The sequence below is a fragment of the Mesorhizobium sp. BR-1-1-10 genome, assembly GCF_020165595.1.
Lineage (GTDB): Bacteria > Pseudomonadota > Alphaproteobacteria > Rhizobiales > Rhizobiaceae > Mesorhizobium > Mesorhizobium australicum.
The window spans coordinates 114454-170791 of sequence record NZ_JAIUIL010000003.1 but is presented as its reverse complement, the minus strand read 5'-3'; the positions used below and the strand labels follow the sequence as shown (position 1 = coordinate 170791).

Genomic DNA, 56338 nt, shown 5'->3' with positions numbered 1-56338 from the left:
GGCGGGGGTCGAATCCCATGATCCTGGTCAGTTCCGCGAACGGATCATCGGCGGCGATGTCGTTGTTGTCGGCTACTCTCAGCTGGGTTCTGTCTGCCATTATTGTTCCCGAACTCGCACTCATTCGGACGCCATGGACGTCGCGCAGGGTTGGCCCTTACCAGCGCAATGTGGGCAAAAGGTGACAGGTTTTTTAGTCAAACCTAACGCATTTCGGTGGGCGCGGCGGCCCCGATCAACGTCAGGCCGGACGTCAGAACATCCGAAACAGCCTGCACCAGCCCTAGTCTGGCATGCGTCAATTGTCGGTCGTTAACCTTAACAAAACGTAAGTCCGGATTATCCGTACCCCGGTTCCAGTGTCCATGGAAACTGGAAGCCAGATCATAAAGATAAAATGCCAGCCGATGCGGCTCGAGCGCAAGAGCGGCGGACTCGATCAGGCGCGGATATTCCGCAAGCTTCCTGATCAAGCCGATTTCACCTTCGTCGGTCAACGACGTTGACGCTGCCGCCAGGCTGTTGCGGTCGAAATTCGCCTCGCCCAATTGTTCGCTCGCCTGCCGGAACACCGAATGGCAGCGCGCCGAGGCGTACTGCACGTAAAACACCGGATTGTCCTTGGACTGTTCGGTCACCTTGGCGAAATCGAAATCGAGCGGCGCATCGTTCTTGCGATAAAGCATCATGAAGCGGATCGGATCGCGTCCGACTTCTTCCACCACCTCGCGCAGCGTTACGAAGTCACCGGACCGCTTCGACATCCGCACCGGCTCGCCATCGCGAAACAGCTTGACGAGATTGCACAGCAGAACGGTGAGCTTGATGTCGTCGCCGGCAATGGCCCGCGCCAGGGCTTCCAGGCGCTTGACGTAGCCGCCATGGTCGGCCCCGAGAACATAGATCAGGTCGACGAAGCCGCGGTCGACCTTGTCCTTGAGATAAGCCACGTCGGCCGCGAAATAGGTGAACGAGCCGTCGGACTTGACCAGCGCCCGATCCATGTCGTCGCCGACGGCGGTCGACCGGAACAGCGTCTGTTCGCGGTCTTCCCAGTCGTCCGGCTTCTCGCCCTTGGGCGGCGGCAGCTTGCCCTTGTAGATATGGCCCTTCAGCGTCAGGTCGTTGATCGCCGAGCGGATCTTCCTGGCATTGTCGGCATGCAGCGTGCGTTCGGAGAAGAACACGTCGTGATGCACGTTGAGCAGTGCAAGGTCCTCGCGGATCATCACCATCATCGCATCTATGGTGCGATCCTTGACGATGGCCAATGCCTCGTCATCAGGCATCTGCAGCAAGGAACGGCCAAACTCCCTGACCAGAGCCTCGCCGACGGAGACCAGATAGTCGCCGGGATAAAGTCCTGCCGGAATCTCGCCGATATCGTCGCCAAGCGCCTCGCGATAGCGCAACATCGCCGAGCGCCCGAGCACGTCGATCTGCGAGCCGGCGTCGTTGATGACATATTCCTTGGTCACGTCGTAACCGGCGAACGCCATCAGGTTGGCGAGCGCATCCCCGACGACGGCGCCCCGGCAATGGCCGACATGCATGGGCCCGGTCGGATTGGCCGAGACATACTCGACATTGGTTTTGCGGCCGGCGCCGACCATCGAGCGGCCGTAGTTGGGGCCCTCGCCCAAAAGCGCCGACAGATGCGCATGCCAGAAACCGTCCCGGAGCCTGAGATTGACGAAGCCGGGACCGGCGACCTCGGCGGCGGCGACATCCTTGTCGGTCCGCAGGGCGTCCGCCAATCTCTCGGCCAGCGCGCGCGGGTTCTGTCCGGTTGGCTTGGCCAGCACCATCGCCGCGTTGGTCGCGAGATCGCCATGGCTGGCGTCGCGCGGCGGCTCGACGGCGATGCGCGACAGATCAGGCGAAACGCCGTCCTGGTCCTTCAGGTCTAGCGCTTCGACAGCCTTTGTGACTCGCGCGGTGAAATCGGCGAAGATGTTCATGGTGTATGCTCGGTGGCTTTATGACGAATCCGGCCCTTTGGCCGGCAAATCGAGCCCGCCCTAGCTCAAATCCGGGGTGCGGTCAAACAAACGCCTGTGTTCCTTGAGCGCGTAGGTGTCGGTCATGCCGGCCAGGAAATCGGCGACGCTGCGCGCTTTGATGCGATCCTCGGCGCGGTCCAGCCCTTCGCGCCAGCCGTCCGGCATGGCGCGCGGGTCGGCAAAATAGACGTCGAACAGGTCCTGGACGATCTGCTCGGCGTCCGCACGCACCCGCATGACCTCCTCGTGCCGGTAGAGTTGCTTGTAGAGGAAGGCCTTCAGTTCCTTCTCGGCTTCCGCCATGTCTATCGAAAATGTCACCATCGTCTCGCCCGCCGCCCTCACCGCGTCGGCGCTCAGCGGCCTGATCCGCTCCAGATTGGCGGTGGTCGACTTGATCACATCCTCGACCATGGCCGTGATCTGGCGCCGCATCAATTCGTGGCCGGTGCGCATGTCATCAAGCCTGGGATAGCGCTCGCGCACACTCTTCAGGATCGTTCCAGGCAGCGAAACGGCCTTCAGCATGTCAAGCGTCAGCAGCCCTGACCGCAGCCCATCGTCGATATCATGCGTGTTGTAGGCAATGTCGTCGGCAATCGCCGCGCACTGCGCTTCGATGCCGGCGAACCGGTCGAGCTCGAGATCCTGCAGTTGCGAGTAGTCGCGGATCGCCTGCGGCACCGGCCCTTTCAGGCCTTGGCCGCTGCTGTCGGTGAGCGGACCATTGTGCTTGACCAGGCCTTCCAGCGTCTCCCAGCTCAGATTGAGCCCGTCAAATTCAGCGTAGCGCGCCTCCAGCCTGGTCACGATGCGCAGCGATTGTGCGTTGTGGTCGAAGCCGCCCCACGCCGCCATCTTTTCGTTCAGCGCGTCCTCGCCTGTGTGGCCAAAAGGCGTGTGGCCGAAATCATGCACCAGCGCCACCGCTTCGGCGAGATCCTCGTCGCCACGCAGCGCCCGCGCCAAGGCACGGGCGATCTGCGCCACTTCGATCGAATGGGTCAGCCTTGTGCGGTAGTGGTCGCCTTCGTGCGCGATGAAGACCTGCGTCTTGTGCTTGAGCCGCCGAAACGCCGTCGAATGGATGATCCGGTCGCGGTCACGCTGGAACGGTGTGCGGGTCGGACTCTCCACCTCGTCGAACAGCCGGCCGCGCGAACGTGCGGGATCCGTGGCGTAGGCCGCGCGCGGCCGATAGCCAAAACCGATGTCGCCAAGCTCATTTGTCATGGCTGATGCTGCCGCAGTTGACTTGCCCCGTCGCGCTTCATACCTATCATGTGAAACCGAAAGCAAGGTGACGCCCATGGGCGCGGATGCCAAGACTGCCATGAAAGTCGATATGACCGAGGCCGCGGCCAAGCGGATCGCCAGGATTGTTTCGGCCGAAGCCGGCAAGACGGCGCTGCGTGTGTCCGTCGAAGGTGGCGGCTGCTCCGGCTTTTCCTACAAGTTCGATCTGGTCGACACACGCAATGACGACGACGTCGCCATCGAGAAGGATGGCGCCACGGTGCTGATCGACGATCTGTCGCTGGTCTATATGGGTGGCTCGGTGATCGATTTCGTCGACGATCTGATGGGACAGTCGTTCCAGATCAGGAACCCGAATGCGGTTGCCTCCTGCGGCTGCGGCACCAGCTTTTCCATCTAGGACCGAGATGCCCGCAACTGGCGCGGTTCGTCAGGTTGCGCTCTCCGCCGGTCGCGACCTCGACGCGACGCTGGCCTTTTGGCGCGACGTCCTCGGCATGAGCATTCATGCCCGCTACGATCCGCCCGGCATCGCCTTCATCATGGCCGGCGATGTCAGGCTGTTGTTTACCGACGGCATCCCGGCCGGCACCCTCTATCTCGACATGTCAGGCCTCGAAGCCTTCCACGCCCAGGCCAAGGCAGCCGGCATCCCCTTCACCGCGCCGCCGGCGCTCGTCCATCGCGACACCGAGGGCCAGTTCGGCCGGGCGGGGGAAAGCGAATGGATGGCCTTTATAAAGGACCCGGCAGGCAATACGATCGGTTTGGTCGAACGCCGTCCGCCGCAGGAACAATGAGACCGTCATGAAAATCGTCACCTGGAACATCAACGGCGTGCGCGCCCGCATCGGCAACCTGACCCATTGGCTGACCGAGAGCGCGCCCGACATCGTCTGCCTGCAGGAGATCAAGACGGTCGACGAGCAGTTCCCGCGCGCCGAGATCGAGGCGCTTGGCTATAATGTCGAAACCCATGGCCAGAAGGGCTTCAACGGTGTCGCCCTGCTGTCGAAGCTTCCTTTCGATGAGGTCATCAGGGGCCTGCCGGGCGACGACATCGACGAGCAGGCCCGTTTCATCGAGGGTGTTTTTTCCACCGACAAGGGCGCGCTTCGTGTCGCCTCGCTCTATCTGCCCAACGGCAACCCGATCGATGACGAGAAGAAGTTCCCCTACAAGCTGTCGTGGATGGCGCGGCTGGAGCGGTGGGCGCAGGAGCGCCTGAGGCTGGAAGAGGCGCTGGTGCTGGCCGGCGACTACAATGTCATCCCCGAGCCCATCGACGCGCGGTTTCCGGAGAACTGGCTGGGCGACGCGCTGTTCCAGCCGCGGACGCGGCAGGCTTTCCGCCGGCTGCTGAACCTCGGCTTCACCGAAGCGGTGCGTGCGGTCACCGATGCGCCTGATACCTACACGTTCTGGGATTATCAGGCCGGCGCCTGGCAGAAGAACAACGGCATCCGCATCGACCATCTGCTGTTGTCGCCGGAAGCCGCAAACCGGTTCTCATCGGCTTCGATCGAAAAACATGTGCGCGCCTGGGAAAAACCGTCCGATCACGTCCCGGTAGCGATCAACCTCGCGCTGCAGCCGGCCGGATAACCAGAGAAACCCTCATATCGCCACATTCCGACGCATGATGGGAGATCATCATGGCGGCCGGGGTTCCCATGACCATTCGATTTGCTCTTTGTCCGATCGGCTTGGCACTCGCCACGGCCGCGATCGTGCCGGCCTTCGCCGCGCAGGAATGTCTTGCCAATGGAAAATCCTATCCGGTCGGCCAGGTCGCCTGCCTGACGGTCGCCGATCAGAGTCATTTGGCTCGCTGCGACATGGTGCTCAACAACACATCGTGGACAAAGGTCGGCGATAGCTGCCCCGCAAACACGATGGCGCCGCACCTGCACGTCACGCCGATCTCCACACCCGCGCCAAGCATGGTGCCGACCGAACCAACCGAAAACTGATTTTCTGGTTCCTCGAAAAACCTTACTGATCGACGTTGCTGCCCTTGGTCAGGATATCGTCGGCCAGTGAGATCGCGGTGCGACGGTCGGCTTCGCCGGCAGCGGCGAAGGCCTCTTCCTGCATGCCGCGAATCCAGGGCTGATCGGCCGGGGAAGCACGCTCGAGGGCCGCTGTCATCATCGCCAGGCCGCGCACGACCTTGCCGCTCTGGAACAACAGATGGCCAAGCGTCGCCTGCGCGCCGGCATGGCCCTTCTCGGCGGCGAGTTGGAACCAGCGCCCGGCCTGCTTGACGCTGGCCTTCACGCCGCCTTCACCCTTCAGGAACATCTGCCCCATCTCGAACTGGGCGTTCGGATTGCGGTAGTTGGCGGCGGCGCGCATGTAGTATTCCTGCGCCGCCACCTCGTTCTCGCTGACCGGGCTGCCGGGAATGCCCTTGCGCAGATAGTCGCCCAGCGCCACCAGCGCGTCGGAGACGTAACTTTCTTCCGGAGAGCCGGGCTCGACGTCCTGGTCTACGATCTCCGAGAAGAACTTGAACGCCTCATAATCGTCGCGGGCCACGCCGTCGCCTTCGGCATACATGCGCGCAAGTTTCCAGGTGGCGCCGATCTGGCCGTTTTCGGCGGCGTATTTATAGGCCTCGGCCGCCTGTTCCTTGTGGCCGTTCTTGTAGGCGGAGAAGCCGAACTGGAACACCGCCCAGGGACTCGACTGCGGCTTCACGCCGGTCTTGTCGTCGAACACCTTGTCGTCGAAAGCCATGGCCTGGCCCACGGCGCCAAAGATCGCAACCGCGACCAGTGCCGGAAGGACAGATGACCTCAGCAACTCTGGTGTTGACTTCAACAACTCAGATATCCGCATAGCAGTGTGTTTCTTTCGCACCGCCCGGATGGGTGACCGCGCCATCCCTGGCGGACCCTACCGTCTGTGCGTATTTCCATATCGCGCCCGACTGATAGTCGGTCGTACGTGCCTTCCATGTCTTCGCCCGAGCCGCCAGCTCGCTATCGGACAGCGCCACCTCGATCGTGCCCTTCACCGCGTCGATCGTGATCACGTCGCCATCCCTGACGAGACCGATCGGACCACCAACCGCAGCTTCCGGCCCGACATGGCCGATGCAGAAGCCGCGTGTGGCGCCCGAGAAGCGACCGTCCGTGATCAGTGCCACCTTGCCGCCCATGCCCTGGCCGTAGAGTGCCGCCGTCGTCGACAGCATCTCGCGCATGCCAGGGCCGCCGCGCGGTCCCTCATAGCGGATGACCAGAACCTCGCCTTCCCGGTAGTTGCGATGCGTCACCGCTTCGAAACATTCTTCTTCCGAATCGAAGCAGCGCGCCGGACCGGAGAACTTTAACTCCGCCATGCCCGCGACCTTCACGATCGCGCCTTCGGGGGCTAGGTTTCCCCTCAAGCCCACGACACCACCGGTTTGGGTAATTGGTCTGTCGGCCGGGCGGACCACATCCTGGTGTTCATTCCAGGCAACGTGCTCCATATTTTCGGCCAAAGTGCGGCCAGTGACCGTCAGGCAATCGCCATGCAGATAGCCATGGTCGAGCAGCGTCTTCATCAGCAGCGGAATGCCGCCGGCCTCGAACATGTCCTTGGCGACATATTTGCCGCCCGGCTTGAGGTCGGCGATGTAAGGCGTCTTCTCGAAGATGCGCGCCACGTCGAACAGGTCGAACTTGATCCCCGCCTCATGCGCGATCGCCGGCAGGTGCAGTGCCGCATTGGTCGAGCCACCGGTGGCCGAGACCACGGTCGCCGCGTTTTCCAGCGCCTTCAGCGTGACGATGTCGCGTGGCCGGATGTTTTTGGCGATGAGCTCCATGATTTTTTCGCCGGAAGCGAAATTGAAGCGGTCGCGCATTTCGTAAGGCGCCGGCGCGCCGCAGGAATAGGGTAGCGCGAGGCCGATCGCCTCCGCGACGGTGGCCATCGTGTTGGCGGTGAACTGGGCACCGCAGGAACCGGCCGATGGACAGGCCACCTGTTCTATTTCAAGCAACTCGGCATCGCCGATCGTGCCGACCGAATGCTGGCCGACCGCTTCAAACACATCCTGCACGGTGATCTGACGGCCGCGATAGCTGCCGGGCAGGATCGAACCGCCATAAATGAAGATCGACGGCACGTTGAGCCGCACCATGGCCATCATCATGCCGGGCAGCGACTTGTCGCAGCCGGCGAGCCCGACCAGCGCATCGTAGCAATGGCCGCGCATGGTGAGCTCGACCGAATCGGCGATGACCTCGCGCGACACCAGCGACGACTTCATGCCCTGGTGGCCCATGGCGATGCCGTCGGTGACTGTGATGGTGCAGAATTCGCGCGGCGTGCCGTTGGCGGCCGCGACGCCCTTCTTGACCACCTGCGCCTGGCGCATCAGCGAAATATTGCAGGGTGCCGCTTCGTTCCAGCAGGATGCGACGCCGACCAGCGGCTGCGCGATCTCTGCCGCCGAGAGGCCCATGGCATACAGATAGGACCGGTGCGGCGCACGCGCCGGACCGACAGTCACATGGCGGCTAGGGAGCTTAGCCTTTGAGATGACCTTGGCGTCCATTCTCTTCCTTGCCGCGGGCGGTGCGGCCTGTCCCATCGCCGAGCCTTCTGGCGCGTGTCCCGAGACAAGATCGAGGTGCGCCGGGTTTATGGCGGGAAATGGGCAATTTCCTCGACCTGACTTCCAGCGCAGGGGTTGTTCAGGAAGTGTTGCCAAAACGTCACAATTGGACGAGGCGGCCCCAGTGGGGATTATATGCAACGAAGCTTGAATGATGGGCGTATCGGCGATGCCGGTGCCAACAAAAAAGGCCGGGCAATGCCCCGGCCTTCCATTGTAATTTCAAAAGCTTAGAACTTGATCTTGAGGCCGCCAGAAAGCGCCGTGACCAGATCGTTACCGAAGTCGTAGCTGGCATCGGTACCGGCCACGTACCCGTTTTCATCGGTAAGCGTACCGGAGTGGCCGCTGGTCAGCACGCCAATCGCGCCAGCCAGACGAAGTTCGATATTGGGGCGGGGCGTGTAAGCGACGCCGCCACCCAATGTCCAGGTGTCAGTCTGTGAGCCGTAGCCATGTGAGGTACCGCGATCCCAGGTAAGCTGGCCGGCGGCGCTCCATTGATCGTTGAATTTGTGACCGATGCCGCCCGAAACGGTCCAGCCGTCACGATACATCAGATCGAGAGAAGTCCACCTGACCGGCTGCGGAGAGGTCGTTGTACAAGCAGCAATCCCTCTCGTGGCCTGCGAGCAGATCGGAATGCTCTGTAAAACACTCCAGTTGACCCACTTGATCGAGCCGAAGGCAAGCCAGTCAGGAGCGATGCCCGACTGTAGCTTAAATTCCACGGAATCCGGCATCGAAGCTTCACCGTAGATCGGAATAATCGGACCACCGACATGAGTCAGATCAAGGGTGCCCGCAATGTTATCCAGCCTCACCTGGGAATTATAGACGAGGCTAGCCCGCAACGCGATCTCAGGAATTTCGTAGGCCAGCCCCGCTCGCCAGCCCCAACCGCTGCTCGTCAGGTCGACGCGACCGGTACCGGAGAAATTCGGCAGAAACGGCGTCACAAGGTCTTCCTTGAAACCATAGACTTCCTGGTAAAACACACCGCCAATGAAGCGGACTTGGCCCTTGCCAGCATCCATTTTATAGGAGCAGGTGCCCGCGTAATTGTTGCTTTTGATTTCAGTTTCCATGTTGGACTGCGCGCCAACCCATTGGCCAGGGGCCGTGTGCGCCCCCCAAGGCTGCGAGTAGTCGAACATGCAGTCGACCCCCGGCACGACCTGGGCCTTAACGCCGATGCGCGGCACCCAGTAATTCTCGCTATCGTTGGCAGTGGTCGAGCCTACGACGGTACCGTTGAGCGGATCCGTATCCTTTGCGTTCTTGAGCTTGCGATCCGGCATCACATAGGTCGTTTCCGCTTCCGTTGCGAACGGCGCCGGATCGAACAGAAGATCGATATCATATCCGCCACGCTCAATGCCGCCGGCATGCGCCGAACTCATCGCCGCACCCACCAAAGCCAGCGAAAAGCATCCTGCTCCCAGCAGTGCTTTCAGACGCGAATTGTTCATGGATGTCCTCCCCGAATAACTAGTGCATCAAGCTAGAACCAATTCAGGTTAACGGTGCAACAACGAATTGATGGGCGTACATGTACATGTTCCCGCAACGTATTTTGGACAAAATGCGAGCGGATGCCGCGGCGCCAAAAAAGGGCCTTTGGCGAGGTTTGCCTTTCCCAAAAAAGGAAAAAAACGGCCAGAAAGGCCCAAAAAAAGCCGATTTAAGGGGTCTTCGGCCCCATTGTTACATTATGGCAACAATGGGGCAAAAACTTCCGTTTACGTCAACATTAACGCAACGGAATGCCGATTTTCGAGGCAAAAGACTACCCATTTTAGAGGGTGCTAAAGTCTCGCGAATCTGCCTTTCAGCCGGCGTCACGAACCCTGGTCAACGCCACCGAAAGCTTGTCCTGCGCGGCGCGATATTCGACGAGCTTTTCCCGCTCGCCTTCGACGATCTCGGCCGGCGCGCTGGCGACGAACTTCTCGTTCGACAGTTTCTTGTGCAGGCGCGCGATTTCCTCGGTGACCTTGGCCAGTTCCTTCTGCAGCCGCGCGGCCTCCGCGGCGAGGTCGATCAGGCTGCCCAGCGGCAGGCAGATCGTCGCCTCGTTGAGCACGATCTGTGCCGACCCCTTGGGTGCCGCATCGGCGAGCGAGATGTCGCCGACACGCGCCAGCCGTTTGATCGCTGACTCCTCGCGAACCAGCCGCTCGCGCGTCACATCGTTGGCGCCGACGACCACCAGTGGTGCAATGGCTGCCGGCGGCACGTTCATCTCCGAGCGCACCGAGCGGATGCCGGAGACGAGATCGACCAGCCAGTTGATGTCGCCAGCCGCTTCATGGTCCTCGAAATCCGGCGACGGCCATGCGGCATGGCACAGCAGCGAGCCCCGCTCCCTGCCCTCGCCCGCCGTCTGCGCCCAGAGCTCCTCGGTCATGAACGGCATCATCGGATGCAGGAGCTTGTAGATCTCGTCGAGCACGAAGGCGACGCAGGCGCGGCTTTCGGCCTTGGCGGCCTCGTCCGAGCCCATGAACACCGGCTTCAACAGTTCCAGATACCAGTCGCAGAACAGGTTCCAGACGAAGCGGTAGGCGGCTCCAGCCGCCTCGTTGAAGCGATACGAGGTGATGCCGTCGGTGACCTCGCGCGCGGCGCGTGTCAGTTCGGTCAGGATCCAGCGGTTGACCGCCAGCTTGGCGTCGTTCAGCCAGAAATCGTCATTGCGCGCGACTTCGTTCATCTCGGCGAAACGCGTCGCGTTCCACAGCTTGGTGCCGAAATTGCGGTAGCCGGCGATACGCGCCGGATCGAGCTTAACATCGCGCCCTTGGGCAGCCATCACCGTTAGGGTGAAACGCAGCGCATCGGCGCCATATTCGTCGATCAGGTCGAGCGGATCGATGACGTTGCCTTTCGACTTCGACATCTTGGCGCCGTTCTTGTCGCGCACCAGCGCATGCATATAAACGGTGTGGAACGGCTCCTCGCCCATGAAGTGGAGGCCCATCATCATCATGCGGGCGACCCAGAAGAAGATAAGATCGAAGCCGGTCACCAGCACGTCGGTCTGATAATAAGTCTTCAGCTCCGGCGTCTGCTCCGGCCAGCCCAGCGTCGAGAAAGGCCACAGCGCCGACGAGAACCAGGTGTCGAGCACATCCTCGTCGCGGGTCAGGATCTCGCCCGGCTTGAAGTTCTCGAGCTTGTCCTCGACCCAGGCCTTCCATGGCCCTTCCAGCGCCAGATAATATTCGATGGCGGCGCTCAGCGCCTCTTCCTCGGTCTTCTCGACGAAGACACGCCCATCTGGCCCGTACCAGGCCGGAATCTGGTGACCCCACCAGAGCTGGCGCGAAATACACCAGGGTTCGATATTCTCCATCCACTGGAAGTAGGTCTTGTCCCAGCTGTTGGGGATTATTTTGGTGCGCCCCTCGCGCACCGAGGCGATCGCCGGCTTGGCGAGTTCCGCCGCGTTGGCGTACCACTGCTCGGTCAGGAACGGTTCGATCGGCACGCCGCCGCGGTCGCCATGCGGCACCGCATGGCGGTGCGGCTCGACCTTGTCGAGGAAGCCGCCGGCCTCCATCAGCTCGACGATCTTCTTGCGCGCAACGAAACGGTCGAGGCCGTCGAGCTCGTCCCAGACGGCCTGGCGCTCCGGCGTCACCTCGACGCCGGCGAGGAAGTCCTCATTATCCCTGAGCTTGATGGCCGCTTCGACGGTCAGGATGTTGATCGCCGGCAGCTTGTGGCGCTTGCCGACCTCGAAGTCGTTGAAATCATGCGCCGGCGTGATCTTGACCGCTCCGGACCCCTTTTCCGGATCGGAATACTCGTCGGCCACGACAGGGATCTTGCGCCCGACGATCGGCAGGACGACATTCTTGCCGACGAGATGCCGGAACCGGTCGTCCTCTGGATTCACCGCGACAGCCGTGTCGCCCAGCATTGTCTCGGGACGAGTCGTCGCCACGATAACGAAGGTTTTTGGATTCTCGGGATCGAACGTCACGCCTTCGACCGGATAGCGGAAATGCCAGAGGTTGCCGTTGACCTCCTGCTGCTCGACCTCGAGATCGGAGATCGCGGTCAACAGTTTCGGGTCCCAGTTCACAAGGCGCTTGTCCTTGTAGATCAGCCCTTCCTTGTAGAGCGTGACGAAGACTTCGAGCACGGCCTTGGAGAGGCCCTCGTCCATGGTGAAGCGTTCGCGCGACCAGTCGGCGGAAGCGCCGAGACGTTTCAGCTGGTTGAAGATCGCGCCGCCCGATTCGGCCTTCCACTCCCACACTTTCTCGATGAATTCCTCGCGGGTGAGATCGCGGCGGTGGATCTGCTTTTCCATCAGCTGCCGCTCGACCACCATCTGCGTGGCGATGCCGGCATGGTCCATGCCGGGCTGCCACAAGACGTTCTTGCCACGCATGCGCTCGAAGCGGACCAGAATGTCCTGCAGCGTGTTGTTGAGCGCATGGCCCATATGCAGCGAGCCGGTGACGTTGGGCGGCGGAATGACGATGGTGAAGGCCTCGGCCCCCTCCTCCGCCCCAGCGCCGGCGCGAAACGCGTCGGCTTCCTCCCACACCTTGGCGATCTTCGGCTCGACGGTTTTTGCGTCGTAGGTCTTTTCAAGCATGGGAAAACGGTCCGCGCTGTCGGGAATTTTGCTGGTTCGGTGTAAATCGGAAGGTCTTGGCCAAGTCAACCGCGAGGGATGTCCTGAGGCTTCACAAGCAGATAGGCGTCGGCCTATTCATTTCAACGGACGGGCCGTGGGCGTCTTGACGCCAATGGATCGCTGGACCCAGACCCCGGGGCTCGCGCACCTTCATTGTCAGCGACTCCGACGGCAACCTGCTCGCCTTCGCCAGTTCGGCAACCAGTGACTGATCCAACCACAACGAGAAACGCCGCCTCGGCGGCGGCGTTTCTCGGGATGCTAGCCTGGACGTTATTGCGCTCCGCGTGCCACGCGCTCGATCTCTTCGCGCACCAGCCTTTCGACCAGCGTCGGCAGATTGTTGTCCAGCCAATCCTGCAGCATCGGACGCAGCATTTCTTCGGCCATCTCGTCGAATGTCTTCTTGCTGCGGCTGGCAAAGGCGTCGGACAGTTCGCCGAAGGCGGCCGCGACCTGGCGGCCGGTATGTTCGGAAAGAATCGCGGGACGCACCGCCGGCGTTTCGTTCGCCGCCGCGCGCGCCTCAGCCGTACCCGTTGGAGCATCGCTTGAAGGAGCCCGGTCGATCGCAGGTTCCGCCACCACTGGTTTGCTTGCCGAAACCTCCGGCTCTGCCGCTGGCTTGCGGACGCTCCGGTCCGGCATCGCCTTGGCTTGCTCGCCAACCGCCGCGATCTCGCGCCGCCAATCGGCGACGATGGCTTCACTTGTCGCAACCTCCGCGGGAGCCGCTGGCGCGTCGGCGGCAGGCTCGGCGGCAACCCGGGCGCTGACCTCGGCCAGGGTCATCGGCGTCCTGCCCGGAGCCGGATCGGCACGCGGCGGCGCATCCATGCGCGCAATCGCCGGCTGCGCCTGGATTGTTTCGGTCACAGCGACCGGCTTCCTGACCTCGGGAGCGGCATGCAATTCGGCGCGAAACGCATCGATGTCGGCGGCTGCCACAGCGCTCGGTGGCGGCTCCAGGTCCTGCTGCAATTCGTCGGCCTCGCCGGGCTGCTTGCGGCCATTGTCGCTGTCTTCGATGATCCTCCTGATGGAAGCCAGTATCTCTTCCATGGAAGGTTCGCGCTGTGCGCTGCTTGCCGTCGCCATCGTCACATCCGCCGCCCTTGTGACCCGTTGCAGATTTTCCGCTCCGGCAAAAGCCGGATTCGAATCATGGCGACAGCGTAACCGACGGATCGCCGCACGAGAATCCCCAATCTGGGGACATGTGGGATTTCAACAGATTAGAGCAAATCCGCCAAAGCCGTGTGACGGTCCCGTCAGCTACCGACCAAGGGAGAACGATGGTCCAACGGTGTCGATCGAATCCTAGCCAGAAAACGCCGATCGAGCGAACGGCCTAGCGGCCGTCCGGCGTGCGCAGGCCGATCCACTTGTCCTTGACGGCATTATAGTGCTCTTCGGGCCTGTACTTCGTCACCTGCAGCGCAAGCCGGTCGACAGACAGGCGGCCAATCGCCTGAAGGATGGCATAGCTCGCCACGACCACGTCGTGTTCGGAATTGGCCTGGTTGATCTTGGCGGTAATCACGGTGGCCTGCGCATTGAGTACGTCAAGCGTCGTGCGCTGGCCGACATTGCGTTCCTCGATGACGCCGTTCAGCGCCAATTGTGCGGCGTCGATAACCTGCCTGTTGGCGGATACGCTTTGCTGCGCGGCGGTGTATTGCGACCATGCCGTGGCGATGGCCTGGCGCACCTGGTCGCGGGTAACGTCGACCTGGATGCGTGCTTGCCCCAGCGATTCCTTGTTCTGCCGCACGACCGCCGACGTCCGGCCGCCGGAGTAGATTGGAATGGTCAGCGTCGCGCCGATATTGGCCGAGGTCGAATTGCCGTTGGAACCGGTGATGTCGGGAATGGACTTGCGGTAATCTTCCGAAACGCCGGCCGAAGCCGACAGCTGCGGCAACAGCGCGCCTTCAGCCGATTTGACTGAAAACGCTGCGGCGTCGACCAGATGCTGAGTGGCAAGGATGGCCGGGTGTTCGGCCGAGCCGACGGCGATCGCCGCGTCGAGGCTCGACGGCAGCAACCGGCCCAATGGCGAAGCGGGCCTGAGCTTGCCAGGCTCGTCACCGACGACCTGGTGATAGGTCGCAGCGCTGGCCAGCGCCTGTGCGCGGGCCGCGCTCAGCGATGCCACCGCGGAAGCTCGTGAGGCATCGGCCTGCGCGACATCGGTGCGCGTGCCTTCGCCGACTTCGAAGCGCGAGCGCGCGGCGCGCGCCTGCTCGCTCAGGAACTGCAGGTTCTGCTCGGTCAGCACCGCGATCTGCCGGTCGCGAATCACGTCCATATAGGCCATGGCCGCGTTGAACAGCGTGTTTTCCTCGGTATTGCGCAGGCTTTCCACCGACGCCTTGACCTGGGATTCGGCGGCCGCGACATTGTTCCTCGTCTGAAACCCGTCGAACAGCGATTGATTGATCTGAATGCCGTAGCTGCCGCTTGTCAGTTTCGAACTGCCGCCGCCATTTGCCCGGCGCGTGTTCGTATAATCGATGTTGGCTGAACCTGTAACCGTCGGCCGCCAGCCCGACTTGGCGATGGCCACACTCTCGTCGGTGACACGCACGCCGGCGCGCGATGCATTCAGCGTGGAATTGTACTGATAGGCTTTTGAAAGCGCGCCGGTGATGGTTTCAGCCGAAGCAGCCAGTGGGGATAGCGCGGTCGCCGAAACAAGGACGGCGGTGAAAAGTGACTTGCGTACTGACGGCACGGTGTATCCCTCATTCGTTTTCCATGGGAACCGCGCCGCGCCGGCTTCTCCTTCCAGAGCAGGCGGCGTGGCGTGTTTATGTTCCCTGTCGCTCAGCCCAAAGTGCCCCCAGTCTGGGATCAGCAACGATCGTTCAAATGCAAGCGACCATGACAAGGTCTTTGCTGCAAGGCAAATCATTCAGAATTCGAAAGCATGCTCACGTTCGAACCCGGGTAGTGGCTTAATTGCCGCATTAAACGCCCTTCTCCCGGTTACAACCCCCCCGGCTTTGACAAAAAGTCGCGCCACGCCTGAATTGCCCTGGCCCTCGACCGCCACCAGGCGGCCGCCTTCGGCGAGCTGGTCGAGCAGCGCCGACGGCACTTTACTGACACTGCCGCCGATGAAGATGACCTCGTAAGGCGCCTTCGCGGCATGGCCTTGCGCCAGGGCGCCCTGAACCACGGTCACATTGCCGCAGCCAAGCCCGGACAGGGTCGACGCGGCGGTTTGCGCCAGTGCCGAATCGCTTTCGAGCGCCACGACGGATCTCGCCAGGCGCGACAGGATGGCCGAGGCATAACCGGTGCCGCAACCGACATCGAGCGCCGAGTCGGTCGGGTTGATCTCGGCCAGTTGCATCAGCTTGGCCAGTGGCGAAGCTTCCATCAGGTAACGCGGGCCATCGGCGCTGTCGGCGATGCGGATGTCCTCGTCGATATAGGCCAGATCGCGCTGGCGATCGCCGACGAAGACCTCGCGCGGCACCGAAAGCATCGCGTCGAGCAGCGGCGCGCTGGTCACGTCGGTGGTGCGAACCTGACCATCGACCATCTTGACGCGAAGTTCGGAAAAATCAGCGCTCATGCTCCAACCAATCTGCTTGCCGCGCCAGAATCGCGGTTCATTTCGACCGGAACTTCAGGCTCCGGCGCTGACGCGCTGGAGCCCGGGTATTGGAGGCCTCGCCCGGAATCGAACCGGGGTGCAAGGATTTGCAGTCCTCTGCGTAACCACTCCGCCACGAGGCCTCATTGCTCCCGGCGTTCCACCCGGTTCCAATAGGTTGCGGCGAAAATGCCGTCAAGCGGCCACACGCATTCCAAAACGGTTTCCTTGCGCCGGCTCCGCGCCCTGTTAGATCGCCGTCGGAGCCGCCCACTCATATTGGCAATCCGTTAAGCATGGCAAATGATCGAGCGAAACTCCGCGCACCGGCTTGCGTTGAGAAACAGGGAGGGACTGCATCATGGCCCTGGCCAAACCGAAGGACGAAACGCACGAAACCGAAAGCGTGCCGCTGCTGGGATGCGAGGAATTGGTGCGCTATGCCATCGAGTGCCTGAGAATAGAAGGCACTGGCAGGCTTTCACCCCGCGACCGGGCGCGCCTGGCCTCGGCTTCAGCCGTCCTGAAGGAGATCAGCGAAGATCTGAAGGCAGGCCAGCAACCGAATTCGGAGGAATCCGGCACCAGCACGGAGAAACAGCGCGACGATTGATTCTCGTCGAAGGCCGCCATGCGACATGCATCGGTATCGGCCGCTCAATTCGGCCGGCGTCGCCGCTCCCACCAGACGACCAGGCGGCGCCGGTGGCGGCGCACCATGGCAATTTCGTAGGAGAGCACCAGCAATCCGAGCGGCACCATCCAGAAGCCGAGGATCGGCAAGAACCCGAGGATGCCGCCAAGGGTCAATAGCACGCCGATCGTGATTCTGAGGCCGCGCGACTGCGGCATGGTGAATTCACGCCCGAACACCGAGATCTTTCTTGCGGGTATCGGGTTTTCGTCCGCTGCCGTCATCGTGAAGAACTGCCTGTGTTAGGGCTCGACAATCTCATTTTACGAAAGCCGCGACCGCCCTTTCGGTTCCGCGCTCGTCGCCAAGACGGCTAATATGAGGGTGGGCAAGGCCGATTGCGAGAAACGCCTGAGCGAAAAAGTCTCGGAAAAATGCGAAATGCTTCTTTGCAAAGCCGAAACGGGTTTGCTATAGGCTGCGCCACTTGCTCAAAGAGCCTCCGTTCCCCGGTAGCTCAGTGGTAGAGCAACCGGCTGTTAACCGGTTGGTCGCTGGTTCGAATCCGGCCCGGGGAGCCAATTTCTCTAAAGACCTCTCTGCCTGCCATCGCCGGCGCCACACGCGACGTGGTGGGATTCGACGTGACGTGCTAACCCGTAGGGACTGCGGGCAGCGACACCTCTGGGCAGTGCCGCTGCCGGTGTCGCAGCTAGGCGGCCACCCCACCGCGGCCAGATTTGGTGCCGCTCATCCAAGGCAGCGGAGCAAGCGGCTCCTGCAGCATCTTGACGGATCTCGCGAACCCAGCGACGGCATCGCGCGCAACCGAGAGTGGTATCTGGCCATCGTAAGCACGCTGGCAAGCCCGGAAGGCCGTTTCGAAAATCGGGCCTCGACGCTCCCGCGGCCACTCATCCAGGAAATCGAATGCATCCTCAAGGCTTCCTATTTCTTGGATGAACTGGCCATCCTTGACCAGCACTGGTCGATCGAACGTCCTGTCGCTCATATAGTCCTCCATTCGGTCGAGCGAGTTGGTCTGCTTCAGCTTTTTACGCGACGGCATGCTCAGGCTCCGCGAACATGCCGCCATCCCCACACCTGGGTGGGACACCGGCATATGCCGGAACCGGCGGCGGATCATCGTCATCGTCATCTCGCCAGGGGTACCGCAGCCAGTTGCGCCTGGTTTTGTTGCGACGCTGGTCTGAGGACGGACTGCGATCAAACGGTGCCCTGGCCGTCGGCTTGCGCGCAATCTCGTCCAGGGTGTGGAGCGCACGAAGAATCTCGCTGACCTGCGCCATCGCACCGTTGTCCAATTGACGCAGGGTTGGATTGTCAGGAACCGCATGGGCGTCCGAGGCCCAGAAGGCGAGCAGAGCCCTCTTCTCGCCGATCGTCATGTTCTCGTTCAGGACGTCCTCGGGCGTACGCAGCGCAGCGAATTCCGCTGCGTAATCCGTCGGTTTGGATTCATGAAAACTGTAAGCTTGGAATCTCATCTCCGTTCTCCGCGATCTGTGCCTCCCGGCCGAGCCGGGAGGCGGACCACAGACTGAGGTTTCTTGTATCAGGCCACCTTGCGTTGCGGCTCGGCATCCACATCCATGGACTGCTTGTTGCCGCCATCCTGAAGCGGAACCGCTGCGGCGTTGGAACCGATCTCGATGCGCCGGGGCTTGAGTTCCTCGGGCACTTCGCGGACCAGGTCCACCGACAGCAGGCCATTATGAATATTGGCCGCCTTGACCTTGACGTGGTCTGCAAGTTTGAACACCTGCTTGAAGTTACCTATCGCCAGGCCCCGGTGGAGGATCTCCCGATGTTGCTGATCGGGCTTTCTCTGTCCGATGACGGACAATTCAGGGCCGTTCTGCACAAGTTCCACTTCGTCGAGACCGAAGCCGGCGACGGCCATCGTGATACGATAGTCGTTGTCGCCATTCTTCTCGATGTTGTAGGGCGGCCAGTCGGAGCGCACACTGTTTTCGAGCATGTCGAAGAGCCGGTCGAAGCCGACCGTGGTGCGGTAAAGAGGCGAATAATCAAAGCTTCTCATAGCCATATCCTCCGTGAAGCAACATGGTTTACGGGTCGCCGCAGCGTCGCCGCGACGCGGTATGTCGAGCCGAAGCCTCGACGGAAAACGATCTGGGAATCACGATTTTTTTATTCAAGAGGTCGCCCGAAATTTTTTTGAAGCGGCACTACGGCCATTCCTGACCGGGCATGCATCAGGCCTTGCGGCGACATACCTCCGGTTGGAAGCGGGTGAGGAATATGGCCCGGGTCGTGGATCAACCGCCCGTGCAAATGCACGCAGGTTCGGCCTCTGGTCACGAGCGGCTTGCACGCCGCCGCCGCCGCGCGATAGATGCGTCGGTCAAGGGAGGACATCATGCGGAAAATCCTGGCATCGGTATTGCTGCTCACGGCAGCATCGTTCGCGACCGGCGCTCATGCGCTGGACAGCAGCGGAACCCCAGTCGTCGTGACGCCACTCGCATCACGTACCACCACTGCATCCGGGCAGCCGATCACGCTGCCGCGGAAGAACGTGCAGGTGCTGGTCTCGACCTATGACATCGCGCCCGGCGCGACCTTGCCGGTCCATCGCCATCCCTTCCCGCGCTACGCCTATGTCCAGGCCGGAACGCTGAAGGTCACGAATGTCGAAACCGGCAACAGCAACACCTACAAGACTGGCGATTTCATCATTGAAATGATCGGGCAGTGGCACCAGGCCACCAACATTGGCGACGGGCCGGTCAAGCTCCTGGTGATCGATCAGGTCGAGGAAGGCGCCAAGAATACCGAATTGCGACAGTAGCCACCAGGTTACATAGGTGCTCCCGGCGGGGCGGGAAGGCAATGCGCCGCCCGCCCCCTCGCCTCGTGGACCCAGCCCCCATGTGAACCCGGCGCTCAGCCCCAGGCGCCAACCGGCTGCCGGGTCGTCGCGTTCAGCCTGTTGAAGGCGTTGATCAGGGCGATCTGGATGACCAGTGCGGCAAGGGCCTTCTCGTCATAATGCCGGGCCGCCTCCTCCCAGATATCGTCCGGCACCGCGTCCGGTCGGTCGGCGAGCCTTGTGCCGGCTTCTGCCAGCGCCAATGCCGCGCGTTCGGCGTCGGTGAAATAAGGCGTTTCCCTCCAGGCAGCGAGGGCAAAGATGCGCTCTTCCTTCTCGCCGGCTTTCTTGAGCTCGCGCGCGTGCATGTCGACGCAGACGCTGCAGCTGTTGATCTGACTGGCGCGCAGATGCACGAGCTTGCGTGTCACATAGGGCAGGTCCGCTGCCTCGGTCGACTTGTCCAGCGCCAGAAACGCCTGCAGGGCGCCTGGGATGAGCATCACCGGGTTCTTGATTCTCGCTTGCATGTGTCTTTTCCTTTTGAACTGTTCTCCGGGCGTGTTTTCCCGGCCCGGACGCCTCGCATCCAGGGTTTCGAACTTGATGAAACTGTTAGCTGCCTGCCGGGTGTCAGGCCTGGTTTGAGGTAACCTGTTCGAGCCGTTCGAGAATGCGCGGCCAGCCACTTCCCATGCCGATATAGCCACGCTCGTCGGCGGGCCGGAATCCCGACTGCTCCATTCGCACCCGGGTCGCCGTCCCCTCAGGTTTCAGTGACCACGTCACCACGGTTTTCAACCCACTGTCCGATTCCGTCCCATCGCCCCAGCTATAAGCCAGCAGCCGCGGCGCCTCGACTTTTAGCACCACACAGTTCGTCACCCCGGACCATCCGGGAACTGGTGTCGCACGGAATGTGAAGCGATGCCCCTCTTGGGCAGCGAAGTCATTCTGCATGAGCCATTCGCCGACGAGTACCGGCAGGGTCAGTGCGCGCCATATCTTTTCCGCCGAATATGGAATCAGCCTTTCGACGACGATCGATTTGGTTTCCGTCATGCCTTGCTCCTCTCGTTGCTGTAGTGGTGCCACGCGCAAAATCATAACCCATCAGCTATGTATAACCCATAACCCTGCAGTTATGTGACTGTCAAGAATGGAATCTGCCGTCTGGTCCAAGTGGCGGCGTAGCGTTCACGCTTCCGCGCCAGGCGCCCGGGTGCTAGGGCTTGCGCAACACCATGGATTGGATCGCCCCTTGACCCCAAAAATTCGCCCGCCGCTTATAGAAATCTGTGTCGAAGGCATTGATGGCCTGCTCGCCGCGCAGGCCGCCGGCGCCGACCGGATCGAACTCTGCGCCAGCCTTGTCGAAGGCGGCACCACGCCGAGCCTCGGCACCGTGCGCGCCGCTCTCGACCAGGCGACCGTGCCCTTTCATGTCATGGTGCGGCCGCGCGGCGGGGATTTTCTCTACAGCGAGACCGAATACCGCTCGATGCTTGCCGACGTCGCCGCGCTTCGCGAACTCGGCGTGCCCGGCGTGGTGTTCGGCTGCCTGAACGCCAACGGCGCCATCGACGAGCAGCGCATGCGCGAATTGACAGAGGTGGCGGGCCCCTTGAACGTCACCTGCCACCGCGCCTTCGATATGACTCGCGATCCGGCCGAAGCCCTGGAAGCGCTGATCCGCTGCAGGGTTGGCCGCGTGCTGACCAGCGGCCAGCGCGACACGGCGATCGAAGGCCTGGCATTGCTGCAAGAGCTGGTCCGGCTGGCCGGCGAGCGCATCATCATCCTCGGTTGCGGCGGGCTCGATCTCGGCAATATCGCCGAGGTGCGCGCAAGGACTGGCCTGGCCGAAATGCACTTCGCCGCCCTCAAGGACGTGTCGAGCGCCATGCGCTACCGCAATCCGAAGGTCGGCATGGGCGGCTCCGATCTCGACCGCGAATATCGCAACACGCTGACCGATACAGCGCTGGTGGCGGCGACAATCGCGGCGGCCAAGGCATGACCTCGCCCATTGACCGCATTGCGCAGGCCGACGAAGCGGCAATACTGGCGCTCAACAACGAGCACGCCGCCGAATTGTCGTGGCTTGAAGCCGAACGGCTGTCGTTCCTGCTCGCCGAGGCCTTTTACGCGCGCCGCATCGGCGATCTCGAAGCCTTCATCATGACCTTCGACCAGGATGCCAACTACGACAGCCCGAACTTCGTCTGGTTTCGCGAGCGTTACATCAGCTTCATCTATGTCGACCGCGTCGTCGTGGCGGCGCACGCAAGAGGCCGCGGCCATGCTCGCCGGCTCTATCGGAACCTGTTCGACCATGCGCGGAGCGCCGGTCACGCGCTGGTCACCTGCGAGGTCAACACCGACCCGCCCAACCCCGCCTCGGATGCCTTCCACGCCGCACTCGGCTTCGTCGAAGTCGGCGACGCGGTGATCCATGGCGGCAAGAAAGCGGTGCGCTATTACGTCAGGCAGATCGCCACCTGATCGGGTGGCACCCGCCGACTCACCTGGACGTTGCGCCACCCCGGAAAACAGCTAAGCGCTATCTGACGAAAAGGGACCTCGCGGTCGTACGGCTATCGTCTGGCCACCATCAAAACAATCGGGCGGCTCACCAATTGCGGTTGAGCCATTCGCGTGCTGGGCGCTCGATCAGGTAGTAGCTGCAGAGCGCGCAGGCAAAAACCCCGGCCAGCATCGGCCATGGATTGCTGCCTTGCTCGTAGACGAATTTGTAGAAGGGCTGCTGCCACAGATAGAGCGAATATGACCATAGACCCAGCGTCGTCATCGGCAGGGACGACAGCCATCCGGACAAGAACCGCGTGCTGAAATCCAGCGCGTTGACGGCAATCGCCAGCAATGGCACCGCGGCCAGGTAGTGGATCGGTGTCGGTACCGAGTCCATGAACAGGCAAACCGCGCCGACGGCCGCCGAAACGGCGACATAAGGCCCCTTCAGCAAGGTCGGCAGCTTGCCGTCCGCTTTGAGCAGGCAGATCGCGGCCGACAGCAGGATCGAGGCGATGTGCACGTCGGTGCGCCAGTACGTGGCTTCATAATCCAGGTGCAGGAACCAGTAGGAAACCGCGCCATTGACCATGGCCAGCAGAGCCAGGACCAGCAGCAGCGGGATGACACGGCTGCGGCTGGCAATCACTGCGCTGATCGCCGCCAGGATGATATAGGCATGCTCTTCGATGCAGAGCGACCAGATGTGGTCGAGTGCGCCAGCCCGATTCAGGAGAATTCCGGCATAGTTGTAGGTGAAGGTCAGCGCCGTCAGGGCCGCCTTCCATTTGAAGGCGATGAACGTGCCTGAGAGCGCGATCATGGCGACGATGACAAAGACCAGAAGCGCCGGATAGATGCGCGAGAACCGGCGTTTGAAAAATTTCTTCAGCGGATAGCGTTCGATGAACAGGATTTCGGCCATCAGCCGGCCGCTCAGCACGAAGAAGAATTCGACGCCCAGCACGCCCAGATTGATCCCGGGAACGGGAAAAAAATGCCCGATCAGCACGAGCGCGATCGACAGACCGCGCCAGCCATCGAGATAGGCCAGTCTTGTCCTGGCCGGTCGCTCGACGATCGCTCGGGGCGGAGCCAGATGGGTCGCGGAAATTTCGGACATGCCGATCCCTTCGCATTGTAATGCGAAAGGCACGGCTATTCCCGAACCCGGCTCGCATTCCCGCCCTGATCTATACTGCAGCGCAATATAAGTTTGTGCAAGTGCGAGATTGCCGCCGATGCATGTCCCCCGCAGCATGGGCCGGAATTGCTTCAAGCAAGGATGGGGACGTGGCCGACGGGAACTAGGCCTACGGTCGCCGGGAATGAAAACGGGCCGTGACAGCCCGTTCCCCCGTCCGTAATCGATCTTGCGTCAGGCGTTGGCTGCCGCCACCGCGCGCTTGGCCATGACTGTGATCAGATTGGCACGGTAGTCTGATGAAGCGTGAATGTCGCTCATCAGGTTCTTCGCCGGAACTTTCACACCATTGAGCGAAGCGGCATCGAAGCTCTTGGCAAGTGCTGCCTCGATCTCCTTCGAGCGGAAGACGCCGTCGTCGCCGGCGCCGGTGACGGCAACACTGACGCCGTCCTTGCCCTTGGCCACGAACACGCCGACGATCGCGTAGCGCGAGGCCGGATTGCGGAATTTTTCGTACGCAGCCTTCGCCGGTGCCGTAAAGGAGACCGCCGTGACGATCTCGCCGTCCTTCAAGGAGGTTTCGAACAGCCCCTTGAAGAACTTGTCGGCTGACATCTCGCGCTTGTTGGTGATGATGGTGGCGCCGAGCGCCAGAAGTGCGGCCGGATAGTCCGCCGCCGGATCGTTATTGGCGATCGAACCGCCGATCGTGCCCTTGTGGCGTACCGCCGGATCGCCGATCAGCGACGCCAGCTGGGCAAGTGCCGGGCAGGCCTTGCGCAGCTTCTCGTCATTGGCGACCTCGAAATGCGTGGTGGCAGCGCCGATCGTGACCGTCTTGCCCGACACCTTGACCCCCTGCAGTTCCTTGATGCGGGACAGGTCGACCAGATCGGACGGCGCCGCCAGCCGCGTCTTCATGGCGGGGATCAAGGTCATGCCGCCGGAAAGCAGCTTGGCGTCGCCGCTCTTCACGAGCTTGGCGGCTTCAGTGACCGAGGCGGCACGGTGATAGTTGACTGCGTACATGGGATCCTCCCCCTAAGTGGTTAGTCAGCAGTGAGTAGTCAGTAGGGAGCAGGGAATGGCCGCCGCCGGAGATGGCACGCTGCCCTATCCGCAACTCACTACTTCCCTACTCACTCATTTCGCGGCGCGGATCGCGGCCCACACGGTGGACGGTGTGGCCGGCATGGCTATATCGACGATGCCGATGGCGTCGGTGATGGCATTGATCACTGCTGGCGGCGAGCCGATGGCACCGGCTTCGCCGCAGCCCTTGATCCCGAGCGGGTTGCTCGGACATGGCGTGTTCGACGTCGAGACCTTGAACGACGGCAGGTCGCCGGCACGTGGCATGGTGTAGTCCATGTAGCTTGCCGTCAGCAGTTGCCCGCTGGCGTCGTAGTGAGCGCCTTCCAGCAGCGCCTGGCCGATGCCCTGGGCGATGCCGCCATGCACCTGTCCTTCGACGATCATCGGATTGATGATGTTGCCGAAATCGTCCGCAGCCACGAACTGGACGATCTCGGTCGTTCCGGTTTCCGGATCGATCTCGACCTCGCAGATATAGCAGCCCGCCGGGAAGGTGAAGTTCGCGGGATCGTAGAACGCCGTTTCCTTCAGGCCTGGCTCCATGCCGGCCGGCAAATTGTGCGCGGTATAGGCGGCCAAAGCCACCTGGAACCACGGCAGGCTCTTGTCGGTGCCGGCGACCTTGACCTCGCCGTTCTCGATGACGATGTCGCCCTCGTCGGCTTCGAGCAGGTGGGCGGCGATCTTCTTGGCCTTGGCCTCGACCTTGTCGAGCGCCTTGGCGATCGCCGACATGCCGACCGCGCCCGAGCGCGAGCCGTAGGTGCCCATGCCCATCTGCACCTTGTCGGTGTCACCGTGGACGATCGACACCGAATCGATTGGCACCCCGAAACGCTGGTTGACCAGTTGCGCGAACGTCGTCTCGTGCCCTTGGCCATGGCTGTGCGAGCCGGTCAGCACCTCGATGGTGCCGACGGCGTTCACCCTCACCTCAGCCGATTCCCACAGGCCGACGCCGGCGCCGAGCGAGCCGACCGCCGCCGACGGCGCGATGCCGCAGGCCTCGATGTAGCAGCTCATGCCAATGCCGCGCAGCTTGCCATTCCTGACCGAATCCGCCTTGCGCCTGGCAAAGCCGGTATAGTCGGCGGTCTTCATCGCCGCATCGAGCGAAGCGCCATAGTCCCCGGCGTCATAGTTCATGATCACCGGTGTCTGGTGCGGAAACGTGGTGATGAAATTCTTGCGCCTAAGGTCTGCCGGCGAGACGCCGAGCTCACGTGCCGCCGCTTCCATGGTGCGTTCCAGAAGATAGGTGGCTTCCGGCCGCCCTGCCCCGCGATAGGCATCGACGGGTGCCGTGTTGGTATAGACAGTGCGCACATTGGCGTGGATGGCCGGGATGTCATATTGGCCCGACAGCAGCGTTGCATAGAGATAGGTTGGCACGCAGGACGAGAACAGCGACATGTAGGCGCCGAGATTGGCGATCGTATCGACCTTGAAGCCGGTAATCCTGTTGTTCTTGTCGAACGCCATTTCCACCGTCGAGACGTGGTCGCGGCCATGCGCGTCGGTGAGGAAGCTCTCGGTGCGATCGGCGACCCATTTCACCGGCACGCCGGTCTTCTTCGAGGCCCACAGGCAGACGATCTCTTCCGGGTAGATATAGATCTTGGAACCAAAGCCGCCGCCGACATCCGGCGCGATCACGCGCAGCTTGTTTTCGGGCGCGACATTGTAGAAGGCGCTCATCACCAGCCGCGCGACATGCGGGTTTTGCGATGTCGTCCAGCAGGTATAATGATCCTCGGCCTTGTCGTAATGGCCAAGTGCGGCGCGCGGCTCCATGGCGTTCGGCACCAGCCGGTTGTTGACGATCTTCATGCGCGTGACATGCGCCGCCGCCTTGATGGCGGCGTCGGTGGCCATGGCATCGCCGATTTCCCAATCGAAGATCAGGTTGTTCTCGGCCTCGGCATGGACCTGCGGAGCGCCCTTTTCGAGTGCCTTTGTCGCATCGACGACCGCCTTCAATTCCTTGTAGGTGATCTCGACCGCCTCGGCCGCATCGCGTGCCTGGCCCTTGGTTTCCGCCACCACCACCACGACCGCATCGCCGACATAACGGACCTTGTCGACTGCCAGCGGCGACCATGCGCCCATCTTCATGGGCGTGCCGTCCTTGGAATGGATCATCCAGCCGCAGATGAGGTTTCCGATGCCGTCGGCCTTCAGTTCCTTGCCGGTCAAGACGCCGATGACGCCCGGCATGCCTTGAGCCGCTTTCACGTCGATCTTCTTGATCTGCGCATGGGCGTGCGGGCTGCGCACGAAGGCCGCATGCTTCATGCCGGGCACCACCATGTCGTCGACATAGCGGCCGGCGCCGGTGATGAATCTTTTGTCTTCCTTGCGCGCGACCCGAGCGCCGACACCTTCGATACCCATGCAGAGATTCCTCCCGAAAAGTGAATAGGAAGTGTGAATAGGAAGTAGTAGTGAGGACAGCCGCCGGTTCAGACCGATTACTGACTACCGACTACTCCACTCCTCTTTTCCCTCACGCCGCTTGCTTCGCCTTGCCCTTGGCCCCCTTCGACATCGTCGTCGATGCGGCGAGGATGGCTTTCACGATGTTGTGGTAACCTGTGCAGCGGCAGATATTGCCTTCGAGTTCTGCCCGCACCGTGGCCTCGTCGAGGCCTTCGGGGTGGCGGTTGATCATGTCGGTCGCGGCCATGATCATGCCCGGCGTGCAAAAGCCGCATTGCAGACCATGATGTTCCTTGAAGGCTGCCTGGACGGGATGCAAGTCGGCGCCACTGGCCAGGCCTTCGATCGTAATCACGCTCGACCCCGAGGCCTGGACCGCGAGCATGGTGCAGGACTTCACCGCCTTGCCATCGACATGCACGACGCAGGCGCCGCATTGCGAGGTGTCGCAACCGACATGAGTGCCGGTCAGGCCGAGGTTCTCCCGCAGGAAATGGACGAGCAGCGTTCGATCCTCGACGGCACCGCCGACCCGCTTCCCGTTCACCATCAACGAAACGTCCGACATAGCCCCTCCCTGGGTGTCAACCTTGGTCATCACGCTGCCGACGCGCCGCTGGCACTTCGGCCACGTGCTAGTCGTACACCGCACAACGCACAAAAAACAGCACGACGGAAAAGGCGGATCATTGTACTTTCGGTCATGGCCAGGGCACCAAAGTGCATTCCTCCGGCCCCATTGCCAAAACGCCTTCTGGCGGCAACAATGCCCTCGTCGCCCGCGCGCCAGAAGCACTTGAAAAGCCGCGCACAAGAAGGCGTCGGAGGAAATGCGGGAGGACCGCCGCTGACAAGTTCACGGACGCGCTACGCATGCGGCTTGTCGGCGCTGACCACGGACCAGCCCGACCCGGATGTCTTCGCACGAGCGGTAGCCGCCGAGGCCGCCGCCATCAATGCCGACTTTGCCCTCGTGTTCTTTTCCCAGAGCCTGATCGAGGCCGGCGCCCTGTCACGGGCACTCTCGGCCCACGCGCCGTGTCTCCACCATGCTGGCTGTTCCACCGCCGGCGAGATCACGCCGCAGGGGCTCGAGGAAGGCCATATGCTGGCGATGCTGCTGCCCTCGGCGTCCTTCACGGCGGTCAGCACGATGATCGACAATCTGTCGACATCGGGCATGGACAGGATCACCGAAGAGGTCGAGGCCCTGCGGCGCACGCTGCGCGCCCGGCTCGGCGGCGAGCAGACCAGCAACACCTTCGCGCTCTGCTTCATCGACGGGCTGTCCTATGCCGAGGAAGCGGTGAGTTCGGCCATCCACTGGGGTCTCGACGACATACCGCTCCTCGGCGGCTCGGCTGGCGACGATTTGAAATTCGAGACGACGCGTCTGATCTCGAACGGCAGGGTCACCTCCGACAGCGCCATCATCGTGCTGGTCGCCACGGAAATTCCGTTCCACGTCTTCAAGACCGACAATTTCGTTCCCACCGACGAAAAGCTGGTGGTGACCGCGTCCGATCCGGATCACCGCGTCGTGCGGGAATTCAACGCCACCAATGCGGCGGAGGAATATGCCGCTTCGGTCGGGATCCTCCCACAGACCTTGACACCGTTGAGCTTCGCCTCGCATCCAGTGGTGGTGAAGGTGGGCGGAGAATATTACTGCCGCTCGATCCAGAAGATGCACGCGGATGGCTCGCTGTCGTTCTTCTGCGCCATCGACGACGGTGTCGTGCTGTCGATCGCCCAGCCCAAGGACATGGTGGACGCGACACGAGCGGCATTGCGCGAGGTCGAGGAAAGGCTGGGCGGCATCGATATGATCCTTGGCTTCGACTGCGTGCTGCGCCGGCTGGATGCGCGCAACCGCCAGGTCTTTCGTGACATTTCGGAACTCTACCGGGTCAACAATGTCATCGGCTTCGGCACCTATGGCGAACAATACCGGTCGATGCACCTCAACCAGACTTTCACCGGCATCGCTTTCGGCGACCGCCAGGCGGCTGAATAGGGCGGCGCAACAGCATGCCGCTCAGGAACATAAACGATCTCGACAGGCTGAAGAAGATCAACGCCGCCCTGGTCAGCCGCGTCGAGCGCTCGATGGACCAGCAAGGCAATGCCTTTTCGCTGTTCCAGACGGCGATCTCGTTGGAAAGCCGGGTGCGTACGCGCACCGAGGAACTGCATTCGACGTTGCGGCGGCTGGAGCAGTCGAACATCGATCTCAGCGCCGCCAAGGAAAACGCCGAACAGGCGAACCTGTCCAAGACACGGTTTCTGGCTGCGGCCAGCCACGACGTGCTGCAGCCGCTGAACGCCGCCCATCTCTCCGTCTCAGCCCTTGCCGAGGTGCAGACCAGCGAAGAGGGAAAGAAGCTCGTGCGGCAGGTCGAGCGCTCGCTGGAAACGATGGAAGACCTGCTGCGCACCTTGCTCGACATCTCCAAGCTCGACGCCGGCGTGGTTCAGCCCGACATTGGCGACGTCAGCCTGGAGGCGCTGTTCTCGTCCCTGCGCTCGGATTTCCAGCCTGTGGCGGAATTGAAGGCGCTGTCGCTGAAATTCCGGCCGGTCAATGCCGTGGTCCGCTCGGACAGGACGCTGCTGCGCCGCATCCTGCAGAACATCCTTTCCAACGCGCTGGGCTATACGCGCTCGGGCGGCGTCCTTGTCGGCACACGCCATCGCGGCGACACCATCCGCATCGATGTCGCCGACACGGGCTGCGGCATCCCCGAGGATCAGCGCGAAGCGGTGTTCGAGGAGTTCCATCGCGGCACCTTGCCGGCTACCGCCGAACTCGACGGCGGCGGTCTTGGGCTGGGGCTCGCCATCGTGCGCCGCATGGCCGGCGCGCTCGGCCATCCCGTCACGTTTTCATCCAGGGTCGGCCGCGGTACCATCTTCCACATCGATGTCCCCGTCGGCCTCGGCGCGCCGGCCGACGCCATCGCCAGCGCCGCCAGCATGGAGCGGCCGCGCGGCTACGGCCTGTTCGGCACCAAGGTGCTGCTGGTCGAAAACGACGCCGAAGTGCTGGAAGCCATGACCTTCCTGCTCGAACGCTGGCAGTGCCTGGTACGCGCGGCGACCTCCACCGCCGATGCGCTGGACATGCTTGGCGACACCGACTGGCTGCCCGACATCGTCATTGCCGACCAGCATCTCGACGGCGGCGATCTCGGCACCACCACCATATCGGAGGTCCGCGACTATCTCGGCCGCGCCGTGCCGGCGCTGATCGTCACCGCCGACAGCTCCGAAGCCGTGGCCAAGGCAGCACGGGCCGGCGGCATCGAACTGATGCGCAAGCCGGTGAAGCCGGCGCAACTGCGCGCCCTGCTGGCGCATCTGCTGGCATAGCGGGAGGGTTGGCTCAAAACCCTACCTGATCCCGGAACAGCTCGGCGCTGTCCAGCTTCGACACCTCGATCACCGCTTGCGTGCGGCTATACACATTGAGCTTGCGCAGGATCTCCGACACATGCGCTTTCACCGTGGTCTCGCCGACCTGCAGCTCGTAGGCGATCTGCTTGTTGAGCAGGCCCTGGCGCAGCATCTGCAGCACGCGCAATTGCTGCGGCGTCAGCTTGGAAAGCCGCTGCACCATATCGGCGCGATCGGTGCTGTCGGCGCCCGGCGGCAGGCCCTCATAGGTTTCAGGCACATAGATCGCGCCGTCCATCACCGAGCGAATGGCGGCGGCGAGATCGCTCTTGCGCGCCGATTTCGGAATGAAGCCGGCAGCGCCGTAGGACAAGGCCTCGGAAATGATGCGAGGCTCCTCATAACCCGACACGATCACCACTGGCAGGCGCGGATAGCGGGTCCTGAGCTGCAACAACCCCTCGAAGCCGTGCACGTCGGGCATGCTGAGGTCCAGAAGCGCAAGGTCGAAAGGCTTTGCGTCGGCCAGCAAGTCCAGCGCCTCGGCGATCGAGCGCGCTTCGACTGTGTCGACCTCGGGATAAGCCATTTGAACGGCGCTGTGCAGCGCCTCGCGAAACAGCGGATGATCGTCGATGATAAGGAACCGGACGCGATCGGTAGGGGCTGTCATAGGGCTCGTTCCGGTTTACCGGGCACACCATAGTCTCCTGACCATGGCCGGATTATTGGCAAATAGTCTATCGCCGTCGAACAGGTTTCATCGCTGCAAAAAAATGATCGGAAGCCTGAATTCCTTATACAGCCTAGGCGAAGCCCATGCTTTATCAAAAGCGACGCCTTGCCCGCCCCTGGAAATCGGCCGAATGTGCCGCCGACTCCCCGCCAAACGCAGAGACCGCCATGACCGCCTTTGTCCTTCCCGCCCCGCCAACGCCTTCCGTCGCCATTGCGGGTTCCGGCGAACGCTTTGCCGTGCGGCGCATTTTCTGCGTCGGCCGCAACTATGCGGCACATGCGCGCGAGTTCGGCAATGACGATCGCGATCCGCCCTTCTTCTTCACCAAGCCGGCCGACGCGGTGGTCGATTCCGGCACTGATATCCCCTACCCGCCGCTGACGGAAAACCTCCACTTCGAGATCGAACTGGTGGTGGCGATCGGCACCTCAGGCTTTCGCATTTCCCGCGACAAAGCGCTGGACCATGTCTGGGGCTATGGCGTCGGCATCGATCTCACCCGCCGCGATCTCCAGGATGCCGCCAAGAAGGCGGCGCGGCCCTGGGACTGGTCGAAGGCCTTCGACCGTTCCGCGCCCTGCGGCCCGCTGGTTGCCGCACGGAAATCCGGGCACCCGGCCAAGGGACGCATCTGGCTCGCCGTCGACGGCGCGGTGAAACAGGATGCCGACCTCGCCGAACTGATCTGGCCGGTGTCGGACATCGTCTCGATCTGCAGCGAAGGCGTGGAATTGCAGGCTGGCGACCTGATCTTCACCGGCACGCCCGCCGGTGTCGGCGCGATCAAGCCGGGTGAAACGATATCAGGCGGTGTCGACGGCATCGGCACGATCGAACTGACCATCGGCCAGCGGAAGTAACGTATGAGCGACATTGTCCTGCACAACTACTTCCGCTCCTCCACCTCGCACCGGGTGCGGATTGCCCTGGAGATGAAAGGGGTGGGCTATGACTACATCCCGCATCACCTGCGCCATGGCGAGCATCTGGAGGCGGCCTATCTCGCGATCAATCCGCAGGGGCTGGTGCCGGCACTGATCTGGAGCGACGGCATGCTCCTGACGCAATCGCTGGCGATCATCGAGTTTCTCGACGAGACCATACCTGAGCCCCCGCTATTGCCGAAGGATCCGCCGAGCCGGGCACGAGTGAGAATGCTGGCGCAGATGATCGCCTGCGACATCCACCCGGTGAACAATCTGCGCGTGCTGACTTCGCTGCGCACCCTGTTCGGCGCCGGCGACCAGGATGTCGCCAACTGGTTCCGGCATTGGGTCAATGAAGGATTTGGACCGCTCGAAGAATTGCTCACCGCGTCGCCCGAAACCGGCGCATTCTGTCATGGCGAGGCGGCGGGGCTGGCCGACATCTGCCTTGCCGCGCAAGTCACCAGCAACGCCCGCTTCGGCGTCGACATGACGCCCTACCCGACAATCGCGCGCATCAGCGCCGCCTGCATGGCGCTACCCGCCTTCCAGAAAGCCGCGCCACAGAACCAGATCGACGCCGAGTAAGGGCTCACCGGCCAACGCGCAGTGTCAGCGCCCAGAACAGCAGCGCGATCAAGCCGATGCTCGCCCCCAGAAATGAGACCCCACTCCAGCCCGCCGCGGCATAGACCATGGTCGAGGCGATCGAGCCGAGCGCACTGCCGACCGAGTAGAAGATCATGTAGCCGCCGACCAGCCGGCTGCGCGCATCCGGCCGGCGGGCGAAAATCAGGCTCTGGTTAGCAACGTGGACGGCCTGGATTGCCAGATCCAGCATGACGACGCCGGCGACAAGCAACCATAGCGACGTGCCCATGAAGGCGATCGGCAGCCAGGCCGCCGCCATCATAAGCAGGCTGAGGCCAGTGACCATTTGACCATGCCCGCGATCGACAAGGCCGCCTGTCCATCGCGCCCCCAGCGCGCCGGCGACACCGGCAAGGCCGAACAGCCCGATCGCGGTGTGCGACAGTGAAAATGGCGGCGTGCTGAGCGGCAGCACCAGCGGTGCCCACAGCACGTTGAAGCTGGCGAAGATCAACAAGGCGAGCACCGCGCGCACGCGCAGCAGCGGTTCCCGCACGAATAGCAGCACCATCGAGCACAACAGCCTGACATAGGAGGTGCGCGGCCGCTCTGCCTCGTGGCGCGGCAGGATGGTGTGGAGAACAACCGCCATGACAAGTGTAAGGCCGGCCGAGACAAGATAGACCCAGCGCCAGCCGGCGAGATCGGCGACGACTCCGGCGACGAAGCGGGCAAGCAGGATGCCTGTTATGACGCCGCTGGTGACGGTGCCGACCGCCCGCCCCCGTTGCGACGGCGCGGCGAGGTCGGCCGCGTAGGCAACCAGCATCTGCACCACTACCGCAAGCAGCCCGACAGCCGCGAGGCTCGCCAGCAGCATCGCCGCGTTCGGGGCCAGTCCAACGGCTATCAGCGCCACGGCCGAAAGGATCGCCTGGCCGGCAATCAGCTTGCGGCGGTCGAACAGGTCGCCCAGCGGCACGATGAAGAACAGGCCAAGAGCATAGCCAACCTGCGTGACCGTCACCACGATGCCGATCGAGGCCCGCGCGATGGCAAAATCATGCGCCATGGCGTCGAGCAGCGGATGGGCGAAATAGACATTGGCGACGCTCAGGCCACAGGCGATGGCGAAGACCAGCGCGGTCATTCCGGACAATCCCGGTGATGATTCTGGCGTAACCTGCCCCGGCTCTTCGCGCTGCTCCACCTTCGTTGGCGCGCCGTTCACCACCTGTATATTCATGCTGCTCTCCACAAAAGGTTTCAAATTGAAACCACTTGTGGAATAAACAGAACAGTTTTATCTTGCAACCGAAATGAACAATCTGGACCAACGAAAGCCATGGTGAAACGAACGAGCCACCAGAGTGCGGATTGCCTGATCGCGCGACCGCTGGATGCGATCGGCGACTGGTGGTCGCTGCTCATCGTGCGCGACGCGTTCGACGGGTTGCGACGCTTCGGCGAGTTCCAAAAGAGCCTGGGCGTTGCCAAGAACATCCTGTCGGCGCGGCTCCGAAATCTGGTTACGCACGGCATCCTCGAAACCGTCCCGGCCCCCGACGGCAGCGCGCATCATGAATATGTGCTGACGCAAAAAGGACGCGGCCTGTTCTACGTGCTGATCGCCTTGCGGCAATGGGGCGAGACCTATTTCTCCGGTCCGGGCGAGCCCTACACCTTCATGGTCGACACGGAGAGTGGCCGGCCGATAAGGCGTCTTGAAGTGCACGCAGAAGACGGCCGCCTGCTTGCCCCCGGTGACACCCGGCTTGCCGATTTCCGCAACCAGGAAAACAGCTGACCGCAGGGTCCGCAGGCTGGCCAGCCTGGCGGAGTCGATTTCCGCTTGACCGAACAGGGAATCGGCTATCGTTTCCCACAGTGAGTGTCGTCTCTAGGGTGGAATGAACGATGAAAGCCGTCGTCTTCGAGAAATTCGGCGAAGCGCCGACGATCCAGACCGTGCCAGACCCCAAGCCGGCGGCCGATGGCGTCGTCATCAAGGTCGAGGCGACCGGGCTCTGCCGCAGCGACTGGCACGGCTGGATGGGCCATGACGCCGATATCCGCCTGCCGCATGTGCCGGGCCACGAACTGGCCGGCGTCGTGGTTGCCGCCGGCAAGCACGTCACCCGCTGGAAGGCGGGCGAACGCGTCACCGTGCCGTTTGCCGTCGGCTGCGGCCACTGCTTCGAATGCACATCAGGCAATCACCAGGTCTGCGAACACCAGTCCCAGCCTGGCTTCAACACCTGGGGCTCATTCGCCGAATATGTCGCTATCGAACACGCCGATACCAATCTCGTGCGCCTGCCCGACGAAATGGAATTCGCCACCGCCGCCAGCCTCGGCTGCCGCTTCGTCACATCGTTCCGCGCCATTGTCGATCAGGGCCGGGTAAAGCCCGGCGAATGGGTGGCGGTGCATGGCTGCGGCGGCGTCGGCCTGTCGGCAATCATGATCGCCAGTTCGATGGGCGCCAACGTCATCGCCATCGACCTCACCGAGGAAAAGCTGGACTTCGCCAAACAGATCGGCGCCGTGGCGACCATCAACGCTTCGACGACGCCGAACGTCGTCAAGGCCGTCAAGCAGATCACCAATGGTGGCGCTCACATGTCGATGGACGCGCTCGGCCATCCGACGACGTCCTTCAACTCGATCGCCAACCTGCGCCGGCGCGGCCGTCACGTGCAGGTCGGCTTGATGCTGGGCGAACACGCCCGCCCGCAGGTGCCGATGGACAAGGTGATCGCCTTCGAACTCGAAATCCTCGGCAGTCACGGCATGCAGGCCTATCGCTACCCCGCGATGATGGAGATGATCCGCCACGGCAAGCTCAAACCCGAACTGCTGGTCGGCAAGAAGATCAGCCTCGACGAAGCGCCAGCGGCCTTGATGGCGATGGGCGGCTTCGAGGGTATCGGCATTGGGGTGGTAACGAAGTTCTCGTGAGGGTCGGCACCGCTATGCAGCCGCACGACGCGGCAAATCCTGCTTGGCAAACTTCTTCGCGCCGAAAACGCAAAGCACCACGCCGAGCGTGACGACGATCATCATCGGGCTGACCTGTTCATGCAGCAGCGTCGCCGCCAGTGCGAGCCCGAAGAACGGTTGCAGAAGCTGCAACTGCCCCACCGCCGCAATGCCGCCTTGCGCCAGGCCTCGATACCAGAACACGAAGCCGATCAGCATGCTGAACAGCGAGACATAGCCAAGGCCAATCCAGGCATTGGAGCCTACGCTGGCGAAGGATGGCGGCAGGGTCGCAAAAGTCAGCACCAGCATGACCGGCAGGGACAGCACCAGCGCCCAGCAGATCACTTGCCAGCCCCCGAGCTTGCGCGACAGCGCGGCACCCTCGGCGTAGCCAAGGCCGCAGGCGACGATGGCCGCAAGCATCAGCCCATCGCCGACCGGCGAAGCCGTCACGCCTTGCGCAAGCGCGAAGCCCGCCACCAGCGCACTGCCCAGGCATGAGAATAGCCAGAAGGCCGGACGAGGCCGTTCACCGCCGCGCAGCACGCCGAAGATCGCGGTCGCCAGCGGCAGCAGGCCGACGAAGATGATGGAGTGGGCCGAGGTGACATGCTTCAGCGCCAATGCCGTCAGCAAGGGAAAGCCGACGACCACGCCAAGCGCAACGATGACGAGCGACAGCAAGTCATGACGCCCGGGGCGCTTCTCGCGGAACATAAGCAGCAGCGCGAGACCGAGCAGGCCGGCAATGACCGCGCGGGCCGACGTCAGGAATATCGGGTCGAGATCCATCACCGCCACGCGCGTCGCCGGCAACGAACCGCTGAAAATCAGCACGCCGATAAATCCGCTCACCCAGCCGCTCGCCGTCTTGTCCATCGCAGGCTCCGTTTGTTTCGCCCCTCTATGGGGCCCGCGGCTATGGCGCCACCAGAGACAATGCAGTACAATTCGATAAAACTGTCATGGTTTTCTGGAAGGTACAGATGGACGAAGCAGTGAGGCTCGACAGAGGCGGAACTCTCGTCGAAGGGGTCATGGCCGCCATCCGGCAGCGGATTGCCGCGCGCAGCCTGACGCCTGGAGCAAGGTTGCCCTCGATCCGCGCTTTCGCCAAATCCATGCAGGTGTCGAAATCCACCGTGGTCGAGGCCTACGAACGGCTTGCCGCCGAAGGCGCGATCCGTTCGCGGCCCGGTTCCGGTTTCTATGCCGCCGGGTCGCTGGCACCGCTGTCGCTCGCCGAGATCGGTCCCCGGCTCGACCGTGCCGTCGATCCGCTCTGGGTCTCGCGCCAGTCCCTGGAGGCTGGCGACGAGGTCCTGAAACCCGGCTGCGGCTGGTTGCCGGCTTCATGGATGCCACAGGCCGGGCTGCGCCGGGCATTGCGCACTGTCGCGCGTGCCGACGATGTCGCGCTCGCAGATTACGGCACGCCGCTCGGGCTGCCGCCGCTGCGGCAATTGCTGGCGCGGCGCATGGCCGGGCACGGCATCGAAGCCTTCCCCGACCAGATCATGCTGACGGAATCGTGCACCCAGGCCATCGACCTGCTCTGCCGGTTCCTGATCGAGCCGGGCGACACCGTGTTGGTCGACGATCCCTGCTACTTCAATTTCCATGCTCTGCTGCGCGCCCACCGCGCCAAGGTCGTCAGCGTGCCCTACACGCCATCGGGGCCGGACATCGAGCTGTTCGCCCAGGCGCTGGCCGAACACCGGCCGCGCCTCTACATCACCAACTCGGCCATCCATAACCCGACCGGCGCGATCCTGTCTCCGGTGACGGCCCATCGTTTGCTCAAACTGGCCGACCAGTCGGATCTGACCATCGTCGAGGATGATATCTTCGCCGATTTCGAGCACATTCCCGCCCCAAGGCTAGCGGCGTTCGACGGCCTTAGTCGCGTCGTCCAGATCGGCAGTTTCTCCAAGACGCTGTCGGCGTCGGTCCGCTGCGGTTTCATCGCCGCGCCCCGTGACTGGATCGAGGGGCTGACCGACCTCAAGATCGCCACGACTTTCGGCGGCGGACGGCTGGCGGCCGAACTTGTGCTGACGCTGCTGAAGGACGGCAGCTACCGAAAGCACATGGATTTGCTGCGCGCCCGCCTTTCGCGGGCCATGGGCGAGACCAGCGCCCGGCTGAAGGCGATCGGCATTACGCCCTGGATCGAGCAGCCGGCTGGGCTGTTCCTGTGGTGCACCCTGCCGGAAGGCGTGGACGCGGCCGAAATCGCCCGCAGTGCGCTCGCCGACAACATCGTGCTGGCGCCCGGCAATGCGTTCAGCCTGTCGCAGTCCGCCAGCCGCTTCCTGCGCTTCAACGTCGCCCAGTGCGCGGACGAGCGGATTTTCAAGGCGCTCGAAACGGCGATGACTCGCTGATATGGGAACCACCAAGTCAGCAGACAAATAAGCCGCGACAACACCTCGTTGTTGCGGCCTTCTGCCCCATCAAATCAGACCATCCATGAAACGGCAGAACGCCGCCAAATCTCACCATTTGCGCGGATGCTCAATCATGCCTTTTCCGAAATGCCATACCCAGATCTGGGCCTATTCCTTGCCGCACAAGAACAGCTGAAGGAAATGACGCAAGGAGCCTGGCGGGCGCCGTTCAGGCCCCTGCCCGTTTGCGGCGCTCGTAGAGCATGACGAGTGTTTCAGCCATCAGCGCCGGCTTTTCCTCGCCTTCGATCTCGACCGTGTTGGCTGCCTTCATCAGATACTGGCCCGGGCCTTTGTCTTCCATGGAAAGCAGCGTCGTGCGCAGGCGAATGCGTGCGCCGACCTTGACCGGCGCCAGGAAACGCACCTTGTCGAAACCATAGTTGAAGGCGGCCTGCGTATTCTCGGGCACGATACCCATTTCAAGGGCCAGCGCGCCGATGATCGACAGTGTCAGATAGCCATGCGCGATCGTGGTACGGAACGGGCTTTGCCGCCGCGCCCGTTCAGGATCGACGTGGATCCATTGATGGTCGCCCGTGCATTCGGCGAACTGGTTGATACGGTTCTGGTCGACCGTGGTCCATTCCGAGACGCCGAGCTCCTGTCCGGACATCGTTCTCAGCTGCTCGTAGGTTGGCGGCGCTTTAGGCCGTACTTCCGTCATGCCTGCTTTCCCGATCGCTTCCAAAGCTTCCGGACCACGAACCGGCGGCCTCTGTCAATTCGTCCCTCGCAAATCCGTTCCGGCGGATTCGCGCTCACTCGTGCCATGTCTTGCCATGCGATGGCAGGCGAATTGGGACTTTTCCGACCTTTTAGACTGCCGGGAGCTTATGGCGTGGCGCTAATGCAACTCTGCGAAAGGTTACGGTATCGGGAACGGGGTGTGCCCGGCCGAGAGCGGAACGACAGCCCATGAGAACCTACTTCTGCCCGTAACCGGCGCGGACCTCCTCCATCGCCTCCTTGATGCGTGCGCGCAGGATGTCGATCGATTCGGCGCCTGATTTCCTGGCTAGCTCAGCGACTTCACCGGCGTTCTTGAGCGCCGCCTCAAAGGATTTTCTGGCAAACTCGGTCTGCTTGGCCATCAACTCCTGCGGATTGCCCGGTGCACGGTAGCTCTGCGCCATGTCGGCGATCTCGCGCAGCGTGTCCTGCAGCATTTCGCGTTGCCTAGACAACAGCGAGGACGTCCCAGCCGCCCCGGCACGCGCGGATTTCTCCAAGGCTTCGAGATTCTTGCGGTGATGCGCAAGAATCGCTTCGACATCCACATTCGGCACCTTCAGGTCACGGCCGAACCTGCCGAACATTTCCATGAAGGAATCGGATTCCGATTGTCTGGCCATGATTGTCATCTCCCCTTTGCCGCGGTCGCGGACGCCCTCATCGAGGAGAATAGCACTCGAACGCCTCGTGTCCATTTCGAACACGGGCCTAGGCGATCGCTAGGGATCAATTGACCGGGAGCAGCAACTCGATCGTGTAAAGTACGATGCCCGCCAGCCCACCGATGATCATGCCGTTGAAGCGGATATATTGCAGGTCCCTGCCAATGTTCATCTCGATCAGGCGTGTCAGTTGGGCAAGGTCCCAGCGCTTGACCTGGTCGGCGATGAATTTCGACACACCGCTCTTCTGGCTCTCGACAAAAGAAGCGAGCGCCACCACGAATCCTTGGTTCATGTCGGCCCGGATCTGCGCGTCTCCGGCAAGATGGCGGCCGACTTCGACGAACATGTTGGCCAGATGCTCCCTGATCAACGAATTCGGCGCCTTGGCGTCCTGCTCGATGAACAGGCTGAGGCTCTCCCACATGTCGCCGGCTAGCGCCCTGATTTCGGGTCTGGCGAGGAAGTCGCGCTTCATTTTCTCCGCTCGCCTGGCATATTGCTTGGACGTGCGCAGCCGCTCGACGAAACTTTGCGCGAAACGGTCGAATTCGGCGCGCATCGGGTGATCTGGATCGGCACGCACCTCGTCCAGCAAGGAGCCAGCCGAAGCGACGATCTTCTTCAGGAGATAGGCGTCGGCCCGGAACAGGTTGAATAGCGACGGGAGTTCCTCGCGGATCTTGTCGCGCATCGTCGCCAGCGCCTGTTCGTCGTTGAGGAACCGGCCGATGACCTTGATGAACTCGTCGAACAGCTTCTGGTGGCGGCGGTCGTCGGTGAGCGCGGACAGAAGTTCGGCCGCAAGTGGCGCCAGCGGCACCTTTTCGATCTGTTCGAGCATGCGGCTGGTGACGAAGCCGCGCAGACCGGATTGTTCGACGGCGGCAAGCGTCTGCGGCACCAGCCGCACGACGAAGCGCGACAGGCCGGCGGCGCGTTCGGCATCGGCCAGCCAGTCGGCCACGAGCGCCGAAAAATCGACCTCGGCGAGTTTTTCACGCACCGGTTCCGGCGCCAGGAAATTGGCCTCGATGAAACGGCCGAGATTGTCCGCGATACGGTCCTGGTTTTCCGGGATGATGGCGGTGTGCGGGATGGGCAACCCGAGCGGCCGTTTGAACAGCGCCACCACCGCATACCAGTCGGCAAGGCCGCCGATCGTTGCCGCCTCGGCGAAGGCGGCGACGAAGCCGAGCCATGGATAGCTGCTCTGGAAGGACTTGGCCAAGGCAAAGACCACCACGCAGAGTGCCAATGCCGCCGTGGCTACGAACTTTGTCCGCCGCAACGCGGAAAGCTTGGCGCCCGCGTCGGCATCGAACCGCACTGGCGCCAGGGATTGGTCCGATTGAGCCATGCCGCTCCTCGTCTATTAGGCCTATCTAGTGCCGCGGCCGCCGGAATGCCGTGGCAGCCGGTTTGTCTGTCCCGGCTTTTGCCCGGCGGCGCACATAAAGTTGACGAGTTTATTCATCTATGATGCCCGGCTAGTCTGGAATTATTCCAAGGTATAGGCCATATTCCGCCGAGACCAGTGCAGCGAACCGGATTCCGGACGAGGCCGCGCCAGCAAAGTTTAGAATCTGGCGTGGTTGCATCATATCAGCGCCGAGTGAGGACAAGATGCGGCTTACGCGCCAAACCAACTATGCCATGCGCATTCTGATGTATTGCGCCGCCAACAATGACCGGTTGAGCCGCATCCCGGAGATCGCGGCCGCCTATTCGGTGTCGGAACTGTTCCTGTTCAAAATCCTGCAGCCTCTGGTCGAGAATGGCATGGTCGAGACTGTGCGCGGCCGGAACGGAGGGGTACGGCTCGGCCGTGCCGCCGAATCGATAAGCCTGTTCGACGTTGTGCGCGTGACCGAGGAAAGTTTTGCCATGGCGGAGTGCTTCGAGAACGATGCCGCCGAATGCCCGCTGGTCGACAGCTGCGCGCTGAACTCCGCATTGCGCGAAGCGCTCAACGCCTTCTTCGCCGTGCTTGCCCGCTACACGATCGCCGACCTCGTGGCGGCAAGGCCAAATGTACGCGCCCTGCTCGGAATCGACATGCTGATGGAGCGCCGCGCCCCAGCGGCCTGATCCCTGCCGCATCGTGCAGTGTCGGCTGAATATCAGCTGACCGACGATTGCGGGAGCACGAACGGCATGTTGCCGGCCGGCAGCACGCCGACCTTGAGCCGGCAATCGAACACCTTCTCGATCAGGTCGTCACTCAGCACGTCGCGGGGCAAGCCGCTGGCGGCCAGCCGGCCGCGATGCATCACGAAGATGCGGTCAGCGTACATGGCCGTCAGATTGAGGTCGTGCAGGATCGCTACCACGCCCCCGCCCCTTCTGGCGAAGTCGCGGGCGATGTTCATGATGATCAGCTGGTGCTTGATGTCGAGGCTGGACACCGGCTCGTCAAGGAACAGATAGCGCGACTTGCCGTCGAGCACCGGTGCCCAGACCTGGCACAGCACACGCGCAAGCTGGACACGCTGCTGCTCGCCACCGGAAAGCTCCTGGTAGAAGCGGCCGGCAAAGCCGTCGAGATCGACCCGCGCCAGCGCCCGTTCCGGCAGGCGTCCGTCCTCGCCCGGCAGCACGCCCGAACGGCCACCGACCAGGCCAAGCCTGACGACCTCCCGCACAGTGAAAGGAAACGACAGTGCCGTCGCCTGCGGCAACACAGCCCGCTGGACGGCGACCTCCACCGGCTTCATCGCTGCGAGGTCGCGGCCGTTGAGGACGACACTCCCGGTATAGCCGAGGTCCCCCGACAATGCCCTCAGGAAGGTCGTCTTGCCCGAACCATTGGGGCCGACGATTGCCGCCACCTCGCCCGGCCGCGCATCGAAATCGACACCGGCAACAATTCTCTTGCCGGCGATATCGACCGAAACATCCCTCGCCTCGATCATTCCAGCCTCACAAATCGATCACGCCGCGCCTGCGCAGCAATATCCACAGGAAGAACGGCGCGCCTGATATCGCGGTGACGATGCCGATCGGCAGCTCGGCCGGTGCCACGATGGTGCGGGCGACCGCATCGGCGAGCAGCAACAACGAGGCGCCGAGCAGCGCCGAGGCCGGCAGCAGGTAACGATTGTCGGGTCCGATCAGCAGTCGCAGCAGATGCGGCACGACGATGCCGACGAAGCCGATGCCGCCGCTGACGGCGACGGAGGCGCCGACCGCCGCCGAAACGCCGATGATGGCGGTGTATTTCAGCCGCTGCACCGGAATGCCGAGATGGCCGGCGGTCGCTTCGCCCAGCGCCAGCGCGTTAAGGCCGCGGGCCAGGAACGGCATCGCCGCCAGTGCCAGGACGACTATAGGTCCTACGGAAGCTATCTTGGCCCATGTCGCACCGCCGAGCGATCCCAGTGACCAGAAGGTCAGGTCGCGCAGCTGGCGATCGTCGGCCATGAATATGAGGATTCCGGTCAGCGCCATGGCAAGTGCCGCCAGGGCTATGCCCGCGAGCAGCATGGTGGCGACCGAGGTTTGTCCACGTCGCGTGGCGACGTGATAGAGCGCCAATGTGGTGACGAGACCGCCGACGAACGCCGCAAGCGGCAGCGCCAGCGTTCCGAGCAAGGCGGTCACCGGCGCCAGCGCGGTCCCGCCAAGAACGATGATGATCACCGCGCCAAGGCTGGACCCTGCGGAAACGCCGATAAGTCCGGGGTCGGCGAGCGGATTGCGGAACAGTCCTTGCATGACGGCGCCACAAACCGCGAGCGCCGCACCCACCAACATGCCGAGGATGACGCGTGGCATGCGGATGTCATGGATGATCAAGCTGTCGCGGGCGTTGAGCGCCGCATCGCCGGGAACGGAGCCAAAGAGCCAATCCCTGAAAACGGTCACGGCGGATGCATCCGACGCCCCGGATGTGAGCGAAAGCAAGACGGCGATCGCCAAGCCCAGGCACAGCAGAAGGATGACGGTACGGGCGCGGCCGGAACGATCCCCTTCGGATGCCCTAATCGCCTTCACCGGACCGGCGATCGACTGGTTGGTCATGATGCTCAGTCCGTGACCTGTGCGCCGTAAAGCGAAACGGCGAGATCGTGGATCGCGTCGGCCGTGCGCGGCCCGAAGCCGAGTAGATAGGCGCCATCGATGCGGATCAGCTTGCGCGCCGTTCCGGCCGGCGTTGAGGCGATGGATGGATTGCCGAACACTTCGTCGTCCGAGACCGGCGGCCCGGCATTGCTCATCATCAGGATCACGTCCGGCCTTGCGGTGATGATCGCTTCGTCCGACATTTGCTTGTAGCCGGAAAAGCCTTCCACCGCATTGACCCCGCCCGCCAGCTTGACCATGCCGTCGGCCGCGGTTTCGCTGCCGGCCGCCAGGATCTTGCCACCCTGGGTCGAGAGAATGAACAGCACGCGCCTGCGCTCCTTGATCGAGGCTGTCCGTTTTTCGGCGGCTGTGAGTTTCGCATCGAGGTCCTTGGCCAGCACCTCGGCCTTTGCCTCGGCCCCGAGCGCCTTGCCGACAATGCGGACCTTCTGGAGGATGCCTTCGCGGTTGTACTGCTCGGGAACGTCGATGAACGGAATGCTCGTCTTCTTCAGCACGTCGACGGCTTCCCTGGGACCGCTGCCGTGCAATGCCAGTATGCCCGTCGGATTGACCGACAAGACGCCTTCCGGCGACAGCTGGCGCATGTAACCGACATCAGGCAGGTCGAGCGCGGCCTTTGGATAGAGGCTGGTGGAATCGCGCGCCACCAAATGTCTCTCCTCGCCAAGCGCATAGACGATCTCGGTGATGGAGCCGCCAATAGCGGCGATCTTCGAAGGATCGGCGAACACCGAAACGCCTTCGGTGGCGCCGACTGGTTGCAGCGCGGCGACAGCCATGGAAAGGCCGATTGCATAACCGACCCTCGATCCGCGCAGGGCGGACGGCCTCGAAACAAACCGCATCGCACTCTCCTCAGGCTGCCGTCGGGTTCGGGATGCGCGGCAGGTGCTCGGCCAGAAAACGCCAGTCCTCGCGCTCGCTTTCGCCTTCATGTCGCTTGCCGAAGAACTGGATGATCATGTCGCCATTGGCGGCATAGACCTCGAGCGATGTGACATGGCCGTCCTTGGTCGGCTTGCGCACCGCCCAGACTTCATGGATGTGGTCGGTGCGCAGGTGCAGGTGGAAGGTCTCGTCGAGCACGTTGATCCACGGCCCCATGGGCTTGATCGATTTGATCGGCCCGGAGTGGATCTGGATGCAGCCGCGGTTGCCCACGAAGCACATGATCGGCATCTCGCTTTCGGCGGCGTGATGGAACATGGCGCGCACCGCGTCGTTGTCGAGCAGCCAGGCGTAGTCCTGGCCAACCATGCGCACCGCCTGGCGGCGGCTGAGCTTCAGCGTCTTCAGCATGCCGAAGAACTGGTGCACGTCCGTCAGCCGGCTCCAGCGGTCACGCAGGTCGTCCAGGCTCGCCGTCGATGCCCCGGCCTCGCTTTCCTCATCGAGAACCGGCCCCGAAATGTCGATCGTCGGCTCCTGGTTCGGTGATTCCAGCGAGGCGACCAGTTTCTGGTAGGCATGGAGGCTGGAGGCCGGGCGCAGATGCACCTTGTGCACCGCGTCGCCGGCCGCATCGAAGAACTGCAGGCTGCGGCGGATGCCGTCGCCGTCGCGCTTCTCCACGGCAAAGCCATGCGCCCAGATTTTCGGAAAAATGCGCAGGTCGATATTCTCGCCGAGCACCATGGCATTGTGATTGCCGGTGACGACCTTGTCGTAAACGCCGATCTTCTCGTGCACGGCACTTTCGTTGCGGGTCAGCGCCATGACCTCGCCAATGGCCTCGAGACCGGTCAGAAGATCGTTGACGCGCGGTTCGACGCGGACGACGCCGTCGCCGCAATGCGCGGCCACCAGCTCGGCCTCCGAAATGCCGAGCTGGGCGGCCAGGTCACGCTCGCGCGCTTTCGGATTGTCGGTCCGGGCCCGCCGGATTTCATGCGGAGCGGGTTTTACGCGCTGGTCCATGTCTTTACCCCTGATGCCTTGCCTTACTTGTTGAGAATGAGCTTGCCCTGGCGGGTGATCTTCAGCCGGTAGAGCGCGCCATGATGCTCGATTCCGATTTCGTGCTCGCCCTGGAACAGCGTGTTGCTGGACAGCGTCCGCACCGCCAGCGAGACCCGATCGAAACGGGTGGAGGTATCGTCGGAACGGCGGACGCGATAGCGAAACTCGTTGGGATTGTGCGTGTTCATCTGGGTCGATCCCTTTCCTGTGCCGGGCATCTGGCTAGGCGTTGCGAATTGCCGATTCATTCTTGACTAGAATAATCATGTTTACTAGTCAGTGCAATACCGGACTAAATGAGTCAACATTTAAGATGCCGGATACGATCAAAATGCCAGCAAGCCCCGGGCCAGCCAGCATGGAACCTGGGATTTGGAGTTGGGGCATGGGGTTGATAAGTTGGGAACGGCGCCGTCGGTGGGCGGCGAACGGTGCGGCGGCTTTGCTCGCAAGCGTGGCGGCGATCGCTCTATCCGCGCCATCGGCGCACGCGCAACCTGCGACGCAGGCGGCGAGCGAGCAGACGGATCAATCGAAGAAGACTGACCAGCAAAAGGCAGCCCCCGCGGGCGCTACGTTGCTCGACAGGATCCTGGTGCTCAGCCGCACCGGCGAAACGGCGATACAGTCGCTGGCCTCTGCCAGCCATGTCGACCAGGAACAGCTCGATCGCCGCATGGCGACAACGCCGAACGAGATGCTTTTCGGTGTGCCTGGCGTCGCTGCGCAGGCCGACGCCAGGCGCGTCAGCACCAGCATCAACATCCGCGGCCTGCAGGATTTCGGCCGCGTCGCGGTGATCGTCGATGGCGCGCGCCAGAATTTCCAGCGTTCCGACCACGGCACCCAGTCGACCTTCTACATCGATCCCGAGCTCGTCAAATCCGTCGACGTGATCCGTGGTCCCGTCGCCAACACCTATGGCTCGGGCGCTATTGGCGGCGTCGTCTTCTTCGATACCAAGGATGCGGTCGATTTCCTGAAGCCCGACGAGACCTGGGCCGGATCCGTCACCGGACGCTACGAGAGCAACGGCAAGGGCTGGACCACCAGCGCCACCGGTGCCTATCGCATCAATGAGAACTGGGACGTGTTGGGCAACATCGTTTACCGCGACTACGACAACTACAAGGACGGCGACGGCGACACCGTCAACGGCACCGGCTTCGACGTGCAGAGCGGCCTGTTCAAGACGACCATCCGGCCAACCGAGAACAGTGAGCTCAAGCTCGGCTGGGTCGGTTCGAGCGACGGCTGGGACGAGACCAGCGGCGGCGTGCCGGTCAACGATGTCGACCTGAAGTCGAACACCTTCACGGCCCGCTACAACATCACGGACGAAGACAAGAGCTGGCTCGATCTCCACATCAACACGTCCTACAACAAGACCAATCTCGACCTGACCAGTCTCGCGCCGCAGAATCGCTTCGATCCGGTGACCGGTCTTCCCGTGGTGCTGCCGGCAGGATCACTGTCGACATTCGATGTCGGCACGACCGGCATCGATATCTGGAACACGTCGCGGTTCGAAACGAACGGCATCGCGCATGAACTGACCTATGGCGGCGATTGGGTCGGCGACAACGTCAAGACGGGTGGCGCGGCCGGGGGCGACAGTTTCTACACGCCGTCGGGCAAGCGCGACGTGTCCGGCGCCTATGTCCAGGACAAGCTCACCTGGGACTGGCTCGAAGTCATCGCTGGCCTGCGCTACGACAGCTACAGCCTGAAGGATGACACGCATGATATTTCCGGCGACAGGCTATCCCCGCGCGTCACCGTCGGTGTCTCGCCGTTCGAGAGCGCCGGGCTTGCCGGTCTGCAATTCTACGGCACCTATGCGGAAGGCTACCGCTCGCCCTCGATCACGGAAACGCTGATCAGCGGCAATCATCCGGCCGGCGTCAGCTTCCCGTTCCTGCCCAATCCAAATCTGCGGCCTGAAACCGGCAAGACGACCGAGTTCGGCGTCAACTACAAGCAGAACGATATCTTCGAGCCGGGCGACGCCTTGCGCCTGAAAGCAGCCTATTTCAACAACGATGTCGACGACTATATCGACGGCGTAACGCTGTCGCCGTTCGCTCCAGGCAGTGGCTGCCCCTTCGGCCCCGGAATCCCGATCTGCTTCCAGTATCAAAATTTCGCCAAGGCCAAGATCAACGGCTTCGAGCTGGAAGGCGTCTATGACGCGGCATGGGGCTATGCCGGCTTCTCGGCCTCGATCACGGATGGCCACACCGTTTCCTACAAGGGTGTGGAAGCCGACCTCGCCACTATTCCCTCCTCTCAGGTCACCGCTCAGCTTGGCCTGCGTTTCCTTGAGGACAAGCTGACCGTCGGCGGTGAGGTGCAGTATAACGGCAAGCCGAAGGGCAATGCCGTTGCGACGGACTACACACTGGTCAATGCCTTCGCCAGCTATCAGGCGACCGACAATCTGAAAGTCGATTTCCGCGCCGACAATCTGTTCGACGTCAAATACGCCAATCCGCTGAACGGCAGCACCACGGTTGCGGTCTACGAACCCGGTATCACGCTGAAGCTAGCGGCAACCATGCGCTTTGGAGGCTGACCATGACGCCCTTGACGGCATCCCTTCGTTTGCTGACCTCGACGCTGGCGATGTCGCTGACGACAATTCCGGCGTGGGCTGAGCAGTCCGCGCCGGTCCTGACCCTCGAACTCAATGCCGCGCAGCCTTCCGGCAAGGGCTGCCGGCTGACCTTCCTGGTCAGCAACGATCTCGGCGCCGACCTGACCGAGGCGGCGTTCGAGATCGCTCTGTTCAACAAGGCCGGCATCGTCGACCGGCTGACCGTGCTCGACTTCAAGGACCTGCCGCACGGCAAGACCAAGGTGACACGCTTTGACCTGGCCGGCACCGACTGCACCAAGGTCAGCCGCGTGCTGGTCAACAGCGGAACGGATTGCGCTGGCACGGGCGTCGAACCAACTGCCTGCATGCGCAAGCTGAAGACGGACACCAGGACCGGCATCGCTTTCGGCGTCTGAAGTGGGACCGCATAAGAAAAGACCGTGGCAGGGCCGCTGGCCGGCTTCGATTGCTTACCGGTTGAGGCAGCCGATCTTGATTTGACAAGTCTGCGCGTATCGCTGCAATTTCGCGCCCGCGACATGCAGGAAATCAATCCACTCCCCGACGCTGGCAGCGAGTTGGCAATAGCGCCGGCAGAGCGACTTGCCCAGGCACGACCGCAAGCCAGCAACGGCAAGTGGCAGGCTGCGATCGCCATCTCCTGCCTGCTCCATGCCGGCGTGGCGGCGGCTTTTCTGATCTCGTCCGCCGGCAAGTTCGATTCCAGGGAGGCAGAGCAGTCGGAAGGCGGCGATCACAAAGGTGACAAGGTCGCCGGCAGTGCATTGGACAAGGACCCGGCGGCAATGAATGTCACGCTGGTGCCGCCCCCGCCGACGGCCAAGCCTCATCCGGCAAAGGCGGCCAGACCGGCGCCGACCGCACCTTCACAGCCCGCGCAGGAACCGGTGACACACGCTCCCGAGCCTGCCCGTGACGCCGCGAAGCAGGCTTCGGAGCCCTCGGCGGAACCGGTCAAACAGCCCGTGGCCACGCCGGACATACTGGTGGCGGCAACCCCGCGCCCGGATGACCAGAGCGTGGCTGCCAGGACAGAAACGCCGGCACAGCCGAACGCCCAGGCCGGAACCACCGAAATTCCTGTCACCGTTCCGGACCAACCGCCGATCCCCGTTGCAAGGCCAACTCCGGCGGCTGCCCCTGCCACTGCTGGAGCAGCGACTGAACGGAGCGGCACGGCCGATGGCCAGGACCGGCTGGCGGAAGCGGCCAGCAAGGGCAAAAGGCAAAAAGACCAAGGCAGCGCCGCGGAAGACAGCTACCGCGGCAACGTCTTTCGAAAACTCGGCAGCGTCAATCGTACTCTCCCGCCTTCGCTGCAACTGGCCGCGCGTAACAATGCGGTTGTGGCATTCGCCATAGGCAGGAAGGGCGACATAGACCAGTTGCGCATTCTGGAAAGCTCAGGATCGCCGACTTTCGACGAGGCCGCGCTTGGCATCGTGCGCAAGGCCGCTCCCTTCCCTCCAATTCCGTCACAGGCATCGAACCCGAGCTTGGAGTTCGAGGTCGGCATCGGCCCGTTTTGACTAGGCCCGGACAAACGTTGCGGCGCAACCATCAACATCCGCGTGAAAGGGACCCCATGTACATCGCCATGAACCGCTTCAAGGTCCAGACCGGCTCGGAGGGCAACTTCGAAGCCATGTGGAAGAACCGCGACTCCAGCCTGGCCGAGATGAAGGGTTTTCGCGAATTTCACCTGCTGCGCGGCCCGGTCAACGAGACCGAGGGCTACACGCTGTTCGCGTCGCACACGGTGTGGGCAAGTCACGATGATTTCGTCGCCTGGACCAAGTCGGAGAACTTCCGCGCCGCCCACCGGAATGTCGGCACGACGAAAGTCCACTATCTCGGCCACCCGCAATTCGAGGGCTTTTCCGTCGTCGAGGGCGCGTAGATGCCGACCTATGCGGCGGCCAAGAGGCTGGCATTGCCACCCGCGGCGGTCGTGTCGACGCAGACCGCCCGCTCATGCGCATAAGCCGCCGGATAAAGCACCTCGCTGACCAGCGGGACGATCGGCCCGCTGCGCTCGGCGATGACCTTGCGCACGATGCGCGCCGCCTCGGGCGTGCCTGAAAAAGCAACCACATCGACCCGCAGCGAGCGCGCCTCGACAGGATCGGGGCGGCCGTCGATGGCCGCCAGCGGCAGGCCTTTGCCGGTCAATGCCGAGAGCGCCGCCGGTGCGCCCGGTGCAACAGCCAGCACCGCATTGCCGGCGGCGAGCGCCTGGATGGTCTGCGCCAGCAGCGTGTCGCCGTCCGGCCCCAAGCACAGCACCCGGCCGCGCGGCGACAGCGACAGCGTGTTGGCCTCGCCGGTCGGCCCGGGCAGATCGACCTGGCCGAAATCAATGCTGGCGGCGGCTCCGATCGCGGCCGCGCCCTTGCCGCGAAGATGCTTCCTGAGGATGGCGACCCGGTCCGGCCGCGTCGACCAGCCGCCGAGAGCGGGATCGGGCAGATTGTCGGCCAGTTCGGTCGCCGTCACCTTATGGCCTTCGCCGACTTCCGTGCCCGCTTCAGGCCCTTTGCGGAAACGCCTGAGATAGTGCGGCCCGCCGGCCTTTGGCCCGGTGCCGGACAGGCCCTCGCCGCCAAATGGCTGCGAACCGACGACAGCGCCGATCTGGTTGCGGTTGACATAGATGTTGCCGGCATGGATGCCGTCGACGAAATGCTGCACCCGGCCCTCGATACGGGTGTGCAGGCCGAAGGTCAGGCCGTAGCCCTTGCGGTTGATGGCGGCGATGACGCTGTCGATCTGGTCGGCGTCGAAGGTCGCGACGTGCAGCACCGGACCGAACACTTCGCGCTCCATCTCCTCGATGCCCTTGACCCGGAAGACATGCGGCGCGACGAAGCGGCCATCCTTGGGCGCCTCAAGTTTAGCGATCAGCCGGCCCTGCAGGCCCATCGTCGTGCAATAATCGCGGATCGAACTTTGCGCGTCATCGTCGATCACCGGACCGACATCGGTCGAAATCCGCCAGGGATCCCCGACGTTGAGCGCCTCCATGGCGCCTTTCAGCATCTCCAGCATCTTCTTCTCGACGTCTTTCTGGACATAGAGCACGCGCAACGCCGAGCAGCGCTGGCCGGCACTCTGGAAGGCCGACGCGAGGATGTCACGCACCGCCTGCTCGGGAAGTGCCGTGGAATCGACGATCATGGCATTGAGGCCGCCGGTCTCGGCGATCAGCATGGCGTCCGGCGCCGCGGTCTCGGCCAATTGCTTTTCGATCAGCTTGGCGACCTCGGTCGAGCCGGTGAAGCAGACGCCGGCAATACGCGGGTCCGCTGTCAGCGGACCACCGACCGACGGGCCGTCCCCGGGCAGGAGTTGGATGACGTCTTCCGGCACGCCGGCCTCGCGCAGCATCTCGACGGCGCGGAAGGCGATCAGCGGGGTCTGCTCGGCTGGCTTGGCGATCACTGAATTGCCAGTGACAAGTGCTGCCGCGATCTGGCCGGTGAAGATGGCGAGCGGGAAATTCCACGGCGAGATGCAGGCGATGGCGCCGCGCGCTTGCGTGCCCGTTTCGGCGTTCGCCGCCTCGGTGGCGTAATAGCGCAGGAAGTCGACCGCCTCGCGCACTTCGGCGACGCCGTCGGCCAGCGATTTGCCGGCCTCGCGCGTGGCGAGCGCGAAGAACTCGACGGCATTGGCCTCGTAAAGATCGGCGGCACGGTTGAGGATAGCGGCACGCTCGGCGACCGGGCGTTTTGCCCACGCCGGCTGCGCCTCGACAGCGATGCGCACGGCGGTTGCGACCTGCTTGGCGGCGGCCTCGTGAACCGTGCCGACCACCTCGGAAGGCTTTGCTGGATTGAGGATCGGGCGCTGCTTGCCGTAGCCGGCGGCGCGCGTGATCGGCTTGGCGTGCCAGCGATCGGGACCCGCAAATGCCGCTCTGGACTGCTCGATCGCCGCCAGCGTCACCGTGTCGGTGATGTCGAATCCCTTCGAGTTGCGGCGCCCGATCCCAAAGATCTGGGAAGGCCGGGCAATCGCCGGATTGGCGGCGGGACCCTGGCTTTCAATCGTTTCCAGCGGATCGCGTGCGATATCCTCCGGCTCGACCTCCTCGTCGGTCAATTGGTGCACGAAGGAGGAGTTGGCGCCGTTTTCCAGGAGCCGGCGGACCAGATAGGCCAGCAGGTCCGAATGCGCGCCGACCGGCGCATAGATACGGCAACGCGTGCCTTCGGCCTTGCGCACCGTTTCGTGCAAAGCCTCGCCCATGCCATGCAGGCGCTGGAATTCGAAGGTGTCGCGACTGTCAGCCATCGACAGGATGGCGGCGACGGTGTGCGCGTTATGGGTGGCGAACTGCGGATAGATGCGGTCGGTCATGCCAAGCAGCTTTTTCGCGCAAGCCATGTAGGAGACGTCGGTGTTGGCCTTGCGCGTGAACACGGGATAACCGGCAAGCCCGAGTGTCTGCGCCCGCTTGATCTCCGTGTCCCAATAGGCACCCTTGACCAGCCGGACCATGATGTTGCGATTATGCTTGTTGGCCAGGGCATAGAGCCAATCGATGGTGAAAGCCGCGCGCGGACCATAGGCCTGCACGACGACGCCAAAGCCGTTCCAGCCGGCGAGTTCCGGCTCGGCCAGCACCCGCTCGATCACGTCGAGCGACAGGTCGAGACGATCCGCCTCCTCGGCGTCGATGTTGAGCCCCATCCGCGAATGCCGTGCGGCCAGGGCCAGCGACAACAGCCGCTCGGCCATCACAGGCAGCATCTCTTCCTTTTGCGCTTCTTCGTAGCGTGGATGCAGTGCCGAAAGCTTGACGGAGATGCCATGGTTCTGGCGGATATCTGGCCCGTTCGAGCCAGCATCGAGCGAGGAAATGGCGTCGGCATAGGCCTTGTGATAGCGCAGCGCGTCCGCCTCGGTGCGGGCCGCCTCGCCCAGCATGTCGAAGGAGTAGAGATAACCCTTCTGTGTCATCGGCCGGCCGCGCTTGACGGCTTCCGCGATCGTGCGGCCAAGCACGAACTGCTCGCCCATCTCGCGCATGGCGGCGGCCACTGCCTTGCGGATGACCGGTTCGCCCAGCCGGCGTACCATCGAGCGCAGCGTGCCTTCGATACCGCCCTCACCTTCCTCGAGCACGCGGCCGGTCAGCATCAGCGCCCAGGTCGAGGCGTTGACGAAGATCGAACTCGAACCGCCCGAATGCGCCGACCAGTCGTGCGGCGCGATCTTGTCGGCGATGAGGTCGTCCATCGTCTCTGTGTCGGGCACGCGCAGCAGCGCCTCGGCCAGGCACATCAGCGCCACGCCTTCCTTGGTGGAGAGGCCGTAGGCCGAGAGGAAGACTTCCATCAGCCGGGGATCGGACGAACCGCGCACCGCCCGCACCAGGTCGGCCGCACGCGCCGAGATCGCCTTACGGTCTCCGGCCGAAAGCCCGGCCGCCTCGGCTAATCGCTTAACCGCTGCGTCTTCGTCGGGCAAATAATTGGCGCGGATCTGCTGGCGGATGGCGTCGAGCGGCATGGCGGTCCTATGAGCAAGCACAAGGGTACGGGCCGGCGGTCACCGGACCGAATGGCGCAAGCTAGCACAAGTACCCGATTTCAGGCGGTCTGAAAAAATCGACAGGGCAGCTCGATTGACCTATCATGTCGCCGAAAATTGCTCATTCAGGCTGCAGTTTCGATGACAGAAGATCAATTGGACCGCATCGACAGGAACATCCTGTCGGCACTGGCCGGCAATGGCCGGCTTTCCATGTCGGAACTGGCGGTCAAGGTCGGCCTGTCGAAGACACCGGTGCAGGCGCGGGTGAAGCGGCTGGAGAAGGACGGCTATATCAGGGGATACCAGGCGATCATCGATCGCGAACGCATGGGCGAAGGCCATGTCGCCTTCGTGCAGGTGAAATTATCGGACACCCGATCCGCCGCGCTCGATGCCTTCAACCGCTCCGTACAAGCCGTGCCGGAAATCGAGCAGTGCCACATGATGGCGTCGAGCTTCGACTATCTCCTTAAGGTCCGCACGAAGGACATCGCCGCCTATCGCCGCGTGCTCGGTGAGCGCATCTCCGCCCTGCCCCACGTCGCCCAGACCTCGACCTTCGTGGCGATGGAGACGGTCAAGGACAGGTAACCTATTCCGATAGCGTCTTCAGGAACGCCACCAGTGCGGCGCGCTCGCGGTCCGAGAGCTCCAGCGGGTGAATTTCAGAACTGCCCTCGACGCTTGGCGCAGCCTTGGCATAGTGAGCGACGACCTCGTCGAGCGATGAAAACTGCCCGGCGTGCATGTAAGGCGGCCGCGTCGCCGCACCGCGCAGCGACGGCGTCTTGTAGGCGCGCACAAGTTCCGGCGCATCCTTGACCATGAAGCGCAGCTCGCCGCAGGCACTGGCCTCGCCATCGCGATAGGCTCCGAAGCAGTTGAACGGGTCGGCCTCGACCTGGGCCACCGCATCGACGCGCCCACGATCCGCCGGCAGGCCGGCAGCAGGCGGTACACCCGTGTTGTGAAAACCGTTGTCGCTGAAGCGCGGGCCGTTGTGGCAGCTCACGCAATTGGCCTTGCCGACGAACAGTTTCAACCCAAGGATTTCCTCCGTGGAAAAGACGGCATCGCCTTTCGGCTCGGCGCCTGTCGCAAGGTCCAGCGCAAAGCGGTCGAAGCGTGTCGGTGCCGGCTCGATTGAGCGTTCGAAAGCGGCGATCGCCTTGCCGATATTGGCATAGACGCCGTTGATTGCGTCGCGCTGCGCATCGCTCATCGCGTTCCAGGCGGTTTTTTCGGCATCGCTTCCAAGCGGGCTGGCATTTGGCGGAATGCTGGACAAATCAGGCAATGGCCCGAAGATGCGCTCATAGCGTTCGCCGAAACGCGCCTTCATGTAATGCGCGTAGGCAGCACGGTTTCCCGCCTGTTCCAACGGGTTTTCGAGCGGTGTCAGCGCCTGCGCCCACAGGCTGTCGCGTCGCCCGTCCCAGAAAAACCAGGGGTCGCGCGCCACGCCGGCCAGCGGCATGGTGCGCCGGTTGGTGTTGCCGACTCCGATCGCCTGCGGCAGGTCGTCCTGGAACTGCCGGTCGATCTTGTGGCAGGTCGAGCAGGACACCGTACCGTCGCGGCTCATCCCGACGTCGAAGAACAGCGTCGAGCCGAGCGCCGCCGCGGCCGGCTCATCGGCAAAGCGGTTGGTGGTATCAGGCTTCAGCGCCGGCAGCGTATTCAGCGCGAGCGATGCAATCGTCTTCTTCTCGGCATCGGAAAAATCCGGCTTGCCGCAACCGGCAAGGATGGCTGCCACCGTCAGTGCCAAAAAGCAGAAAAAGCGCCTCATCGACCGCTCACAGCACCACGTTGAACAGCACAGTGTCGGAGCCCGCGCCGGACGATATGGCGAAACGCAGTTGCCACCAGCCGCTCATGGTGAATTTCACCCCTTCGATGCGGTAGCGTCCCTCGCCTAGATAGTCGGTCGCCTGCGGGCTGGTCGGCAGACCGTGATTGTGTTGCGGCATGCCACCGGAGATGGCAATCGCGGCTCGCTCCACCGAGGCCCCCGTCTTTGTCTTCAGCGTCAGAAGCCAGGATTCCAGTTCGCCCTGCCGCACGACGCCCCGTTCCGGCACGAAACTCGCTACGTACAACCCGTTGTCGGTTTTTTTCGTCCGCGAGACATCCGGGCCGGCGGGCTGTGCCGAATGCGGCGCGGTCAGATAAACGGCCGCGAGAACGCCGACCAGCAAAGCAGCCAGACCAAGACCTGCCAGGAGATAACGCCATAACGATGCCAAACCGGTTCCTCTTTCGCAGATAACGTCCTGCCGGGCGGATCGCATCCCGCCAGCCTGTGGGAAAACGCTGTGGCGGAAAAAAGCCTGCTTGCCAAGCATGGCGCTGCGTTCGGCAAAAAGCTACAGCACCGAAAGCACTGGAGGATTGCAGATGGTGGGAAACGGCGTCGCCTCGATCGGCGAATGCATGCTGGAACTGTCGGGCCAGACCGGGCCGAACTGGCGCATGGGCTTTGCCGGCGACACGTTCAACACGCTGTGGGCGCTGCATGCCCTAAGCGCTGACCGGCCGGCAACCTATGTCTCGGCCTTCGGCGACGACCCTTTCTCGCAGGGCCAGATCGACTTCTTAGCCGAAAACGGCATCGGCATCGGCTCCAGTCCGGTCATACCGGGCGCGCGCCCCGGCCTCTATGCCATCACGCTGACCGGCGCCGAGCGCTCCTTCACCTACTGGCGCGGCGACGCCGCCGCCAGGCAGCTCGCCTCGGACCCGGCGGCACTGGCGAAAAACCTGGAAAATCAGGCGCTTGTGTACTTCTCCGGAATC

Annotated in this window: 56 protein-coding genes and 2 tRNA genes (2 of these 58 running past the window's edge); 23 read left to right on the top strand and 35 right to left on the bottom strand. The window is 62.9% G+C overall.

Features of this window, described 5'->3' with window-relative positions; translation table 11 throughout:
• The 3 genes from LB555_RS06700 to LB555_RS06690 form a co-directional block, all read right to left on the bottom strand.
• On the bottom strand, positions 1-100 hold the beginning of the coding sequence (locus LB555_RS06700) for an SPOR domain-containing protein (RefSeq protein ID WP_224682519.1). It extends 3350 nt beyond the left edge of the window; only the first 100 of its 3450 coding nucleotides appear in the window; it begins with the start codon at positions 98-100; its stop codon lies off the left edge, out of view.
• Positions 101-203: 103 nt separating this feature from the next.
• Positions 204-1961, bottom strand: a complete 1758-nt coding sequence (argS, locus tag LB555_RS06695) for an arginine--tRNA ligase (protein WP_224682518.1) — start codon at positions 1959-1961, stop codon at positions 204-206.
• 60 nt (positions 1962-2021) lie between these two features.
• A complete protein-coding gene (locus LB555_RS06690; protein WP_224682517.1) occupies positions 2022-3236 on the bottom strand; it encodes a deoxyguanosinetriphosphate triphosphohydrolase in 1215 nt (404 codons plus the stop codon).
• Between the two features lie 76 nt (positions 3237-3312).
• Between LB555_RS06690 and erpA the strand changes: the two genes are divergently transcribed.
• From erpA to LB555_RS06670, 4 genes are read left to right on the top strand one after another with little or no spacing between them, the layout of a single operon-like run.
• The gene (gene erpA, locus LB555_RS06685) at positions 3313-3660 is read left to right on the top strand and encodes an iron-sulfur cluster insertion protein ErpA (protein ID WP_140616066.1); all 348 of its coding nucleotides are present in this window, start codon (positions 3313-3315) and stop codon (positions 3658-3660) included.
• A 7-nt stretch (positions 3661-3667) separates the two neighbouring features.
• Positions 3668-4060: a VOC family protein gene (locus LB555_RS06680; protein ID WP_224682516.1), complete on the top strand. Its 393-nt coding sequence runs from the start codon at positions 3668-3670 to the stop codon at positions 4058-4060.
• 7 nt (positions 4061-4067) lie between these two features.
• On the top strand, positions 4068-4865 hold the full coding sequence (gene xth / locus LB555_RS06675; protein ID WP_015317524.1) for an exodeoxyribonuclease III: 798 nt from the start codon (positions 4068-4070) through the stop codon (positions 4863-4865).
• A 50-nt stretch (positions 4866-4915) separates the two neighbouring features.
• The gene (locus LB555_RS06670) at positions 4916-5233 is read left to right on the top strand and encodes a hypothetical protein (RefSeq protein ID WP_015317523.1); all 318 of its coding nucleotides are present in this window, start codon (positions 4916-4918) and stop codon (positions 5231-5233) included.
• 22 nt (positions 5234-5255) lie between these two features.
• Here LB555_RS06670 and LB555_RS06665 read toward each other — a convergent pair whose 3' ends face one another.
• The 8 genes from LB555_RS06665 to LB555_RS06630 form a co-directional block, all read right to left on the bottom strand.
• The gene (locus LB555_RS06665) at positions 5256-6104 is read right to left on the bottom strand and encodes a tetratricopeptide repeat protein (protein WP_140616060.1); all 849 of its coding nucleotides are present in this window, start codon (positions 6102-6104) and stop codon (positions 5256-5258) included.
• A complete protein-coding gene (gene ilvD / locus LB555_RS06660) occupies positions 6091-7815 on the bottom strand; it encodes a dihydroxy-acid dehydratase (RefSeq protein ID WP_224682515.1) in 1725 nt (574 codons plus the stop codon). Before ilvD ends, LB555_RS06665 begins: the two co-directional genes overlap by 14 nt.
• Positions 7816-8105: 290 nt before the next feature.
• Positions 8106-9347 (bottom strand): OmpP1/FadL family transporter, encoded by a 1242-nt coding sequence (locus LB555_RS06655; protein ID WP_224595191.1) that lies wholly within the window; start codon positions 9345-9347, stop codon positions 8106-8108.
• A 359-nt stretch (positions 9348-9706) separates the two neighbouring features.
• On the bottom strand, positions 9707-12490 hold the full coding sequence (locus tag LB555_RS06650; RefSeq protein WP_224682514.1) for a valine--tRNA ligase: 2784 nt from the start codon (positions 12488-12490) through the stop codon (positions 9707-9709).
• A 315-nt stretch (positions 12491-12805) separates the two neighbouring features.
• Complete coding sequence (locus tag LB555_RS06645) at positions 12806-13630, bottom strand: PopZ family protein (RefSeq protein WP_015317518.1); 825 nt, start codon at positions 13628-13630, stop codon at positions 12806-12808.
• 253 nt (positions 13631-13883) lie between these two features.
• Entirely contained in the window at positions 13884-15269 is a 1386-nt protein-coding gene (locus LB555_RS06640) for a TolC family outer membrane protein (protein ID WP_015317517.1), read from the bottom strand.
• A 180-nt stretch (positions 15270-15449) separates the two neighbouring features.
• Positions 15450-16118 carry a protein-L-isoaspartate O-methyltransferase family protein gene (locus LB555_RS06635; protein WP_015317516.1) on the bottom strand — a complete coding sequence of 223 codons (669 nt, stop codon included), beginning with the start codon at positions 16116-16118 and terminating at the stop codon, positions 15450-15452.
• Positions 16119-16208: 90 nt separating this feature from the next.
• Positions 16209-16282: transfer RNA gene (locus LB555_RS06630), tRNA-Cys, on the bottom strand.
• Positions 16283-16500: 218 nt separating this feature from the next.
• Here LB555_RS06630 and LB555_RS06625 point away from each other — a divergent pair.
• Positions 16501-16752 (top strand): hypothetical protein, encoded by a 252-nt coding sequence (locus LB555_RS06625; RefSeq protein ID WP_015317515.1) that lies wholly within the window; start codon positions 16501-16503, stop codon positions 16750-16752.
• Between the two features lie 44 nt (positions 16753-16796).
• On the opposite strand, the gene LB555_RS06620 is transcribed toward LB555_RS06625, so the two are convergent.
• A complete protein-coding gene (locus LB555_RS06620; protein WP_015317514.1) occupies positions 16797-17057 on the bottom strand; it encodes a hypothetical protein in 261 nt (86 codons plus the stop codon).
• Between the two features lie 222 nt (positions 17058-17279).
• Between LB555_RS06620 and LB555_RS06615 the strand changes: the two genes are divergently transcribed.
• Positions 17280-17354, top strand: a tRNA-Asn gene (locus LB555_RS06615).
• Between the two features lie 131 nt (positions 17355-17485).
• Here the strand turns inward: LB555_RS06615 and LB555_RS06610 are convergent.
• From LB555_RS06610 to LB555_RS06600, 3 genes are all read right to left on the bottom strand, one after another.
• On the bottom strand, positions 17486-17785 hold the full coding sequence (locus tag LB555_RS06610) for a DUF982 domain-containing protein (protein WP_023791605.1): 300 nt from the start codon (positions 17783-17785) through the stop codon (positions 17486-17488).
• A 43-nt stretch (positions 17786-17828) separates the two neighbouring features.
• Entirely contained in the window at positions 17829-18281 is a 453-nt protein-coding gene (locus tag LB555_RS06605; protein WP_015317512.1) for a hypothetical protein, read from the bottom strand.
• A gap of 68 nt (positions 18282-18349) precedes the next feature.
• On the bottom strand, positions 18350-18838 hold the full coding sequence (locus LB555_RS06600; RefSeq protein ID WP_015317511.1) for an Hsp20 family protein: 489 nt from the start codon (positions 18836-18838) through the stop codon (positions 18350-18352).
• A gap of 339 nt (positions 18839-19177) precedes the next feature.
• Here LB555_RS06600 and LB555_RS06595 point away from each other — a divergent pair, with 339 nt between their 5' ends.
• Positions 19178-19609 (top strand): cupin domain-containing protein, encoded by a 432-nt coding sequence (locus LB555_RS06595; RefSeq protein WP_015317510.1) that lies wholly within the window; start codon positions 19178-19180, stop codon positions 19607-19609.
• Between the two features lie 95 nt (positions 19610-19704).
• Here LB555_RS06595 and LB555_RS06590 read toward each other — a convergent pair whose 3' ends face one another.
• Positions 19705-20160 (bottom strand): carboxymuconolactone decarboxylase family protein, encoded by a 456-nt coding sequence (locus LB555_RS06590; protein WP_224682513.1) that lies wholly within the window; start codon positions 20158-20160, stop codon positions 19705-19707.
• A 103-nt stretch (positions 20161-20263) separates the two neighbouring features.
• Positions 20264-20692 (bottom strand): SRPBCC domain-containing protein, encoded by a 429-nt coding sequence (locus tag LB555_RS06585; RefSeq protein WP_140792302.1) that lies wholly within the window; start codon positions 20690-20692, stop codon positions 20264-20266.
• Between the two features lie 199 nt (positions 20693-20891).
• Here LB555_RS06585 and LB555_RS06580 point away from each other — a divergent pair, with 199 nt between their 5' ends.
• A complete protein-coding gene (locus LB555_RS06580) occupies positions 20892-21650 on the top strand; it encodes a copper homeostasis protein CutC (protein WP_224682512.1) in 759 nt (252 codons plus the stop codon).
• Positions 21647-22135 carry a GNAT family N-acetyltransferase gene (locus LB555_RS06575; protein WP_015317506.1) on the top strand — a complete coding sequence of 163 codons (489 nt, stop codon included), beginning with the start codon at positions 21647-21649 and terminating at the stop codon, positions 22133-22135. The genes LB555_RS06580 and LB555_RS06575 overlap by 4 nt, the downstream gene beginning before the upstream one ends.
• Positions 22136-22262: 127 nt before the next feature.
• Here the strand turns inward: LB555_RS06575 and LB555_RS06570 are convergent, their stop codons facing one another.
• From LB555_RS06570 to LB555_RS06555, 4 genes are all read right to left on the bottom strand, one after another.
• Positions 22263-23285 carry an acyltransferase family protein gene (locus LB555_RS06570; protein WP_224682511.1) on the bottom strand — a complete coding sequence of 341 codons (1023 nt, stop codon included), beginning with the start codon at positions 23283-23285 and terminating at the stop codon, positions 22263-22265.
• A 255-nt stretch (positions 23286-23540) separates the two neighbouring features.
• Positions 23541-24338 carry an FAD binding domain-containing protein gene (locus LB555_RS06565; protein ID WP_224682510.1) on the bottom strand — a complete coding sequence of 266 codons (798 nt, stop codon included), beginning with the start codon at positions 24336-24338 and terminating at the stop codon, positions 23541-23543.
• A 114-nt stretch (positions 24339-24452) separates the two neighbouring features.
• On the bottom strand, positions 24453-26798 hold the full coding sequence (locus LB555_RS06560; protein ID WP_140723793.1) for a xanthine dehydrogenase family protein molybdopterin-binding subunit: 2346 nt from the start codon (positions 26796-26798) through the stop codon (positions 24453-24455).
• 112 nt (positions 26799-26910) lie between these two features.
• Entirely contained in the window at positions 26911-27411 is a 501-nt protein-coding gene (locus LB555_RS06555) for a (2Fe-2S)-binding protein (RefSeq protein WP_140661098.1), read from the bottom strand.
• Positions 27412-27723: 312 nt separating this feature from the next.
• Between LB555_RS06555 and LB555_RS06550 the strand changes: the two genes are divergently transcribed.
• Together LB555_RS06550 and LB555_RS06545 are read left to right on the top strand one after the other, a co-directional pair.
• Positions 27724-28860 carry an FIST signal transduction protein gene (locus LB555_RS06550; protein ID WP_224682509.1) on the top strand — a complete coding sequence of 379 codons (1137 nt, stop codon included), beginning with the start codon at positions 27724-27726 and terminating at the stop codon, positions 28858-28860.
• Positions 28861-28874: 14 nt separating this feature from the next.
• Positions 28875-30215, top strand: a complete 1341-nt coding sequence (locus tag LB555_RS06545; RefSeq protein WP_015317500.1) for a hybrid sensor histidine kinase/response regulator — start codon at positions 28875-28877, stop codon at positions 30213-30215.
• Positions 30216-30228: 13 nt separating this feature from the next.
• Here LB555_RS06545 and LB555_RS06540 read toward each other — a convergent pair whose 3' ends face one another.
• Positions 30229-30912 carry a response regulator gene (locus LB555_RS06540; RefSeq protein WP_015317499.1) on the bottom strand — a complete coding sequence of 228 codons (684 nt, stop codon included), beginning with the start codon at positions 30910-30912 and terminating at the stop codon, positions 30229-30231.
• A gap of 230 nt (positions 30913-31142) precedes the next feature.
• Here LB555_RS06540 and LB555_RS06535 point away from each other — a divergent pair, with 230 nt between their 5' ends.
• Both LB555_RS06535 and maiA read left to right on the top strand, forming a co-directional pair.
• Positions 31143-31838: a fumarylacetoacetate hydrolase family protein gene (locus LB555_RS06535; protein ID WP_140661096.1), complete on the top strand. Its 696-nt coding sequence runs from the start codon at positions 31143-31145 to the stop codon at positions 31836-31838.
• Positions 31839-31841: 3 nt separating this feature from the next.
• Entirely contained in the window at positions 31842-32492 is a 651-nt protein-coding gene (gene maiA, locus LB555_RS06530; protein WP_224682508.1) for a maleylacetoacetate isomerase, read from the top strand.
• A 4-nt stretch (positions 32493-32496) separates the two neighbouring features.
• Here maiA and LB555_RS06525 read toward each other — a convergent pair whose 3' ends face one another.
• The gene (locus LB555_RS06525; RefSeq protein ID WP_224682507.1) at positions 32497-33741 is read right to left on the bottom strand and encodes an MFS transporter; all 1245 of its coding nucleotides are present in this window, start codon (positions 33739-33741) and stop codon (positions 32497-32499) included.
• 99 nt (positions 33742-33840) lie between these two features.
• On the opposite strand from LB555_RS06525, the gene LB555_RS06520 reads away from it, so the two are divergent.
• Complete coding sequence (locus tag LB555_RS06520) at positions 33841-34302, top strand: winged helix-turn-helix transcriptional regulator (RefSeq protein WP_015317495.1); 462 nt, start codon at positions 33841-33843, stop codon at positions 34300-34302.
• A 110-nt stretch (positions 34303-34412) separates the two neighbouring features.
• Positions 34413-35456 carry a zinc-dependent alcohol dehydrogenase family protein gene (locus LB555_RS06515; protein WP_015317494.1) on the top strand — a complete coding sequence of 348 codons (1044 nt, stop codon included), beginning with the start codon at positions 34413-34415 and terminating at the stop codon, positions 35454-35456.
• A 12-nt stretch (positions 35457-35468) separates the two neighbouring features.
• Here LB555_RS06515 and LB555_RS06510 read toward each other — a convergent pair whose 3' ends face one another.
• Positions 35469-36359, bottom strand: coding sequence for a DMT family transporter (locus tag LB555_RS06510; RefSeq protein WP_224682506.1), 891 nt, complete (start codon positions 36357-36359; stop codon positions 35469-35471).
• Between the two features lie 107 nt (positions 36360-36466).
• Here LB555_RS06510 and LB555_RS06505 point away from each other — a divergent pair, with 107 nt between their 5' ends.
• A complete protein-coding gene (locus tag LB555_RS06505; RefSeq protein WP_015317492.1) occupies positions 36467-37867 on the top strand; it encodes a PLP-dependent aminotransferase family protein in 1401 nt (466 codons plus the stop codon).
• A 232-nt stretch (positions 37868-38099) separates the two neighbouring features.
• Here LB555_RS06505 and LB555_RS06500 read toward each other — a convergent pair whose 3' ends face one another.
• From LB555_RS06500 to LB555_RS06490, 3 genes are all read right to left on the bottom strand, one after another.
• Entirely contained in the window at positions 38100-38597 is a 498-nt protein-coding gene (locus tag LB555_RS06500) for a MaoC family dehydratase (protein ID WP_224682505.1), read from the bottom strand.
• Positions 38598-38856: 259 nt separating this feature from the next.
• On the bottom strand, positions 38857-39285 hold the full coding sequence (locus LB555_RS06495; protein ID WP_224682504.1) for a phasin family protein: 429 nt from the start codon (positions 39283-39285) through the stop codon (positions 38857-38859).
• Between the two features lie 106 nt (positions 39286-39391).
• Entirely contained in the window at positions 39392-40687 is a 1296-nt protein-coding gene (locus tag LB555_RS06490) for a DUF445 domain-containing protein (protein ID WP_140661089.1), read from the bottom strand.
• 266 nt (positions 40688-40953) lie between these two features.
• Here LB555_RS06490 and rirA point away from each other — a divergent pair, with 266 nt between their 5' ends.
• Positions 40954-41418 carry an iron-responsive transcriptional regulator RirA gene (rirA, locus tag LB555_RS06485; RefSeq protein ID WP_015317488.1) on the top strand — a complete coding sequence of 155 codons (465 nt, stop codon included), beginning with the start codon at positions 40954-40956 and terminating at the stop codon, positions 41416-41418.
• A 32-nt stretch (positions 41419-41450) separates the two neighbouring features.
• Here the strand turns inward: rirA and LB555_RS06480 are convergent, their stop codons facing one another.
• The 5 genes from LB555_RS06480 to hemP are packed head-to-tail and all read right to left on the bottom strand — an operon-like array spanning position 41451 to position 45566.
• Positions 41451-42242 carry a heme ABC transporter ATP-binding protein gene (locus tag LB555_RS06480; protein ID WP_224682503.1) on the bottom strand — a complete coding sequence of 264 codons (792 nt, stop codon included), beginning with the start codon at positions 42240-42242 and terminating at the stop codon, positions 41451-41453.
• Between the two features lie 7 nt (positions 42243-42249).
• Positions 42250-43350, bottom strand: a complete 1101-nt coding sequence (locus tag LB555_RS06475) for a FecCD family ABC transporter permease (protein WP_224682502.1) — start codon at positions 43348-43350, stop codon at positions 42250-42252.
• A gap of 5 nt (positions 43351-43355) precedes the next feature.
• Positions 43356-44264: a hemin ABC transporter substrate-binding protein gene (locus tag LB555_RS06470; RefSeq protein ID WP_224682501.1), complete on the bottom strand. Its 909-nt coding sequence runs from the start codon at positions 44262-44264 to the stop codon at positions 43356-43358.
• A gap of 10 nt (positions 44265-44274) precedes the next feature.
• Positions 44275-45336 carry a hemin-degrading factor gene (locus LB555_RS06465; RefSeq protein ID WP_224682500.1) on the bottom strand — a complete coding sequence of 354 codons (1062 nt, stop codon included), beginning with the start codon at positions 45334-45336 and terminating at the stop codon, positions 44275-44277.
• Between the two features lie 23 nt (positions 45337-45359).
• Positions 45360-45566, bottom strand: a complete 207-nt coding sequence (gene hemP, locus LB555_RS06460) for a hemin uptake protein HemP (RefSeq protein ID WP_015317483.1) — start codon at positions 45564-45566, stop codon at positions 45360-45362.
• Positions 45567-45763: 197 nt separating this feature from the next.
• Between hemP and LB555_RS06455 the strand changes: the two genes are divergently transcribed.
• From LB555_RS06455 to LB555_RS06440, 4 genes are all read left to right on the top strand, one after another.
• On the top strand, positions 45764-47953 hold the full coding sequence (locus tag LB555_RS06455; RefSeq protein ID WP_224682499.1) for a TonB-dependent hemoglobin/transferrin/lactoferrin family receptor: 2190 nt from the start codon (positions 45764-45766) through the stop codon (positions 47951-47953).
• Between the two features lie 2 nt (positions 47954-47955).
• Positions 47956-48393, top strand: a complete 438-nt coding sequence (locus LB555_RS06450; RefSeq protein ID WP_224682498.1) for a hypothetical protein — start codon at positions 47956-47958, stop codon at positions 48391-48393.
• An 81-nt stretch (positions 48394-48474) separates the two neighbouring features.
• Positions 48475-49527, top strand: a complete 1053-nt coding sequence (locus tag LB555_RS06445; RefSeq protein WP_318012989.1) for a TonB family protein — start codon at positions 48475-48477, stop codon at positions 49525-49527.
• 56 nt (positions 49528-49583) lie between these two features.
• Positions 49584-49898, top strand: coding sequence for an antibiotic biosynthesis monooxygenase family protein (locus LB555_RS06440; protein WP_224682497.1), 315 nt, complete (start codon positions 49584-49586; stop codon positions 49896-49898).
• Between the two features lie 8 nt (positions 49899-49906).
• Here LB555_RS06440 and putA read toward each other — a convergent pair whose 3' ends face one another.
• Positions 49907-53515 carry a bifunctional proline dehydrogenase/L-glutamate gamma-semialdehyde dehydrogenase PutA gene (gene putA, locus LB555_RS06435; RefSeq protein WP_224682496.1) on the bottom strand — a complete coding sequence of 1203 codons (3609 nt, stop codon included), beginning with the start codon at positions 53513-53515 and terminating at the stop codon, positions 49907-49909.
• Between the two features lie 162 nt (positions 53516-53677).
• Between putA and LB555_RS06430 the strand changes: the two genes are divergently transcribed.
• Entirely contained in the window at positions 53678-54130 is a 453-nt protein-coding gene (locus LB555_RS06430; protein ID WP_015317477.1) for an Lrp/AsnC family transcriptional regulator, read from the top strand.
• 1 nt (position 54131) lies between these two features.
• Here LB555_RS06430 and LB555_RS06425 read toward each other — a convergent pair whose 3' ends face one another.
• Positions 54132-55331: a cytochrome-c peroxidase gene (locus tag LB555_RS06425; RefSeq protein ID WP_224682495.1), complete on the bottom strand. Its 1200-nt coding sequence runs from the start codon at positions 55329-55331 to the stop codon at positions 54132-54134.
• A 7-nt stretch (positions 55332-55338) separates the two neighbouring features.
• A complete protein-coding gene (locus LB555_RS06420) occupies positions 55339-55788 on the bottom strand; it encodes a FixH family protein (RefSeq protein WP_041163818.1) in 450 nt (149 codons plus the stop codon).
• Positions 55789-55939: 151 nt separating this feature from the next.
• Here LB555_RS06420 and LB555_RS06415 point away from each other — a divergent pair, with 151 nt between their 5' ends.
• Positions 55940-56338: the beginning of a sugar kinase gene (locus LB555_RS06415; RefSeq protein ID WP_015317474.1), read on the top strand. 525 nt of this gene lie beyond the right edge of the window; 399 of the gene's 924 nt are visible here — the first part of the coding sequence; its start codon is at positions 55940-55942; its stop codon lies beyond the right edge, outside the window.

Coding starts and splice junctions, on each gene's coding strand:
- argS (WP_224682518.1), bottom strand. CDS start 1,961: ATGAACATCTTCGCCGATTTCACCGCGCGAGTCACAAAGGCTGTCGAA.
- LB555_RS06690 (WP_224682517.1), bottom strand. CDS start 3,236: ATGACAAATGAGCTTGGCGACATCGGTTTTGGCTATCGGCCGCGCGCG.
- erpA (WP_140616066.1), top strand. CDS start 3,313: ATGGGCGCGGATGCCAAGACTGCCATGAAAGTCGATATGACCGAGGCC.
- LB555_RS06680 (WP_224682516.1), top strand. CDS start 3,668: ATGCCCGCAACTGGCGCGGTTCGTCAGGTTGCGCTCTCCGCCGGTCGC.
- xth (WP_015317524.1), top strand. CDS start 4,068: ATGAAAATCGTCACCTGGAACATCAACGGCGTGCGCGCCCGCATCGGC.
- LB555_RS06670 (WP_015317523.1), top strand. CDS start 4,916: ATGGCGGCCGGGGTTCCCATGACCATTCGATTTGCTCTTTGTCCGATC.
- LB555_RS06665 (WP_140616060.1), bottom strand. CDS start 6,104: ATGCGGATATCTGAGTTGTTGAAGTCAACACCAGAGTTGCTGAGGTCA.
- ilvD (WP_224682515.1), bottom strand. CDS start 7,815: ATGGACGCCAAGGTCATCTCAAAGGCTAAGCTCCCTAGCCGCCATGTG.
- LB555_RS06655 (WP_224595191.1), bottom strand. CDS start 9,347: ATGAACAATTCGCGTCTGAAAGCACTGCTGGGAGCAGGATGCTTTTCG.
- LB555_RS06650 (WP_224682514.1), bottom strand. CDS start 12,490: ATGCTTGAAAAGACCTACGACGCAAAAACCGTCGAGCCGAAGATCGCC.
- LB555_RS06645 (WP_015317518.1), bottom strand. CDS start 13,630: ATGGCGACGGCAAGCAGCGCACAGCGCGAACCTTCCATGGAAGAGATA.
- LB555_RS06635 (WP_015317516.1), bottom strand. CDS start 16,118: ATGAGCGCTGATTTTTCCGAACTTCGCGTCAAGATGGTCGATGGTCAG.
- LB555_RS06625 (WP_015317515.1), top strand. CDS start 16,501: ATGGCCCTGGCCAAACCGAAGGACGAAACGCACGAAACCGAAAGCGTG.
- LB555_RS06620 (WP_015317514.1), bottom strand. CDS start 17,057: ATGACGGCAGCGGACGAAAACCCGATACCCGCAAGAAAGATCTCGGTG.
- LB555_RS06610 (WP_023791605.1), bottom strand. CDS start 17,785: ATGAGCGACAGGACGTTCGATCGACCAGTGCTGGTCAAGGATGGCCAG.
- LB555_RS06605 (WP_015317512.1), bottom strand. CDS start 18,281: ATGAGATTCCAAGCTTACAGTTTTCATGAATCCAAACCGACGGATTAC.
- LB555_RS06600 (WP_015317511.1), bottom strand. CDS start 18,838: ATGAGAAGCTTTGATTATTCGCCTCTTTACCGCACCACGGTCGGCTTC.
- LB555_RS06595 (WP_015317510.1), top strand. CDS start 19,178: ATGCGGAAAATCCTGGCATCGGTATTGCTGCTCACGGCAGCATCGTTC.
- LB555_RS06590 (WP_224682513.1), bottom strand. CDS start 20,160: ATGCAAGCGAGAATCAAGAACCCGGTGATGCTCATCCCAGGCGCCCTG.
- LB555_RS06585 (WP_140792302.1), bottom strand. CDS start 20,692: ATGACGGAAACCAAATCGATCGTCGTCGAAAGGCTGATTCCATATTCG.
- LB555_RS06575 (WP_015317506.1), top strand. CDS start 21,647: ATGACCTCGCCCATTGACCGCATTGCGCAGGCCGACGAAGCGGCAATA.
- LB555_RS06570 (WP_224682511.1), bottom strand. CDS start 23,285: ATGTCCGAAATTTCCGCGACCCATCTGGCTCCGCCCCGAGCGATCGTC.
- LB555_RS06565 (WP_224682510.1), bottom strand. CDS start 24,338: ATGTACGCAGTCAACTATCACCGTGCCGCCTCGGTCACTGAAGCCGCC.
- LB555_RS06560 (WP_140723793.1), bottom strand. CDS start 26,798: ATGGGTATCGAAGGTGTCGGCGCTCGGGTCGCGCGCAAGGAAGACAAA.
- LB555_RS06555 (WP_140661098.1), bottom strand. CDS start 27,411: ATGTCGGACGTTTCGTTGATGGTGAACGGGAAGCGGGTCGGCGGTGCC.
- LB555_RS06545 (WP_015317500.1), top strand. CDS start 28,875: ATGCCGCTCAGGAACATAAACGATCTCGACAGGCTGAAGAAGATCAAC.
- LB555_RS06540 (WP_015317499.1), bottom strand. CDS start 30,912: ATGACAGCCCCTACCGATCGCGTCCGGTTCCTTATCATCGACGATCAT.
- LB555_RS06535 (WP_140661096.1), top strand. CDS start 31,143: ATGACCGCCTTTGTCCTTCCCGCCCCGCCAACGCCTTCCGTCGCCATT.
- maiA (WP_224682508.1), top strand. CDS start 31,842: ATGAGCGACATTGTCCTGCACAACTACTTCCGCTCCTCCACCTCGCAC.
- LB555_RS06525 (WP_224682507.1), bottom strand. CDS start 33,741: ATGAATATACAGGTGGTGAACGGCGCGCCAACGAAGGTGGAGCAGCGC.
- LB555_RS06520 (WP_015317495.1), top strand. CDS start 33,841: ATGGTGAAACGAACGAGCCACCAGAGTGCGGATTGCCTGATCGCGCGA.
- LB555_RS06515 (WP_015317494.1), top strand. CDS start 34,413: ATGAAAGCCGTCGTCTTCGAGAAATTCGGCGAAGCGCCGACGATCCAG.
- LB555_RS06510 (WP_224682506.1), bottom strand. CDS start 36,359: ATGGACAAGACGGCGAGCGGCTGGGTGAGCGGATTTATCGGCGTGCTG.
- LB555_RS06505 (WP_015317492.1), top strand. CDS start 36,467: ATGGACGAAGCAGTGAGGCTCGACAGAGGCGGAACTCTCGTCGAAGGG.
- LB555_RS06500 (WP_224682505.1), bottom strand. CDS start 38,597: ATGACGGAAGTACGGCCTAAAGCGCCGCCAACCTACGAGCAGCTGAGA.
- LB555_RS06495 (WP_224682504.1), bottom strand. CDS start 39,285: ATGGCCAGACAATCGGAATCCGATTCCTTCATGGAAATGTTCGGCAGG.
- LB555_RS06490 (WP_140661089.1), bottom strand. CDS start 40,687: ATGGCTCAATCGGACCAATCCCTGGCGCCAGTGCGGTTCGATGCCGAC.
- rirA (WP_015317488.1), top strand. CDS start 40,954: ATGCGGCTTACGCGCCAAACCAACTATGCCATGCGCATTCTGATGTAT.
- LB555_RS06480 (WP_224682503.1), bottom strand. CDS start 42,242: ATGATCGAGGCGAGGGATGTTTCGGTCGATATCGCCGGCAAGAGAATT.
- LB555_RS06475 (WP_224682502.1), bottom strand. CDS start 43,350: ATGACCAACCAGTCGATCGCCGGTCCGGTGAAGGCGATTAGGGCATCC.
- LB555_RS06470 (WP_224682501.1), bottom strand. CDS start 44,264: ATGCGGTTTGTTTCGAGGCCGTCCGCCCTGCGCGGATCGAGGGTCGGT.
- LB555_RS06465 (WP_224682500.1), bottom strand. CDS start 45,336: ATGGACCAGCGCGTAAAACCCGCTCCGCATGAAATCCGGCGGGCCCGG.
- hemP (WP_015317483.1), bottom strand. CDS start 45,566: ATGAACACGCACAATCCCAACGAGTTTCGCTATCGCGTCCGCCGTTCC.
- LB555_RS06455 (WP_224682499.1), top strand. CDS start 45,764: ATGGGGTTGATAAGTTGGGAACGGCGCCGTCGGTGGGCGGCGAACGGT.
- LB555_RS06450 (WP_224682498.1), top strand. CDS start 47,956: ATGACGCCCTTGACGGCATCCCTTCGTTTGCTGACCTCGACGCTGGCG.
- LB555_RS06440 (WP_224682497.1), top strand. CDS start 49,584: ATGTACATCGCCATGAACCGCTTCAAGGTCCAGACCGGCTCGGAGGGC.
- putA (WP_224682496.1), bottom strand. CDS start 53,515: ATGCCGCTCGACGCCATCCGCCAGCAGATCCGCGCCAATTATTTGCCC.
- LB555_RS06430 (WP_015317477.1), top strand. CDS start 53,678: ATGACAGAAGATCAATTGGACCGCATCGACAGGAACATCCTGTCGGCA.
- LB555_RS06425 (WP_224682495.1), bottom strand. CDS start 55,331: ATGAGGCGCTTTTTCTGCTTTTTGGCACTGACGGTGGCAGCCATCCTT.